This is a genomic window from Limnobacter sp. (assembly GCF_036405155.1).
Taxonomy (GTDB): domain Bacteria; phylum Pseudomonadota; class Gammaproteobacteria; order Burkholderiales; family Burkholderiaceae_B; genus Limnobacter.
On record NZ_DASWYD010000007.1, the window covers coordinates 111,867 to 167,505 of the forward strand.

Here is a 55,639-nt window from a genome sequence, read left to right on the forward strand (position 1 = left end):
AGAAGTGCTTCTCGAACACCCAGCGAAGGTAAAGCACCTGCACCTTCAGTTTCGTGACACTACGGTGAACCGGTGCATCATAGAAGGGCTAATCGAAGCGGTTCGCCAACTCAAGAAGCCCTGCATAGTGCGGCTTGTGACATCAACCAAGATTGGCGCTGAGAAGGCCAGGCGAGGCAAGGGTGTGAACGTTGATCTGGTTCGTAAGCTGGTCAATCTGCTGCGGGAAAAGCAGTGTGCCTTTGACTTCGACGTTTGGGAGGGGCGAGGGGGTGAACTACGAGCCAAAGTTGAGTCTGGCCGCAGTGGTGATTGCACCTAACACGTTACAAACGGACTGGCGGCTACGCTAATTGCCTCTCACGGGTCCTAACACTCAATTTTCGTCATCATTCATAACGTATTGCTACCGAGCACACGAAGACCAATTGAATCGGACCTGGCAGACTAGGGGCTTTTGACCTTCAGCCTCAACCGCTCTTCAGACGGTAGTGTCGACCAACATGAAGGAATTGCCGACGACGAAACAAACACCTTGCCGGTTTGACGGACGATTGTGGGGTGATGCCGTAAGCCTCCCCTGACAGCGAACAGTTGAAACTCTAGAGTTTCCTGCATAACGCAGGAGGGCGAATTTCACGCTCATCCGTATTTATCCATCTTTGAAATTTCTCCCCAATCGAACCAACCCCCGCCGTTGGTTACCAAGCCAATACTTGTCAGGCAGTCAATGCTGACCAACAATCGTTGTCGGGGACCATATGCAAGGCGCTTTAACGTTTGATGAAATTCAGAAGCTGGTTAAGGAAAACAACCGTTCCAAGGAATTTTCGGATGAGTTTGTGATTTGTCTGATCTGGAAAGAAACCAATTTCAACCCATCCCGTACCAACAGCCAAACCATCACAGGTTTGATGCAAATCAGTAAAGGTGCGGTGGACATGGTCAATAAACTGACACCCGCCGGCACGCACTTTGAGCATGCTGACATGCTCGACCCAGCGACCAACATTCAATGTGGCACCTTGTATCTCGACATCGCCAAAAATAAGCTGGGTGGCATTGATGCCAGTTTTGGTACCGGTAAGGGTTATTCGAAGTCGATTCACACCTGTGAGGCGTGCCTGAAAAGTGACACAGCCCACCCCATGGTGGCCCTCCACAAAATTCATCTGTGAGCCCGCAATGAAACCCTTGAAATGGCTGTTAATCTTGTTGTGTTTGTGGGCTGGTATTGCGGAAGCGGCAAGCCCCACTGCCGACTGGAATACATTCACCGCATGGTTGGGCAAGGCACCATCTACCCGGTTGGTGGGTCAGAAATCACTTCTGAGGCAGCCAGCAATTCAAGCTGCGCTGAAGCAGATCTTGCCAAAAGCAGAACAGGCTGCATTGGCCAGGTTCAAAGCCGAAGCACCGGTTGCTGAGGTGGAGGGCTTGCTGATTGTTGACCAATGCCTTCCGCACAATTGCCCGGCCGATATGGCCACCGTGGTGATTGACCCTGCCAACCAAACGGTTTGGGCAGGTTTTTTTACGCGGGAGGAAAATCGGGTCAGTACCCGTTGGTATGGCATGACGGATGATTATTCGGTGCTGCCTGAGGTTATTCGAAAGGGGTTTTTAGAACGGCATGGCGATTAGACGGACAATAATTGGACGTAATGAGGTGGCTATGTAAGAATCCTCCCGATCGTGAGGATTCCTTCCAATTCGTACTTTATTTCTTCACTTTCCGCCCAATCGTGAGGATTTTATGAAGGTCAAAATTGACCATCCCAGTGCTCTCGGTTCTATTACTAGGGCCTACCGAAATGCGCTACGTCCTTACCGACTCTGACATTGAATTCACCGCCATCCGTGCCCAAGGCCCCGGTGGCCAGCACGTCAACACGTCTGCAACAGCGATTCAGCTTCGCTTCAATGTTCATGCCTCTGGGTTGCCACTGACCGTGAAGGAAAGGCTGATCAACATCTCCGACAGTCGAATCACCAGTGAGGGTATGGTCGTCATCAAAGCGCAGGGCTCGCGCAGCCAAGAGGCCAATAAGCTTGAAGCTTTGGCAAGGCTTCGTGAGCTGATCGAGCAGGCCGAGCATGTGCCCCGCACCCGCCGCCCAACACGGCCAACCCTGGCTTCCAAGCGCCGCCGCTTGGAGGGCAAGTCCAAACGGGCCGAGGTGAAGTCGGGTCGGTCCAAGGTGGGGATTTAAGGTATTTGAATGAAGCAAATCATCATCACAACCCTGTTGTGTTCTGTCGGGCTATTGAACACACCCGCGCAGGCTTCTCCCAACTGTGTATTTGAAAGCAGTGGTATTTCAATCAGCACTGTTGCGCATTCCAGAAATGTCACACACTTCAAAACCATTCAGGCGCACAATCTGCACCTTGGTTTCTTGAAAGGCGTCGGTACCTTCCAGTTAAGTGAATACGCATGCAACCACCGTGGTGTGGAGCTGTTTGTTGTGGTGAATCCAAGCGCCTCAGGTCAGTCCGTGTCCAAGGTACTTAATAGCGTGTTGTCTATATTGCTCAAGCCAAGCGATCTTCACGTTGTTGAGCCCCAACTCAGCAGTTTGACCGAGCAGGACTTGGCTCAGCCCCGCAGTTTTCCCGGCATTGCTGAATTGCTGGGCTTTGATGAATTCAGTGTTCAGTGGGGTGAGGTCAATGGCGTGCCCCTATTGGTGCTGAAATCCTCGGCGAATTAATCTGTATCATGGAGCGATCAACATGCTCTGTACCCCGATGTGGAAACCAACATCTGAACAATCTGAAAAGCTCTTTGCCGAGCTGGGTCGTTGTGTATTCACCTACCAGGCGATTGAACTTCGTTTAAAGTTTTTATTGCCCCACATGATCATTCCTGGCACGGAGAATCACGCAAAGGGTGAGGGTATAGGCGATTGGCGTGTATACCTCGATTCCAAGGAAACCATGGGCATGCTGATGCAACGCCTGAAAGACCGCTCCGTTCTGCACGATGTACTCGCTCGGGATTGGACCCAATTGGTTGAGCAAAGAAACGAGGTCGTCCACCACTTCTTGGAACAACCCTTTGCAAAGCTGGAATCCGAGGCCGCCTTCAATGAGGCTATTCGGTTCCTTCAGGACCGACGAACTTTTGCTTCCACTTTGTTGAATACATTGCAGGCAATTTGTGTCGCATTTAGTTACTCATTGGAAATGACGAGTTTTCCGGATATGTTGTAAACAGCCATGTGTTCAAACGGGAAACGCCATGAAGACTTTCAGCACGACGCCCCACACCGACTACCAATTCAACACCCCCCAGCACAACCCGCTCAACCCAGCGGACATCGCCCGGGTGTTCGACTCATCGGGCATCAAGCGCCCCACCGACGACCTTCCCCGCATTGCCCGCATGTTTGCGGCACCTTGCCTGGTGGTGTCCGCCTGGCAAGCAGGGCAGTTGGTGGGTGTGGCCCGTGCGCTCACCGACCATGCCTATTGCTGTTACCTCTCCGACCTTGCCGTGTGCAAGCCGCAGCAAGGGCAGGGCATTGGCCGTGAGCTGATTCGCCAGGTGCAGGCCGCCATTGGCGACGAAGTCACACTGCTATTGCTGTCGGCGCCCGGTGCCATGTCGTATTACCCCACCGTGGGCTTTCAGCCTGCCCACAACGCCTTCATCATTCAACGCAAGCGCTAGTCCCGGTTTACATTCCCGGACACAATCCTCTCCGGCCACCCGTTTCGGCTTACACACAGCCGAACAAGCCCTCTTGAATGTGTAATATGTGGTGAATCCCCCAGTTCACGATTGCACATTTCAAGAAGAGCCTGCCATGGACATTCAAACCAGCATCGACAGCGGCCTGATGACCATCACCATCAACCGCCCCGAGCGCAAAAACTCCTTCACCAATGCCATGTACACCGCCATTGGCGACGCCTTTGCACAGGCCTCGCACAATGCAGCAGTGAAGGTGGTGTTGCTCAAAGGCCATGAGGACTGCTTTTCTGCCGGCAACGACCTCGGCGACTTCGTGAACAACCCGCCCAAAAATCTGGATGCGCCGGTGTTTCGCTTTTTGCGGTTAATTTCCGCCTTCCCCAAGCCCGTGGTGGCGCAGGTGCAGGGTGTGGCCGTGGGCATTGGCACCACCGTGCTGTTGCATTGCGACCTGGTGTACGCCGCCAGCAATGCCAAGTTTTCCATGCCGTTTACCAAGCTGGGCCTGTGCCCGGAAGCGTCCAGCAGCCTGTTGCTGCCGCAGTTGGCGGGCTACCAGAAAGCGGCTGAGCTGCTGTTGTTGGGCGACATGTTTACCGCGGCCAAAGCCTGCGAGTGCGGCATTGTGAGCTCAGTGCATGAGCCTGCCGACCTGGCTGCGCATGTACAGGGCCAAATCAAGAAACTGCTGGCCTTGCCCTTGAGCAGCCTGCTGACCAGCAAGCGCCTCATGAAGGGGGTCAACAAGGTGCCGGTGGCCGCCAAAATGGCCGAAGAAGGTGAGCTGTTCATCAACATGCTGAAGCAACCTGTGGCGCAAGAGGCCTTCAAGGCCTTTGCTGAAAAGCGCGCGCCCAACTTCGCGCAGTTTGAACAACATTCCAAATAAAAAACAACCCCAGGGCTTGCCATGACTGTTGCACTGTCTGAAATTCTTTCCGGCCGCCGTTTGGACGGCGACACGGTGACCTACACCGCCACCGACGATTGGGCCCAGGGCCGCACCATGTTCGGTGGCTTTTTGAGTGCACTGGCGGTGGTGGCCATGCGTGACACGCTGGGGCTGGACATGCCGCTGCGCGCACTGCAAACCAATTTTGTGGGCCCGGTGGCAGTGGGTGAGGTGCATTACAAAACCCGCCTGCTGCGCCAGGGCAAAAGCGTGAGCCAGGTGCATTGCGAAATTTACAGTGACGACACGCTGGCCGGCCTGGTGGTGGGTGTGTTTGGTGCTGCCCGAGAAACCCAGTTGCCCCTGCGCACGCCCACCCGCACGCCACTGCCCAAGGCGGTGGACGACATTCCTGCTTTGCCCTTCATTCCCAAAATCACGCCCAACTTTTTGCAGCATGTTGAAATGCGCTGGGCCGTGGGCAGCATTCCCTACATGGGCAACCCGTTCTGGGAAAGTGGCATCTACATCCGCGCCAAAGACGCGGGCATCAGCCCCGAGGTGTTAATTGTCATGTTGAGCGATGGCCCGCCCACGCCATGCCTGAGCCACTTCAAGGGCCCGGTCATGGCCAGCTCGGTATCATGGTCGCTGGAATTGCCGCCGTTGCCTGCAGGCAATCTGGAAGACGGTTGGTTTCAGATCGACATGGAAACCACCGCTGGCTCGGACGGCTATGTGAACCAAAGCGCCAAGCTGTGGACCCCGTCGGGCGAATTGGCCTCGCTGGGTTACCAGGTGGTGGCGGTTTACGGCTAAGTCTTCAAACGTTCCCTTATTGGGTTTCCATTTGCGCCAGGCTGGCCAGCAGGTCAGCAAAGCGCTCCCCCTGCACCAGCACATGGTTGCGCAACAGCGTGGCTGCCTTTTGTTCTTCATGGGCGGCCAGCGCATCCAGCACGCTTTGGTGCTCATCAAACGACTTTTGTAAACGGTTTTTAACCCGCAACTGCAGGCGCCGGTAGGGCCGCAGTTTGCGTTGCAGGGCAGCGGCTTCTTCGGTCAGGAAGGTGTTGCGGCTGCAGGTGTAAATCAGCCGGTGAAAATTCTCGTTGGCATAAAAGTAAGCATCGGTGTCGGTGCTGGCGGCCGCTTTGCGGCAGGCGTCGTGCGCTTCTTGCAGTTGGGCCAGCTCCTTGTCGTTGATGCGGCGCGCTGCCAGGCGGGCGCACATGGCTTCCAGCTCGGCCATCACTTCAAACATTTCAAAGAGGCGTTGGGGAGTAATTTGCACCACCACTGCGCCGCGCCGTGGGCGAATTTCCACCAAGCCTTCACCCGCCAGCATGGAAATGGCCTCGCGAATGGGTGTGCGGGACACCTCAAAACGCTCGGCCAGTTCGGCCTCATCCAGGTGGGTGCCGGGGCCCAACACACCCGTGGCGATGTCCTGTTCTATGCGCTCTCTCAACTCATCCGACAGCTTGCTCATGCTTCACCAAACCCAATGACCTGAATCGAGTCTACCCGAACTAGGGAAAACGAGGTGGTTTTTGTATACAAAAAGTGGTTCTAATTATACAAAACAACAAAAGCCTGAATAACAGGAATTTATTCAACCAAAAGAAATGAGGAGTGTGAGATGAGCATGGATCGTCGTGATTTCATGAAAATGGGCGCCGGCGCTGCATTGGGGGCTGCCATGGGTGGCTTGCCAACCTGGGCTTTGGCTCAGCAGGCTGGCCTGAAAATTTCCCACCAGTTCCCCGGTGGCACCCTGACCGACGGCGACTTCCGTGACCGCCTGTGCCGCCAGTTTGCCGCCGATGTCGAAAAGAAAACCGCCGGTGCGCTGAAGTGCGCCATCTACCCCGGTTCGTCGCTCATGAAAACCAACGCCCAGTTCTCAGCCCTGCGCAAGGGCGCGCTGGACATGTCGCTGGTGCCGCTCTCGTACGCAGGTGGTGAAGTGCCCGAGACCAACATCGGACTGATGCCTGCGCTGGTGCCCAGCTACGAAGTGGGCGCAGCGTGGAAAAATTCTGAAGCGGGCAAGCTGCTCACCAAAACCCTGGATGCCAAGGGCGTGATGATTGTGAGCTGGATTTGGCAAGCCGGTGGTGTGGCCAGCAAAAGCCGCGCGCTGGTGTCGCCCGAAGATTCCAAAGGCCTGAAGGTGCGCGGTGGCAGCCGCGAGATGGACATGGTGTTGAAGGCTGCGGGTGCGTCTGTCATTTCGCTGCCGTCCAATGAAATTTATGCCGCCATGCAAACCGGTGCCATGGATGCCGCCATGACTTCCTCCACCAGTTTCATGTCGTTCAAGCTGGAAGAAATCGCCAAGCACCTGACCTCGGGCCGCAACCGCACCTACTGGTTCATGCTGGAACCCTTGATGATTTCCAAAGAAGTGTTTGGCAAGCTGCCCAAAGCCCAGCAAGACGCCATCATGGAAGTGGGCGCTGCCATGGAAAAGTTTGGCATGGAGTCGGCCAAGGCCGATGACAAGGCTTGTGCGGATGTATACGCCAAGGCCGGTGCCAAGGTGTATGACATGGACGATGCCATCGTGAAAAAATGGCAGGCCATTGCACGCGACACCGCGTGGAAAGACTTCGCTGAGCGCAACGAGTCCTGCGAGGCGCTGATGAAAGCAGCGTTGAAGCTGATATGAGCCACGGGTTCGAGATGAAGCCGGCGCAAGTCGCCGAAATCGAACCCGGAATGCCCGCATTCCTCATGCCCTTGGCCCGCTTGATGTTGTGGGTCAACAAGGCCATGGTGATTGTGGGCATGCTCGGTTTGCTGGCTGCCTCCATCATTCTGACGTACAGCGTGGTGGGGCGTTTTCTGTTCAATTTGTCCACCGACTGGCAAGACGAAGCGGCGGTGTTTTGTCTGGTGGGTGCCACTTTCCTCACGGGCTCGTTTGTGCAGTCGCTGCGCGGCCACATTGGTATCGAGGCCGTTGCAGGCATATTGCCCAAGGGCGTGAACAAGTTCCGCTTCGCACTGATTGACCTGTTTTCGCTGGCGTTTTGTGCCTTCTTCACCTGGAAGTCATGGACCCTGTTCCATGAAGCCTGGGTGGACGGGCAGACCACATCGTCCACCTGGGCGCCGCCCCTGTGGATTCCTTACATTCTCATGTCACTGGGCATGACCCTCGTGAGTATCCAATTGGCACTTCAATCCGTTGCGCGCATTCGCGTGCTGTTCTTGGGGGCTGGCAAATGAGCATGGTCGCCCTTGGGCTGCTGTTCACAGCGGTCACCTTTTTCGTGATGTTCTCGGGCACGCCCATTTCGTTCGCGCTGGGCGGCGTGGCCATCATCTTCATGTACTTTTTCATGCCGGAAAGTTCGCTCGATACCGTGACGCAAAACGTGTATGAGGAAATGGCCAGCATCACATTGCTCTCCATCCCGTTGTTTATTTTGAAAGGCGCGGCGATTGGAAAAAGCAGGGCGGGGCAAGACTTGTACGCCGCCATGCATGTGTGGATGGCCAAAATTCCCGGCGGTTTGGGCATTGCCAACGTGTTTGCCTGTGCACTGTTTGCGGCCATGGCCGGTTCCAGCCCAGCCACTTGCTCGGCCATTGGCAGTGCCGGCATTCCCGAAATGCGCAAGCGGGGTTATTCGCCCGGTTTTGCAGCGGGCATTATTGCCGCGGGCGGCACCTTGGGCATTTTGTTGCCACCGTCCATCACCATGATTTTGTATGCGGTGGCCGCAGAACAATCACTGGGCCGCTTGTTCTTGGCGGGCATAGGCCCCGGCCTGTTGCTGGTGGGTTTGTTTGCCGCGTTTGCTGCATTTCAATACACCCGCGAGTACCGCAAGGCCAAGGCTGCATTCGAGGCCAACGGGCAAGAGTCGCCCCTGCTCCTGAAAGAGCAATTCACCCTGCGTGAAAAGTTCGAGATGATGCCGCGCGTGGGCCCCTTCGTGGTGCTGTTGATTGGTGTGATGATTGCCTTGTACGGCGGTTATGCCACGCCATCGGAGACGGCCGGTTTGGGCGCTTTGCTGGCCTTGGCGTTGATCGCCGTGGTGTATGGCGTGTGGCGCATCAAAGACGTCACCCCCATTTTGCAAAGCACCTTGAAAGAGTCGACCATGCTGATGTTCATCATCGGCATGTCGTTGCTGTTTTCGTATGTGATGAGCTACCTGCACATCAGCCAGTCGGCCGCGGAATGGATCGTCAGCCTGCATTTGTCCAAGTGGGTGTTGCTGGCCACCATTCTGTTCCTCGTGATTGTGCTGGGTTTTTTCCTGCCACCGGTCAGCATTATTTTGATGTTGTCGCCGATTGTGTTGCCACCTCTGAAGGCGGCGGGTTTCGACCTCATCTGGTTTGGCATTTTGATGACCATCGTGATGGAAACTGGCCTGATCCACCCACCAGTGGGCCTGAACATTTTTGTGATCAAAAACATCGCACCCGACATTCCATTGAAAGACATCATTTGGGGTGTGATGCCCTTTGTGGTGTTGATGTTGTTGGCGGTGCTGCTCATCTGCATGTTCCCTGGCATTGCCACCGCACTGCCCGATGCAGTCATGGGCCCTTTGGGTGGAGGCAACTGACATGGGCGGCCGCATGTGGAACACCCGTGAAACCCAGCGCCTGCAGCGCTTGAACAAAGCGGCACAGTTATTGGGCAGTGACCTGACCGGCAAGGTGCTGCCGCACCACCGCACAGTCGATTTGCTCAATGCCGTGTTGCAACCCTTCGATCGTGTTTGCCTGGAAGGCAACAACCAAAAGCAGGCCGACTTTTTGGCCAAAGCTTTGGTGCAAGTGGACCCGGCGCAGGTCAACAACCTGCACATGCTGCAATCGGTGTTGGCCTTGCCGCAGCACCTGGATGTGTTTGAACAAGGCATTGCCAAGCGTTTGGACTTTTCATTTTCCGGGCCACAAAGTGCGCGTTTGGCGAAGTTGGTGTCGTCGGGCCAACTGGAGGTGGGCGCCATCCACACCTACCTGGAGTTGTTTGGCCGTTACTTCATCGACCTCATTCCGAATGTGTCGCTGATTGCCGCGCACAGCGCCGATGCACAGGGCAACCTGTACACCGGCCCCAATACCGAAGACACGCCCGCCATTGTGGAGGCCACTGCCTTTTCGGGCGGTATTGTGATTGCCCAGGTGAATGAACTGGTGGACACCCTGCCGCGCATTGACGTGCCGGCCGACTGGGTGAGCTTTGTGGTGAAAGCACCCAAGCACCATTTCATCGAGCCACTGTTTACCCGCGACCCGGCACAAATTTCAGAAATACAGGTGCTGATGGCCATGATGGCCATCAAGGGCATTTATGCCCCGTACCAGGTGCAAAGCCTGAACCACGGCATTGGCTTTGACACCGCCGCCATTGAATTGCTCCTGCCCACGTATGGCGAGGAGCTGGGTTTGAAAGGCCAGATTTGCCAACACTGGGCCCTGAACCCACACCCGGCATTGATTCCCGCCATTGAAGCGGGCTGGGTGAAGTCTATCCACTCCTTTGGTTCTGAGCTGGGCATGGAAAATTACATCCGTGCCCGCTCAGACATTTTCTTCACAGGGCCGGACGGCAGCATGCGCAGCAATCGCGCATTCTGTCAGGCGGCAGGTCATTACGCCTGTGATCTTTTCATTGGTTCAACCCTGCAAATCGACCTGGATGGCAACAGCTCCACCGCCACACTGGGCCGAATTGCCGGGTTTGGTGGGGCACCCAACATGGGTTCAGACGCCCGCGGCCGTCGCCACTGCAGCCCTGCATGGCTGAAAGCTGGTGAACAAGCCCGCAACGGTTTGGGTGGTGCACGCGGTACACCGCGTGGGCAAAAGCTGGTGGTGCAAATGGTGGAAACATTCCGTGAGCACATGCAGCCCGCTTTCGTGGAAACGCTGGACGCCTGGCAACTGGCTGAGCAGGCCAAGATGGAACTGCCACCCATCATGATTTATGGCGAGGATGTGACCCACATTTTGACCGAAGAGGGCATTGCCAACCTGCTGTTGTGCCGCACAGATGAAGAGCGCGAGCAGGCCATTCGGGGTGTGGCGGGCTACACGCCGGTGGGCTTGGCGCGTGACCACCGCATGGTGGAAAACCTGCGGGACCGTGGTGTGATCCAGCGTCCGTCGGACCTGGGCATTGACCCTCGACAGGCCACACGCAATTTGTTGGCTGCACGCAGCATGCGGGATTTGGTGCGTGCATCGGATGGCTTGTACAGCCCGCCCCAACGTTTCAGAAATTGGTAAGGAGTGCGTGGCCATGGGACATGCAGTGGGTGTAGAACACCTGAATTTTTCGTTTGCAGGCACGCAGGCCTTTCAACCCAAACCCGACGCCCTGGTGGGTGTTGTGGGTTCGGGCAATCTGGAAGTGCTGGTGGAGCCCTGCGACAACACACATTGTGAATTCAACATTCACACCTCGGCACGGGGCTTTGCCCACATTTGGGAAGCCGTGTGTCGCGACTTTCACCGCAAGCACCCGTTGAAGGGCGTGCGCATCAGCATTCATGACATGGGTGCCACCCCGGCGGTGGTAAGCCTCCGACTGGAACAGGCCCTGGCGGAGGCTGGCGCATGAGCAACCTTCAGCAGTGGAGTTATGCCGAATGTTCGGCACGCGAGCGCCTGGCGGCCTTGGTGGATGCCGGCAGTTTTCGGGAATTTTTGCCGCCCAGTGCGCGGCAAACCAGTCCGCACCTGGAGCAGTTGGGTGTGCCGTGCTCGTTTGACGATGGCATCGCCGTGGGTGAAGCCACACTGGGCGGGCACCGCATTTTGGTGGCTGCGCAGGAAGGCGAATTCATGGGCGGTGGTGTGGGCGAAGTACACGGCGCCAAGCTCACCGGCCTGTTGCAACGTGCCTTGCGGGACAAACCCGCTGCGGTCGTGGTGCTGGCCGAGTCGGGTGGCGTGCGCCTGCACGAAGCCAATGCCGGGTTGATTGGTGTCTCGGAAGTGATGCGGGCGGTGCTCAACGTGCGGGCTGCAGGCATTCCGGTGATATTCGCCATTGGTGGTCGCAATGGCTGCTTCGGTGGCATGGGGATTGTGGCCCGTTGTGCGGACCACATCATCATGAGCGATGTCGGGCGCTTGGCCATGTCGGGCCCTGAGGTGATTGAGGCCTCGCATGGGGTGGAAGAATACGACGCGAAAGACAAGGCCTTGGTGTGGCGCAGCAGTGGTGGCAAGCACCGCTACCTGCTGGGCGATTGCGATGTGCTGGTGGACGATGAAGTTGCCGAGTTCAAGCAGGCTTTGCTGAACGCACTGCAAAACCAGGTGTCCAAGCCGCTCACATTGGAGGCCTTGGAACAGGAACATGCGCAGCTTCAGAACCGGGCTCATTTGGTGAGCCTGAAAATGGACCCTGTGGAGGTGTGGCGCTTGATGGGGTATGAAAACCCAGAGGGCATACCCGATGCGGAGGTGGCTGACGTGAGGGCTGCCGCAAACCACCAACGGAGGGCTTGAGGATGTTGTGGACCGATTTGACTCAAGCCCTGTTTGGCACGCAGCACAGCGTGACCCAGCAAGGCGATTTTTTGAGCGGGGAAGGCCAGTGCAATGGCCGTACCTGGACCGTGGTGGGCAGCACCAACCATGCCCCGATTGGTGTTGAACTGGCGCTGGCGCAGGCCCGCGTGGTGCTGGACACCATTCGACAAAAACCGGGACAACCCATTTTGCTGCTGATCGACACCCAAGGCCAGCAATTGCGCCACCGGGATGAGGTGTTGGGCATTAACCGCGCCATGGCGCACCTGGGTTGCTGCATCGACTTTGCGCGCCGCCAGGGCCATGTGGTGTTGGGTTTGGTTTATGACCAGGCGCTCTCCGGTGGTTTCATCACCTCCGGCCTCATAGCCGATGCCTGTCACGCATTGCCCGAAGCAGAAATCCGCGTCATGCGTATCCCTGCCATGTCGCGGGTCACCAAAATTTCGGAAGACCGTTTGGTGGAACTGTCCAAGGACAACCCAGTGTTTGCACCCGGTGTGAACAATTATGTGCGGATGGGTGGTGTTCAGTCACTGTGGACGGGTGACTTGAAAGCCTGCCTGGATGAAGCGTTTCAAGCCGCGGTAAACAGCAACCGCCAACAGGATTCCCGCCCATTGCTGGGCAAGGAGCGGGGTGGACGGACCAAAGCGCACGACATTGCCCATGCTGTGGCAGGGGCGTAACCGGCCAGCTTTTCAACGGACTGCAACCTCGGTTGCAGTGCCGTTTCACCGTCAGCAATTGGTTCGGGCTCATCCGGACCAATGGTTGGCCTGGGCTCGACAGGCTGCGCAGCCGGCACTGCGCAGTCTGCTCGATCACTGGGCAGAGAACAACTTTCCCCTGATCGTGGGGCGACAAACCAGTGAGGAACGGCCTCTTCAGGTGCTTCGTTTGGGGCTGCCGGCCCCAGCGCGTTTTCACCACCGCAAGGAAAGCCTGTACGCCCCAGCGGCGCAATTGACGATTGGCGATCCGCTGCCAGCGTTGGACACTCTGGCGGCCAGCTTGGCCGATGCACCTTTGTTGCGGCTATCCAAAGGGTTGCACCACCTGGACGCCCCTGCCCAGGTGTATGGCAGCTTGGCCTGGGAGTTGATCACGGGCGAGGCCTACCGCAAGCCCGATTCTGACCTGGATGTGTTGATCCAGGTGGAAGACATTGCGCATGCCGACCAGGTGGTTGACCTGCTGGAAGACGAGCAGAGTACCTTGCCGTACCGGCTGGATGGCGAGCTGGAGTTTCCCGGCCATTTGCAGATGGCCTGGCGTGAATGGAAGGCCCTGCGCGAGGGCCGCACCGAGCGTATTTTGGTGAAATCCCTCACGCGGTGCGAGCTGATGCCATTGGAGGAATTGATGTCATGGGCCTGAACAAACTGCCCAGTACCCAGGCCAAAGCGCAAAGCCCGGCAAAGCTGGCGGCCCGTGCATGTGTTGCCCTCTATCAGGAATTGGCCCTGTACCCCAAGCCCGGCTTGGTGTCATTCATTGACAATGGCAGCCACCGGGACATGACTGCACAAACCTTCCTGCGCAGCATTCATGCCTTGCGGCCATACTTTGCCGACATGGCCGAGTTGGGCTCACAACTCGCATCTTTCAGAAAACTGCAGGACAGGGGCATACAGGCTGAAGCCGACATGCTGAAAGCCACCGGGGGCATCAACACCCATCGGGGCGCAATTTTCATGTTGGGTTTGTTGTGCGCCAGTGCCGGCTTGCTTCAGGCTCGTGGCGTGAGCCTGAGTGCAAACAACCTTCGGGAGAGTCTGCAGATGGCCTGGGGCGACGACCTGTTGCAGAAATCCCGCCAGGTGCGCAACACCCGGGGCTGGTTGCTCAGCCGGCAACATGGCCTGCGCAGCGCTGCTGAAGAGGCGGCATTGGGCCTGCCCTGTGTGTTTGAGGTTGGGCTACCTGCCTTGCAGCAAGCTCGCCAGCTCCAGCCCTGTGCCCACGAACAGCAGCGCACGGTGTTTTTGACCTTGCTGGGGCATGTTGACGACACCAACCTGGTGAACCGGGGTGGCATGGCAGGCCTTCAATTTGCGCGGGAGTCGGCCCGAATGGCCTTGCTGGGCCTGCAGCCTGGCGCATCGGTTGAGCCTGTGTTGGCAGTGCTGCACACCGCTTTTGTACAGCGCAATTTGTCGCCGGGCGGATGTGCCGATGCCTTGGCTGCCACGTTGTGGGTGGATGCCGTCTGCGGAGGCCGGCCATGACACTGGCGGTGGTTTTTTCAGGGCAGGGCATGCAAAGTGCCAGCATGCTACGCTGGTTGCCCGACGACGTCTTGTCCAGCCAATGGCGAACCAACGATGCACAAAGCCCCACACTGTTCAGCAATGCCGTGGCTCAACCCCTGCTGGTGCGTGTGGGTTTGCAGGCCTGGAACCTGTTGAAACCGCATTGCCCACAGCCATTGGCTTACGCCGGTTACAGCGTGGGTGAGCTCAGTGCCTTTGCTGCTGCGGGCAGTTTGACCGAGGCCGATGCGTTGCGCTTGGCCCCCCAACGCGCTGCGCTGATGGATGCGGCTGGGCAAAAATACCCAGGGGGCTTGCTGGCCATCAGCCATTACAGCGCCACTTTGCTGGCGGACCTCCAAACCCGATATGCCGTGGAATTGTCCATTCGCACGGGTGTGGACACTGCCCTGCTGGGTGTGCCCCGTTCGCAATTGGCCAGTTTGGCTGCAGAGTTGCAAAGCCGGGGCATGACTGCACGGCCATTGGCGGTGTCGGTGGCCTCGCACACCACGATGATGGAGCCTGCCCGTGCGGCTTTCGAACAGGTGCTGACCACAGTTGACTTTCAAGCACCCCACACCGCACTGTTTTGCAATGCCGATGGCGCCACGGTGCGCACGCCCGAGCGCGCCCGCTGGGCTCTGGCGCACCAATTGAGCCACACGGTGCAGTGGCTGGACTGCATGCAGGGGCTGTACGAACGGGGCGTGCGCTGCTTGCTGGAGATTGGTCCCTGCAAGGGTTTGTCCACCATGTGGCAGCAAAACTTTGAGGGTGTTCATGCCCGCTCGGTGGACGAGTTCAGTCAGCAGTCCGCCATCATCGATTGGGTTCACCGACACGCGGAATAGCATTTGGTGCTAGCATGCATCAGCGCCTTCCTTCGCAGTCTGGAGATCCCCGCATGTTGTTCCGCTCAGCCGCAGTCTGTTCATTCCTCATCCCCCTGGCATTGTGGGCCGCAGCAGGCCCCTCGCAGGCACAGGTCAAGGCCCCGGCCAGCAACACATTGCCCACGTTCACCGCCTACACCGTGACCCCGGTGGCCGACAACCTCGAAAACCCATGGTCGCTGGCCTTTCTGCCCGATGGTCGGCAGCTGGTTACTGAACGATCAGGGCGCTTGCGCATCATCAATGCCCAAGGCCAGTTGCAAGCGTCACCGGTGGCGGGCTTGCCTGCTGTGTTGGTGGCCGGGCAAGGCGGCCTGTTCGATGTGGTGCCTGCACCTGATTTTTCCAAAACCCAGCAACTGTTGATCAGCTATGCCTGTGGCACTCGACAAGCCAACCACACCTGTCTGGCCAGCGCCCGTTTGCAAGGCAATGCATTGACCGATGTGAAAGAGATTTTTCGCAGCCAACCTGCCAAAGCAGGGGGTGCGCACTTTGGTGGGCGAGTGGCTTTTTTACCCGATGGCACGCTGGTGATGACCTTGGGTGACGGATACGATTACCGCGACAAAGCCCAAGACCTGTCCACCCATTTTGGCAAAACCGTGCGCCTGAACCGCGATGGTAGCGTGCCCGCTGACAATCCGTTTGCCAACAGAGCCGACGCCCGGCCCGAGATTTACACCTGGGGTCACCGCAATGTGCAGGGCCTGGTGTGGGATGGGGCCAGCAAACGCCTGTTGGCCCATGAACATGGCGCGCGCGGTGGCGACGAACTCAACCTGCTGAAGGCCGGGGCCAATTATGGCTGGCCACTGGCCACCTATGGCATCGACTACAGCGGAGCCATCATCAGCCCCAACACGGCCGTGGATGGCACCGAGCAACCCCAGTTGTATTGGAATCCATCCATCGCCCCTTCAGGCATGGCGGTGTACAACGGTGGTCTTTTTCCCGCCTGGCAAGGCAGTGTGCTGGTGGGTGCATTGTCGCATCGCATGGTGCAGCGCATTCAATGGCGCAACGGCCAACCCGTGGTTGTGGAGGGCTTGTTTCGTGAACTCAATGAACGCATTCGCGATGTAAAAACCGGGCCCGATGGCGCGGTGTATTTGCTGACAGACCAACCGCAGGGGCGCGTGCTGAAGGTGACGCCTTCATTCTCCAAAACCATGTTGCCCAAGGACCACCCACTGGTTGGGGCCTGGCGCATTGATGTACCGGGCACCAGCTGTTACGAGATTTACGACATGCGGGCTGACGGCACCCTGCGTGTGGTCAGTGGCGCCCAACAGGCCGATGCAGAATTTTCATTGGCAAAAAAGCCGGAAGGTGAGGGCTTTTACAAATGGACCAACAAAATCACGAACCACAACCAACAGCCCGACTGCATGGGCACGGTGATGCAAACCGGGCATGAGGCCACGTTTTACATCACCTTCCACAGCACAGGTGACCAGTTCCTGCTGTGTGAACAGGCCAATTTGTCGGCATGTTTTGGTCCGTTTGTGCGCCAGCCTTCCATTTAAGCGCTGGGCTAGCGCGGTTTGGCCTTTAATGCACCCGCACTGGCCGTTTTGGCATGTCCCAGCAAAAAGCTGTAGCTGCTGCCAAAAGCACCGCCCCCTGCTGCACTGGCATTGGTGTGGCAACCCAGGCAACTCATGTTGGGCACCTGCAAATAGGTTTCCAGCACCGGGTTCATCAAGGTGTTGGTGTTGGGGCTGCCGTTGGGCAGCGGCACCGTCATGCCCGCCTTGTTGATGGGCTGCCCAGAGGTGGGCCACTGCACATTGATGAGTTGGTAAAACTGCCAGGGTGACTGCGGATTTTGACTGACGATGGCCTGCTGCATGGCCTGGTTGACGGCTTGCGCAGCTGATGTGGTGCCAAACACCTGCACCACTTGCGTGGGTGTGTTGCCCTGGCCTTGCGTGTTGACCGGGCACTGCGGGCAATTCACGTTGTAAAAGCTGTAAGTACCGGTGGGCGTGCTGCCTTGCAAGGGGGCATTGTCCACCTGCTGGAAGGTGGCCCAAAAGCCTTGCTCAAACGTGCTGTTGTCGGGCATCACCAAGACATGCAAGCCCACCAGCCCCACGGTCACCGGGGTGCTTTGCCCAGGCAGCAACGCCTGGGCCGTGTGGAATCGCACCGGTTTGGCCGCCAATTCTGCGGCGCTCAACACCTTCCAGGCTGGTTTCACTTCCACCGCGTTGGTGGGCAATTCAATGCCTGTTGATTTGGCAAAGGCGTTTTGGGCGTTGGCCTCATACAGTGTGTTGTTTACGATGTAGTTGAACTCGGTCTGGTTCATCAACATTTCGTAGTACACGGTTTGCCCATTCTGATCCACCAGCACGCCGCCACCAGCTTGCTGCGTTTCAGTCAGGTTGGCCGCTTCCCCACTGTTGAAAGCCCTGAACTTTTTGCTGGTGCTGTTCAGTACCCGCACATTGGGCAAGGGCTTCTTCAGGCCTCGGGCTGAAAACAAGGCCAGTTGTGCCTTTGCATTGCCCCACGGGGCTGGTTTTGCGCCATGGGGTAGAAACACCGTGTTGTGTGGGCGGAAGGTTTCCCACACGGTGGGGTTGTTGCTCCCGTAGCTGGCATTCGGGTCGGGTTGCCCTGCTTGGCCAGCCAGCGCTGGCCAGGTGAGGTAGACAAAGGTCTGCCACATAAAGCAGTTCACCGCACCGTCACTTTGTGGAAAGTTCGGGCTGGGCAGTATGGGATGCAGCACCGGTGTTGGTACAAACGGGCTGCCACACACATTGCCACCGGCATGGGCGGCGCCTGCGCCTGTCAGTCCCAGCAACAGCACGGCAGTGGAAGACAGGCTCACGGCATGAGCCTGAATGTTTTTCACGGTCAGTCGACGAATCGGCATGTGCTGTCTCCTCAGGCTCGGCCTTTCAGCACGCTGGGTTTCAGGCGTTGCTGATTGTTCAAACCGCTGCCCAGGCTGCTGACCACGGTGAGCAAGCCGATGGCGGCCTGCTGCGTGCTGGCCATGCCAGGCACCTGTGCCAAGATGGTGCGGTCACCCAGCACCGCATTGGGCGCGGTGGTGATGCTGACCAGGTACACCGTCATGCCGGCCACATCTTGCGTGCCGGTGATGGCAATTTTCACGTCGCCTTCGGGCACCGTGAACACGGCACCGTCGGGCGCGTCACCCGTGTTCAGCAATAGGGCCACATTGTTGCGGGTGCTGCCCGGTGTCACCGGAAAAGCCAGAATGGGCACCGACAGGGGAAGCTCATTCATGTTCTGTTCCAGCGCGCGGTAGGCCGCGAAGGTGGGCGCATCTTGCAGGGCAGACACGCTGGGGCTGGGGTTGGTGCTGGCCACGGTGCAACTCACCGGGGTTTGGCTCACCCCGCTGTTGCCAAACACGGTGGCCATCAGGGCCATGTCAAAGGTGTTGGCAATTTGTGAGGCCCATAGAATCGGCTTGCCGTTGATGGTGATGTCGCTCACGGTGTAGCCCAATTCACTGGGCACACTGAAGGTGGCGTGCAGAATGCGGTCAATGTCGCCGCTAACAGTGGGGTTGGCCAGTCGGCCACGCACCACTGTCCAGAACTTGGAGGCTGGTGTGCCATCGGGCGTTTTGTAGGCGCTGAAATCCGGGCTCTGCATGTACAGGCCGGGCGGGTTGGTCAGTGTGGCGCGCACCTCGGTCAACTTGGGGTTGTAGTTCACATACTGGTTCACGGACTGACCAATCGTGGGGTCGCTGTGGCGGCCAATTTTGCCGTAGCGCGCACAGCACACCAGTTGTGCAGCCGATTTGACCGGTTCGCCATTCACGCTGCGGGGCATGGTGGCAGCGGCTGCCAGGTCATATTCAGCGCCCAGGGTGTTGGGCGAGCTGGTCAGGTGTACAGCCCCACCGGCAGTGTCGGTGCTCACCGTGCCGGCATTCCATTTGTTCAAGGGGTTGTAGGCAGGTTGCCCGGTCACCGGGTCAGTAACCCCGGGCAGGCAGAGGTCTTGCAGTTGCACATTCGGGCTCACCAGTTGCTGGTACAGGCTCAGCACTTGAGCCGGGCTCACCTGCCACAGGGTGAACCAGTATTCGGGGTTTTCGCAGGTGAACATCACCTGGGTGATTTTGCCCAGCTCATTTCGGCGCACGCTCCATTCACAGTATTCGTCTTGCCAGCCCCGTGGTCCAGTGGGTGGGTAGGGAATGGGTGCGATGGTGTTGCCCGAGCACAGGTCGGTGGTCACCGGTTTTGGCACGCCTTGGTCGGCCCATTGAAACCAGCTGCCCGAATCGTTGGGGAACAGCGCAGAAATACGCCCGGGAAATGCGCTCCAGGGTATGCCGACACTCACCGCAGAGGTGGGTGTGTCAAGGGTCAGCGGATTGTAGAAGGCTGGACGCGGTCCGTAATTCACCAGGTCCCAAACATCACCCAACAGCGCCGCATTCACCCAGCGGTTCACATTCCCGTTCCAGGCGGCATTCATGGCCTGTTGCAGGGTGGGGTTGTCTGGAAAATCTTGAACATTGGCAGGGGTGGAAAACTGTTCCAGCAAGGGCATGGTGGCCTCCTCAGACGGTCTTGGGTGATGATGGCCAGCGGGTGATGCCTGGCTCAACCATTCGAGCACGCAAGCGGTGTGGCCCATGTGACAGGCCCACAATGTTTCGAAGTGTTACTTCGGTCTGTTTTGGCTTGTAATGCGGGTTTACAGCGTGTTTTACTTTATGGAAAACGAGCATTGTGAAGGCTCGTGTGTCTGAAGATACTAAGGCACCGGTGAGCAGTTGGCCCACGGGCCATTTGCGTCACCACACAACAAAAAAACACATTCAAAGCAGTACCAAAGGAGGCTTACCGTGAAAACTTCGTTCAAGGCCCTGGTTGCGGCCGCAACCATTGGCGTCTTCAGCATGGGCGCATTCAGCACCGCCCACGCCAACGACCCGTACCCCAGTAAACCCATCACCATGCTGGTGCCCTTTGCAGCCGGTGGACCCACTGACACCGTGGCGCGTTTGTTGGGCCAGTCCATGTCCAAAGACTTGGGCCAGCAGGTGATTGTTGAAAACGTGGGTGGTGCCGGTGGCACCCTGGGGGCAGGCCGTGCGGCCAAATCGCCCAACGATGGCTACACCATATTCCTGCACCACATTGGCCACTCCACTGCACCGTCGTTGTACCGCAAGCTGAGCTACAAGCCGGTGGACGATTTTGAGTTCATTGGTTTGGTGACCGATGTGCCCATGACCATCGTTGCACGCGGCGACTTCCCGGCAAAAAACATGCAGGAATTTTTGGCCTACGTCAAAGCCAACAAAGACAAGGTGACCTATGCCAATGCGGGCATTGGTTCGGCCTCGCACCTGTGTGGCATGCTGTTCATGACCGCCATCCAGACGGACCTCACCACCGTGCCCTACAAAGGCACAGGCCCCGCCATGAACGACCTTCTCGGTGGTCAGGTGGACTTTATGTGCGACCAGACCACCAACACCACCAGCCAGATCAAGGGCGGAAAAATCAAGGCCTTTGCCGTGACCACCAAAACCAAGGTGCCATCACTGCCTGACCTGCCCACGCTAGACAAGTCTGGACTGCCCGGTTTTGAAGTGGCGGTGTGGCATGGTTTGTACGCACCCAAAGGCACGCCCAAACCCGTGATTGATCGCTTGGTGAAGTCATTGCAACTGGCGTTGAAAGACCCCACCGTGATCGCCCGCATGGCCGACTTGGGCACCGAGCCGGTGGATGCCAAGCGCGCCACACCCGAGGCCCTGAAAAAGCACCTCGAGTCTGAAATTGCCCGCTGGTCGCCCATCATTGCCAAAGCCGGCCAGTACGCCGACTAAACCTCCACAGCCCTTACCGGAATACACACATGCCCAAAAATCTTCGGGATTTCTGGTCGGGGCTGCTGTACCTGCTGGTGGGTGCAGCAGCCGTTTGGCTGGGTGACGATTACCCCATGGGCACAGCCGTGCGCATGGGCCCAGGCTATTTCCCCATTGTGCTGGGTTACCTGTTGGCGGGCATTGGTCTGCTGTGCGTGCTGCGCGCGTTCGTGCAGGCAGGCGACCCGCTGGAAGGCTTTGCATGGACCAAGGTGGCCTGGGTCACGGTGGCCGTGACCGCGTTTGGATTGATTGTTCAAGGCGCAGGCCTGGCCGCAGCGGTGGCTGCGGTGGTGGTGCTGTCTGCTTTGGCCAGTCGGCACTTCAGCTGGAAGTGGAGTGTGGGCATTGCGGTGGGCTCCGCCGTGTTCTGTGCACTGGTGTTTGTGAAAGGCTTGGGCATTCCCATGCCCGTGATTGGACCGTGGTTGGGGGGCGCGTAAATGGAATTGCTCAACAACCTCAGCATTGGTCTGGAAGCGGCATTCACGCTCTCCAACCTGGCCTATTGTTTGGCGGGTGTTTTTTTGGGCACGCTGATCGGTGTGTTGCCGGGCTTGGGGCCAGTGGCCACCATCGCCATGCTGCTGCCCATGACATTCACGCTGCCGCCGGTGTCGGCCCTCATCATGCTGGCGGGCATTTATTACGGCGCGCAGTATGGCGGGTCCACCACGGCCATTCTGGTCAATTTGCCGGGGGAGTCCTCGTCGGTGGTGACGGCACTGGACGGCTACCAAATGGCCCGGCAAGGCAAGGCGGGCAAGGCACTGGCCACAGCAGCCATCGGCTCGTTTGTGGCGGGCACGTTTGCCACGCTGCTGCTGGCACTGTTTGCGCCGCCGTTGGCAGACCTTGCATTGAAGTTTGGCCCGGCCGAGTACTTTTCCCTCATGGTGATGGGTTTGGTGGCCTCGGTGGTGCTGGCCCACGGCTCCTTGCTGCAAGCCTTCGGCATGATTGTGCTGGGCCTGTTGCTGGGCATGGTGGGCACGGATGTGAACTCCGGCATGGAACGCTACACCTTCGATTCGCCCTACATGGCCGAAGGCATTGGTTTTGTGGTGCTGGCCATGGGCATGTTTGGCCTGGGCGAAATCATCAAGAACCTTGAAGAGGAACATTTGCGCAGTTCTTCGATCACCAAGGTCAGTGGGCTGATGCCAACCCGGGAAGACTTGAAGCGCATTTTCTGGCCGATTGTGCGGGGCACCGGCCTGGGTTCGGTGTTGGGCATTTTGCCCGGCGGCGGTGCCATGCTGGCTTCGTTTGCGGCTTACTCCATCGAGAAGAAGGTGAGCCCCAACGCGCACGAGTTTGGCAAAGGCGCCATTGAAGGCGTGGCCGCGCCCGAGTCTGCCAACAATGCGGGTGCGCAAACCTCGTTTATTCCCTTGCTCACGCTGGGCATTCCATCCAACCCGGTGATGGCCCTCATGGTCGGTGCCATGATCATTCAGGGCATCACGCCCGGGCCCTCGGTGATGATGGAGCAACCCCAATTGTTTTGGGGCATCATCGTCTCGATGTGGATCGGCAACCTGTTCCTGATTGTGCTCAACCTGCCGCTCATCGGCATGTGGGTGAAAATGATCACGGTGCCGTATCACCACCTGTTCCCGGTTATTTTGGTGTTTTGCTGCATTGGGGTGTTCAGTCTCAACAACCGGGTGTTTGACGTGTACCTCATGGCCGGTTTCGGTGTGCTGGGGTATGTGTTCACCAAACTACGCTGCGAGCCAGCACCCATGCTGTTGGGTTTCATTCTTGGCCCCATGATGGAAGAGTACCTGCGCCGGGCGCTGTTGTTGTCGCGCGGTGATTTCACTGTGTTGGTGACCCGGCCCATCAGCGCCACCATGCTGGCCATTGCGGTGGTGGCCTTGGTGGTGGTGTTGGCGCCCTCGGTGCGTGCCAAACGGGAAGAGGCGTTTCAGGAGGATTGAGGTAGGGGGCGGCGAGTGTCGTGTATTGTTTTGAAATGTGTTGTATTATCTGCCCAGTAGTTCTAGCAGCACATGGATGCATTCATGGATTTTGCCCCCGCCCTTGATCCGGCTCAGGCCGGTGATTCCAAGCTCGACCCCAACCAGGTCGTACCGCTTTACCATCAGATTTATCTCATCCTGCGCGAGCAGATCATTGAAGGTCACTACGACACCAAACCCCTGCCGGGCGAGTTGGTGCTGGCCGAGCAATTCAATGTGTCGCGCGTGACCATGCGCCGCGCCCTGCAGGATTTGGTCAAGGAAGGGCTGGTGGCCCGTGGTCGCGGCAAAGGCACCTTCGTGAAACCCCGTTCCGAGGCCCGCAGCCATTCATTGGGCCAAAGCCAGTTGCTCAGCGCCTCGGCCATGCGCCTGCAGGCCAGTGGCGACTCTTCCGACCTGCAACTCATCACCTCCAAACGCATCATCCCGCCGCCCGACATTGCCACACTGTTGCACTTGCCCAGCGACGCGATTGTTGAAAAGTTGATCCGCATTCGTGAGCTGAACGGCCAACCCGTGGCTCACCTCACGAGCTTCATTCCGCAGGACTTGTCGGGCCGCCTGTGCCGCCGCCGTTTGCGGGAATTCCCAATTTTGGTGTTGCTGGAAGAGGCTGGCGTGAAAGTGGCCAAGGCCCGTCAAACCATTTCAGCCCGACTGGCCGATGCCTCGGTGGCCTACGCGCTGGGTGTGCCGGTGGGCGCGCCCTTGCTGGCCATTTCCCGTGTGGCCTACGACGAAACCGGCCGCCCAGTGCAGGTGTTGAAAGGCCTGTACCGCCCCGACCGCTACGACTACCGCATTGAGCTGTCGCGCAAGCAGGTGAAGGGGCAAAGCTCGTGGCAACACGTGAACGAGGTGGAGTTTGCGTTTGAAATGCACCAGCAGGACATGACGCATTTCTGAGCATTTTTACTTCAAAGGCTCGACCGGGCGCGGGTTGCGGTGTTCATCCACCGCCACATAGGTGATGTAAGCCTCGGTCACTTTGGCCACATTGTCGGGTTGCAGGCGGCGCTGCGCATACACCTCCACCCGCACCCGCATCGATGTTCGCCCCACCTTGTCCACATCGGCGTAAAAGCTGCACAGGTCGCCCACAAACACGGGTTCCTTGAAGATGAACTCGTTCACCGCCACCGTGACCACCCGCCCCTTGGCATGGGCGACTGCCGGTACTGAACCGGCCAGGTCAACCTGCGACATGATCCAGCCGCCAAACACATCGCCGGCAGCGTTGGAGTCTTTGGGCATGGGAATCACGCGGATCGTGGGTTCCCGGTCAACGGGCAGCATTGGGGTGGTTGGGTTCATGGTCGTGTCCTTCAGGATTTTGGCCCGCCGTGGTTTTCATCCAGGGCGTTTTTGGCCATCTGGTCAATCATCTGTGGAAAGAATGGCTTTAGCCTCAAGCCCAAACGGGCCTTGCTGGTCATCACCCATTCCCGCTTGCGGTCTTCCATGGCTTGCACCATTTCATCCACGCATTCATCCACGGTCATGGCACCGGTCTCTGTCAGGCCTGAAATGCCCGCCCGCTGCCCTTCGGCATTCAGTCCATTGCGGCGAATCTCCGTGTCCACCACGCCGGGGAAAATACCACACACGTCCACCCCGGTGTCCATCAACTCAATGCGCAGGGCTTCCATGAAGCCACTCATGGCAAATTTGCTGGTGCAATAGGTGGTGCGCGCAGGCACGCCTGTTTTGCCGGCCAAGCTGGAAACGCCCACAATCAAACCATCCCGCACTTTCAAGTGGGGCAGGGCTTTGTGGGTAATCCAGATCATGCTCATCACATTGGTGCGGAACAGTTTTTCGTAGGTGCTGAGGTCGGTGATGTCCTCAAACCAGGCGTGCATGGAAATGCCGGCATTGTTCACCACAATGTCGATGACACCAAACATCTTGATGGTTTCCTCCACCAGTGCTTCGCATTGGGCCTGGTCGCTCACGTCGCAGGCCACCGCGTGGGCGCGGCCACCGTTGGCATTGATGTGTGCTGCCACTTCTTTCAATTTCTCGATTCGACGGGCTGCAATCACCACGGTGTTGCCCGGCCCCAGCCGCTTGGCCAATGCCTCGCCAATGCCTTCCGATGCCCCGGTGATGATGATGACCTTGTCGTTGATCCAGCTCATGTGCGTTGTCCCCTGTGGTGTTTCACCCCGAGCACTGCCAGACCGTGGCCGGTGGTAGCATGGGGTGATGTTTTTTTCTTGCTGAAGAAGTATCGCATGCGCCGACACGCCGCGGGTGACCCCGCCCCCACAGCCCGCCCCCGCAAACGCACCGACTGGGGCACCGTGCAACAACTGTGGCCTTACATGTGGGCCTACAAATGGCGGGTGGTGTTGGCCATTGCCTGCCTGGTGGGGGCCAAGGTGGCCAACGTGGGTGTGCCCCTGGTGCTGAAAAAGCTGATTGATGGTTTAACACCGTTGTTGAACAGTCAGGCCGCTTTGGCCGCCGCCGCCATGCCACTGGCGCTGCTGTTGGCCTATGGTGCCTTGCGCCTGTCCACCACCGTGTTCACCGAGTTGCGTGAATTGCTGTTTGCCCGCGTGACACAAAATGCGGTGCGGGCCATCGCCATTCAGGTGTTCGACTACCTGCATGCGCTCAGCCTGCGCTTCCATTTGAACCGGCAAACCGGTGGGGTAACTCGGGACATTGAACGTGGCTCACGCGCCATTTCCAGCCTGGTGAGCTACACGCTCTACAGCATTTTGCCCACGCTGATTGAAATCGTGTTGGTGGTGGGTTATCTGTTCCTGAATTACGAGATCTGGTTCTCGGTCATCACGGCCACAGCGCTGGTGTTCTACATCGTCTTCACCGTCAAAATCACCGAGTGGCGTTTGCAGTTTCGCCGCAACATGAACGAGCTGGATTCCAAGGCCAATGTGCGCGCAGTCGACTCGCTCATCAATTACGAAACCGTGAAGTACTTCGGCAACGAGCGTTTTGAAAGCGACCGCTACAACAAGTCCATGACCGCTTGGCAGGAGGCGGCGATTGCCTCGCAGAAGTCCCTCTCGTTGCTGAACACTGGGCAAAGCGCCATCATCGCGCTGGCGGTCACCGCCGTGCTGTGGCGCGCAACTTTGGGTGTGCTCAATGGCAGCATGACCCTGGGCGACCTGGTGCTGGTCAATGCCTTCATGATTCAGCTCTACATTCCACTGAATTTTCTCGGCGTCATATACCGGGAAATCAAACAGTCGCTGGCCGACATTGAACGCATGTTTGGCCTGCTGGATGAGCATCAGGAAGTACAGGACAAACCTGGTGCACCCGAATTGAAAGTGCAGGGTGGAGCGATTGAGTTTCGCAACGTGAGCTTTGCCTACGATGAGCGGCGGACCGTTATCAAGGGATTGAGTTTTACTGTACCCGCCGGGCAAACTGTGGCGGTGGTGGGCCACAGTGGTGCGGGCAAATCCACACTGTCCCGCTTGCTGTACCGCTTCTATGAGGTCAGTGAGGGCGATATCCGCATTGACGGGCAGGACATTCGTGAGGTTCAGCAAGTGAGCCTGCGAAAAAGCATCGGCATTGTGCCGCAGGACACGGTGCTCTTCAACGACACCATTGCCTACAACATTGCCTACGGGCGCCCGGGCGCCACGCAAGCCGATGTGGAGCGCGCCGCCAAAGCCGCGCACATTCACCACTTCATTGAAACGCTGCCCGATGGCTACCAAACCCCGGTGGGCGAGCGGGGCCTGAAGCTTTCGGGCGGCGAAAAACAGCGGGTGGCCATTGCCCGTACCATTTTGAAAAATCCGGCCATCCTGATTTTTGACGAGGCCACTTCGGCGCTGGACTCTCACTCCGAGCAGGCCATTCAGCAGGAACTGCGGGAACTCTCTCGCAACCGGACCACACTGATCATCGCGCACCGTTTGTCGACCATTGTGCATGCTGATCAAATTCTGGTGATGAACCAGGGTGAGTTGATTGAGCGTGGCAGCCACCAAGAACTGCTTGACAAAGGGGGCGTGTACGCCCGAATGTGGGCAACTCAACAGCACCAGCAGCTGGAATTGTCCGACGATGGAAACCAAATGGCTTGAAGACTTTATCACCCTGGCGCAGACCAAGAATTTTTCCAAGGCGGCCAACCTGCGGTGTGTGACGCAACCTGCTTTTTCAAGGCGTATTCAGGCCCTGGAAGGCTGGCTGGGTTGTGAGTTGATTGACCGGGGCGCCTACCCCACACGGCTGAGCGCCCAAGGCGAAGTGTTTTATGAACAGGCCTTGGTGATGCTGGAGCAGATTCGGCAAGCCCGCACGGTGGTGCGGGGTGGCGCTGCTCAAAACCGCAAGCAAGTGCGCCTGGTGGTGCCCCACACCTTGGCCTGCAGCAAGGTGCCGCATTGGGTGCAAACCCTGCAGCAGCGGCTGGCCGACCAAGTACGCGACTTAAGTTTCCAATTGACGGCCAGCAATGTGCACGATGCCGTGCTGCACTTCACCGATGGCGCTTGCGACTTTCTGGCCTGTTACCATCACAGCCGGGAGCCCATTGAACTGGACCCCACCCGCTACGAGTACAAGGTGTTGGGCACCGAGCCCTTCATGCCTTTTTCAAAAGTGGGCTCATCCGGTGAGCCTGTGTTTACGCTCAACCATTTGGCCCCGCTCCCCGTGCCTGTACTCAGTTATTCACGCCATGCGTATTTGTCCCGCATGGTGGACATTGCGCTGGCAGCCGGGCCTGTGTTTTTGCAGCAATCGGTGTTTGAAACCGACATGTCCGAAAGCCTGAAAGCCATGTGCGAGGAGGGGGTGGGTGTGGCCTGGTTGCCCGGCAGTGTGGTGGGGCAAAGCACCTGCCTGGCACCCATCGACGGCCCTTACCGCACCGAGATGGAAATCCGCCTGTACCGCCGCAACCCAAAAAACCGTGATGCGGGCGTGGCGCAAGACCACCTGGATTTGGTGTGGCACCTGTGGCCGGATGCGCATTCGGGTTAACCCGGATATGGTCATTCTTATGCAAAAAGTGCATGATCTAATACGCAATATGAATTGGTCACTTCCGTTCTGCGCGTTTAGCATGGCCCGAATTTCAATTCAGGTGAGGTTGACGTGGCGAAAGCAGGTTCTGACGTACGCATCGAAAAAGACCTTCTGGGCGAGAAGAAAATTCCCGCCGATGCCTATTGGGGTGTCCACACCAGCCGCGCGCTCGACAACTATCAAATCACTGGTTTTGCCCTCAGCAACGCGCCAGAGCTGGTGAATGCGCTGGCAGCCGTCAAATGGGCTTGCGCCCGGGCCAATGCCGATCTGGATGTGTTACCCGCCCACCTCGCCGACGCCATCGTCAAAGCCTGCAAGGAAATCCGCCAAGGCAAGCTGCACGACCAGTTCGTGGTCGATGTCATCCAAGGCGGTGCTGGCACCTCCACCAACATGAATGCCAACGAGGTGATTGCCAACCGGGCCATTGAAATTCTTGGGGGGCAAAAAGGCGACTACAAACTGCTGCACCCCATTGAGCATGTGAATGCCTCCCAAAGCACCAACGATGTGTACCCCACTGCGGTCAAGTTGGGCCTGATTACGGCCTTGGCCAGCCTGCTGGATGCCATGGAAGAATTGCGGGATGCTTTTGGCGAAAAGGCCTTTGAGTTCCGGAAAATCCTGAAGATTGGCCGCACCCAACTGCAAGATGCGGTGCCCATGACCCTGGGGCAAGAGTTCTCCACCTTTTCAACCATGCTGACCGAGGACATGGCGCGGGTGAAGGAAGCGACCAGCCTGATCCAGGAAATCAACCTGGGAGCAACCGCCATTGGCACGGGCATCAACACCGACCCCGAATACGCAGCGCGCGCCCGCCACTATCTTGAGGAAATTACCCAGCTGGGTTTGATCACCGCTGAAAACCTGGTGGAAGCAACGCAAGACACGGGCGCTTTTGTGCAGCTGTCCGGTGTGCTGAAACGCGTGGCTGTGAAGTTGTCCAAAACCTGCAACGATTTGCGTTTGCTGTCTTCCGGGCCTCAAGCGGGTTTGAATGAAATCAACCTGCCGCCCCGTGCTGCAGGTTCTTCCATCATGCCGGGCAAGGTCAACCCCGTGATTCCCGAAGTGGTGAACCAGGTGGCTTTCGAGGTGATTGGCAACGACATCACGGTGACCATGGCTTCTGAAGCAGGGCAACTCCAGTTGAACGCCTTTGAGCCCATCATTGCCTGGAGCCTGTTCAAGAGCATTCACCACCTGACCGCTGCTTGCCGTACCCTCACCAAGAATTGCGTATTAGGGATTTCCGCAAATGAGTCGCTTTTGCGGTCTCGGGTGGAAGAATCGGCCAGCCTGGCAACATCCCTAAACCCTTACATCGGCTATGATCAAGCTTCTGAGATTGCAAAAACTGCTTTGAAAACAGGCCGAAAAGTGGCCGATCTGGTGCTTGAAAAGGGTTTGCTGTCCGAGCAGCAGTTAACAGAAATACTCAGGCCCGAGGTGCTCACGCAGCCCCGGAGAATAAAACTGTAGTCCATCCCGTGGGGTGCTTGCGCCCTGTGTGTTATTTCAATCTAGGAGCAAAAATGAAGAGGAATATTCTTGCAGCCGCGCTGGCCCTGGCCTGCGCAACCGCTATTCAGCCTGCAGTGGCCCAAGACACGGGTACCCTGAAAAAAATCGCAGAAACCAAAACATTGACCATTGGTTACCGCGAATCCTCCGTGCCCTTTTCCTACCTGGACAACAACCAGAAGCCCATCGGTTATTCCATGGACCTGTGCTGGAAAGTGGTCGACGCAGTGAAAGCCAAGATGAAAATGCCCGACCTGAAGGTCGAACTGCAACCCGTGACATCGGCCAACCGCATTCCCCTGCTGCAAAACGGCACCATCGACATGGAATGCGGCTCCACCACCAACTCGGTGAAGCGCCAGGAACAAGTGGCCTTTGGCAACACCACCTTTGTGACCAACGTGAAAGTGGTGGTCAAGAAGAGCAGTGGCATCAAGTCGCTGGCAGACCTGGATGGCCAGCCCATTGCAACCACCTCCGGTACCACCTCTGTGCAGTTGATCAAGCAGCACGAGAAAGGCGCCAACATCAACTTCAAGGAAATCTACGGCAAAGACCATGCTGAAAGCTTCCTGCTGGTGGCCAACGACCGCGCCAAAGCCTTCGTGATGGACGACATTCTGATTGCCGGTTTGGTGGCCAACAGCCCCAACCCCGGTGAATTCATGTTCCTGCCGGAAGTGCTGCGCACGGAGCCTTACGGCATCATGCTGCGCAAGGACGATGCCCCCTTCAAGGCCGTGGTGGACACAACCCTCAACGGCTTGATGAAGTCTGGTGAAGTAAACAAGCTCTATACCAAGTGGTTCCAGTCCAACATTCCACCCAAAAACGTCAACTTGAACTTCCCGATGTCGCCTGAACTGAAAGCGGCCATCGCGAACCCCAACGACAAGGGCGTGGAATAAGCGTTCGGCAAGTAACAAGGCCGGCTGCGTTTCGGTGAAGCGCGGGCCGGCCTTTTTGATATCGACTGACCGGGTTGCATGCTCGGGAGAGACAAATCATGACAAACCATCTGAATTGGCTGCTGTTTTTCCAGCCGATTGTTGACGGCGAAGACACGGTCTGGTGGGAGATGCTGTTCTCCGGCCTGCTGTGGACTTTGGCCACCTCGGCCGTGGCGGCCGTGATTGCATTCACGGTGGGCTCGCTCATGGGCGTGTTACGGACCACCTCGCACAAAGGCTTGTCCTTCATCGGCAATGCCTATGTGGAAATTTTCCGGAACGTGCCGCTTATTGTGCAGTTCTTCATCTGGTATTTCGTCATTCCAGAATTCATTCCCCCGCTCAAACAATGGTCCATCAATCAGGACCCGACCGAGGTGCAGTTCATCACCTCCGTGGTGTGCCTGGGTTTGTTCACCGCGTCGCGCGTGGCCGAGCAGGTGAAGTCCGGTATTTTGTCGCTGTCGCGCGGGCAGCGGGCGGCGGGCTATGCCTTGGGTTTTACCGAAGCACAAACCTACCGCTACGTGCTGCTGCCCATGGCGTATCGCATCATCGTGCCACCCATGACCTCTGAGGCGATGAACCTCATCAAGAACTCGTCGGTGGCCCTCACCATTGGTTTGACCGAGCTCACTTTCCGCACCAAGGAAATGGGCGAAAACACCTTCGCGTTTTTTGAGGCCTACATTGCGGCCACAGTGCTGTACGTGATTGTGGCGATGTCGGTGAACCGCATCATGGCGCTGGTTGAACGGCGCACGGCAGTGCCGGGTTACATCGCAGGGGGCAAATAATGAACAGTCTCGACTTCAGCGCGATCAGCACCTCGCTGCCCTACCTCATGGGCGGCCTGGGCTACACCGTTCAGCTCACCGTGATTGCTTGCCTGGGTGGTATTTTCTTTGGCACCTTGCTGGCTTTGGCCCGCTTGTCCAGCATCAAGTTGCTGAGCAATGTGGCTGCTGGATACGTCAACCTGATGCGCTCCATTCCGCTGATTCTGGTGATCTTCTGGTTTTATTTCCTGGTGCCTCTGGTGTTGCAGGCCATCACCGGGGCCGAGCGTCCACCACAAATTGGTGCAGACCGCTCGGCCTACATCACCTTCATCATGTTTGAAGCCGCATTTTTCTGTGAAATCATGCGGGCGGGTATTCAGAGCATTCCAAAGGGCCAGATTGGTGCCTCTTACGCGTTGGGTTTGACCTACGGCCAGACCATGCGCTTGGTGGTGCTGCCGCAGGCTTTCCGAAACATGCTGCCGGTGCTGCTGACCCAAACCATTATTTTGTTCCAGGACACCTCGCTGGTGTATGTGTTGTCGGTGACCGATTTCCTCGGTGCCGCTTCCAAAATTGCCCAGCGCGACAGTCGCCTCGTGGAAATGTATTCCTTCGTGGCGGTGGTGTACCTGGTGATTTGCTTCACGCTCTCGATGACCGTGAAAGCTCTCCAAAAGAAAACCCAAATTATCCGATAGCAGGAGCGCGCTGTGATTGATATTTCCAACGTCAACAAGTGGTACGGCAATTTTCAGGTGCTCACCGATTGCACAACCTCGGTCAAAAAAGGTGAAGTGGTCGTGGTGTGTGGCCCGTCTGGTTCAGGCAAGTCCACGCTGATCAAATGCGTGAACATGCTGGAGCCCTTCCAGAAAGGCACCATCACCGTGGATGGTATTTCCGTAGGTGACAAAGGCACCGACCTGCCGAAACTGCGGTCCCGCGTGGGCATGGTGTTTCAGCACTTTGAGCTGTTTCCCCACCTCACCATCACCGACAACCTCACCCTGGCCCAAATCAAGGTGCTGGGCCGTTCAAAAGACGAAGCCATGGCCAAGGGCCTGGGCTTGCTGGACCGTGTGGGTTTGAAAGCCCACGCCCACAAGTTTCCCGGGCAATTGTCCGGCGGTCAGCAGCAGCGCGTGGCCATCGCCCGCGCGCTGTCGATGGACCCCATCTGCATGCTGTTCGACGAGCCCACCTCTGCACTGGATCCCGAAATGATCAATGAAGTGCTGGACGTGATGGTTGAGCTGGCCCAGGAAGGCATGACCATGATGTGTGTGACCCACGAAATGGGCTTTGCCCGCAAAGTGGCTGATCGTGTGATTTTCATGGACAAGGGCAATATTGTGGAAGATTGCACCAAGGATGACTTCTTTGGTACGCCCCGTTCAGAGCGGGCGCAGCAATTCCTGTCCAAAATTCTCAATCACTGATTGCGGGTTTTGGTGCGTGATGGAACGCCTCGGTTCGCCGGGGCGTTTTTGTTTTGTTGGGTTCAATTCAGACTCTTAACATTGAATGCGCCCTGGCACTGCGCGCTCCCCCCTTGGCGACGGTCCATTGGTGTTTCCCTCGCTGAGCCTCACGATCGCTGAGGTCGACCCTCCAAAAAACACGGTCGGGAATCGACCTCTGAACTGACTGTTGGTCAGTTCACCGCGCCTGTTTGGCACGCTCGGGCCAATGGCCCTGACTGTCGCTGCAAGGGAGGTGAACCGCGCAGGCCGCTGAGCCGACTCCACCCACATGCTCGGTGCTATGCCCTCAGCAATACCGGTATGCCCGGCGCCGAACAGTCAGCCCCCCGATCGGTTTGACCCGCAAAGCATTCGAACACACGGACCGAGATGTTTGAGCGCCATCGGCGCGAGTTATCGGGACGGTTCGAAGGCGCGGGGCAACCTTTACATTCGGGGGGCGTTCGGACCGGGCTGCCGGTGTTGCTGGGGGCTGAAAAAGGCACGGGCGACCGGTGTTGCGAAGGGGCAATAAACAAGCACGTGCTACGGGTGTTGCTGTAGGCTGAAAAAGGCACGTGCTACCGCTGCCGATCCATCAATTCCCGCGCCTTGGCATATTTCACAAAGCTGTTGAAACACCCAATCACGATGTGCACAAACCCGGGCCATCCGTCCAGAAACCCGCGCCGCACAACATAAAACTTGATGAACCGCACCACCGGTGACAGCACCAGCTTCGCAAACCCCGGCCGTTTACCGCGGGCTGCCAACTGTTCAGCCTGAATGGTGGTGTAGCGGTTTTGCTTGGCCAGGTAGCTTTGCAGTGTTTCTGCCGACTCATGGAGCAAGTCGCCCTGCAGTCGTTTAACGGCCAAACCGCCCTGTACTTCTACTTTTTCATGCACGGCATCGTTGCTCCAGCCAGCCCGCGCACGGTGAAACAGTCGCCGGGACAAATCGGGATAGCCTTCCCCGTGGCGCAGGTAACGGCCCATGAAAAAATTGCAGCGCGGCATATCAAAAGCAGCCACATTCCGCAAATCAGGCTCAGGTGTTGAGCCCGAAAAAAGACGTTGAATGCTGACCATCAATTCGGGGCTGACCCGTTCATCCGCATCCAGACACAGAACCCAGTCAAACTGCGCTTGCGCCACTGCAAATTGCTTTTGTGGGCCAAAGCCCAGCCATTCCTTGAACACCACGCGTGCGCCGTATTGCTGCGCCAATGCAACGGTATTGTCAGTGCTGCCCGAATCCACCACCACAATGTCCTGACAAAAAGCCACGCTGCGCAACGCGGCTTCCAGTTGGGAGGCTGCATTCAAGGTAATAAACACGGCCGACAGGGGCAGCGTTGGGGTGGCAGGTGGATTGGACATCAAATTTTCGATCCTTGTGATCTGGTGCGCGACGTACAGGAAAGGTTCTGCTTACAATGGTGCATTCCAATCCCACGCCCTGCGCTAGATGAAGCGTATCTTAATTGTTAAAACCACGTCCATGGGCGATGTCATTCACGCCCTGCCGGTTTTGCATGACCTCAAACACCACAACCCCGGGCTTGCCATCGACTGGATGGTGGAAGCGCCTTTTGCCGACTTGGTGAAAGCCAACTCACTGGTGCACCGCGTGGTGCCTGTGCAGTTGCGGGTGTGGCGCAAGCAGGGGTTGAAGCACTTGTGGATGCAGTGGAAGGCCTTGCGCAGCAGTTTGGCCGACACCGATTACGATGCTGTGATTGATTTGCAAGGCTTGTTCAAAAGCGCGCTGCTGGCCTGTGCGGCCAAAGGGCCGCGCATGGGGCCCGGTTTTGGGTATGCCAAGGAAGGGCTGGCCGCGTTGTTTTATTCCCGCCGTGCGGGATGGGACCCGCAAGCGCATGCAGTGGAACGTCTGCGTGAGCTGGCCGCCGGTTTGCTGGGCTACCGCTTGCAAGGTCCGCCGGTTTTCTATTCCAGCCGCCCGGGCAAGCAAGTGCCTACCATTCCAAAGGGCGGTGAAATCTGGTTTTTGCATGCCACGGCGCGCGATGAAAAAAAGTGGCCACTGGTGCAGTGGCGTGAGCTGGCCCATCGGTTTTCCGACTTGGGGTATCGAATTTGTTTGCCTTGGGGCTCCGACGCTGAGCAGCAGCAGGCCCAGGCCATTGCTGACCGAATCGACCATGTGGAGGTATTGCCCCGTATGAACCTGGCGCAACTGAGTGAGCGCATGCAGCAGGCCCACCTGGTGATTGGGGTGGACACGGGGCTGACCCATTTGGCGGCCGCGCATTACTTGCCCCTGGTGGCCTTGTTTTTTGCGACACCCGCATGGCGATTTGCGCCGCGCTTTAATCCCCATGCCATCAGTTTGGGCGATGTGGGCCGCGTGCCTGCGGTGGGCGAGGTGTTCGAGGCGGCCAGTCGACTCATTCGGGGCAACAAGCTGTGATCGCGTCCAACGCCGTGCGTGGCTTTTATACCCTCCTGCTGGCCTTGGCGCAGCCGCTGCTGGCTGTGTATTTGTTGAAACGTGCAGCCCGGCAGCCGGAGTATCGCGCTGCATGGGCTCAGCGTTTTCTGGCTGCAGTGCCAGTGTGTGCTGCCGTGTCCAAGGGGCAGCGGCGCCAGTGGGTGCATGCCGTGTCGGTGGGTGAAGCCCATGCCATTTCCCCATTGGTGAAGCATTGGGCCAAGGTGTACCCGGATGATGTCTGGGTGATTTCATGCACAACCCCCACTGGGCTGGCCACCTGCAAAGCCTTGTATGCGGACTTGAAGGGTGTGGTGTTTTGCTACCTGCCCTATGATTTGCCCTGGCTAATGTCCCGTTGCATGGCGCGCCTGAATGCCACTGCGCTGTGGCTGGTGGAAACCGAATTGTGGCCGAACCTGTTGGCGGTTGCCCGCCGGCGCGGTTTGCCGGTGGCTTTGTTGAATGCGCGCATTTCGCCCACCACCGGCAAACGCCTGAAGCAGTTGTCGCTGTTGAGCAAACCCGCCATTCAGGGTTTGCACACGGTGGTGTGCCAAACCGCTGCCGATGCGGCGGTATTTGAGTCGCTGGGCCGTCCGGTGGATGCCATTTGCGGCAATTTGAAATTCGATGTGGGCCTACGGCCCGAGTTGGCGGCTGTGGGGCGGCAGTGGCGGCAGGTGGCGCAGGGCAGCCCTGTGCTGTTGTTTGCCAGCAGTCGAGAGGGTGAAGAGCCTTTGTTGCTGGATGCCCTGTTGCGAACCCAGTTTTTCAAGCGCATGCCGCAGGCGGCAGTCTGGATTGTGCCGCGTCACCCTCAACGCACAGACGAGGTGTTCGAGCTGATGGTGCAGGCGGCCACGCGTCTGGGCGTGGCCAGGCCTGTGCGCCGCAGCCAGTGGGGCACACAGGCCGACGTTGCCTTGTCCCCCAAGGGCACCGAGGGGCGTGGGCAAATTCGACTGGTGCTGGGCGACAGCATGGGCGAAATGCCGGCTTACTATTCTTTGGCGGACATGGCTTTGCTGGGGGGCTCATGGCTTGAGCTTGGCGGGCAAAACCTCATCGAGGCCTGTGCCTATGGTTGCCCGGTGTGGATGGGACCACACACCTTTAACTTCAAGAAGGCTGCCGAGGATGCATTGGCCGCTGGCGCAGCACGGCGTTTTGAGTCGCTTCAGGCTGCTTGCGAGGCATTCATGGACAAACAGTTTGACCTGGACGCCATGAAGAAGTCTGCTTTTTCATATGCCCGCAGCCATCGGGGTGCAACACTGACCACGTTCAATGTCTTGAACGCCCGGCTGGGTTAAAGGCCATTGTTGACCAGCAAGGCATTGATTCGATCAACACTCTGCACATTGAGCGCGCCCACGGCGGCCTGCAATTCCAGCATGCTCACCAGTGCGTTGTAGCGCGCCTTGGCCAGGTCCCGCTGGGTGGCATTGAGCTGCTGTTGGGCGTTCAGCACATCGATGTTGATGCGCACACCCACTTCATAGCCGGTTTTGTTGGCTTTCAAGGCCAGCTCACTGGACTTGACCGCAGTTTCCAATGCAGCGACTTGCGCCAAGCCCGTGTTCACTGCCAGGAATGCCGCCTTGGCGCCCTGAGTGGCACCCCGGTTGGCTTGTTCAACCTGGTTCAGTGACTTGTCCAGCAGCGATGCCTGTTGCCGAACCTTGCTCTGGGTGGCGCCACCACTGAAGATGGGAACGGTCACGGCCAAGGTGAGTGTTTTGTTGTCCACATCGATGCTGAACGGGCGACCGCTTGCTGCATCGAAAATCTGTTGGCTGGTGTTGACCACTTGGGCATTCAAGTCCACGGTGGGCAGATGGCCGTCGCGTGCCTTTTTCACTTCGCGCTTGGCGATGATTTGTGCCAGCCGCGCTTGCTGAACATCCAGGTTGCTGGCTTGAGCCCGGTCGGCCCAAATGTCCGCATTCATCGGCTCTACACCTTGCAAGGTCACATCGGGCGACAAGCGGGCCAGCAACTGCACCGGTTCGCCCACAATGTTTTCCAGCGCCAGGGTGCGCACATCCAGCTGATTGCGCGCGGCAAGCTCTTGCGCCACGATGAGATCGTACCGGGCTTGTGCTTCTTGTTGATCGGTGATGGTGGCGGTGCCTACCTCGAAATTGCGTTTGGCGAAGGCCAGTTGCTCGGTGGTGGCCGCTTTTTGCGCTTGAAGGTTATTCAGGTCGTCTTGCGCCGCCAGCACATCGAAATAGGCTTTGGAAACACGCAGGATGAGGTCTTGTTCAGCCTTGTTCAGGGCCAGTTTGGCGATTTCACCACTCAGCTGGCTTTGTTTGTAGCTTTCCCAGGCTTGCGGTCGAAACAAGGCCTGGCTCAGGTTCAGGGCGTAGGTTTTGGGATTGTCCGAGCTGGACACCGAGAAGCCGCGCAGGCTGCTGGTGGTGTCCACTTTTTGCAATTGGGCGCTGGCATTCAGGTTGGGCAGCAAGGCGCCCCTGGCCTGGTTTTCCAGCTCCAGGTCGGCCTGGGTTTGGGCTTGTGCGGCCAGGTAAACCGGGTCGCGCAGTTTGGCCAGCCGCACCAGCGAGGCCAGGTCACGCACCTGGGCCAATGCCGGGCTGGCGCAGGCCATGCACGCGGCTGCAACAAAAGCCAGGCCGAAGCGCCGGGCCGCCAGGTTCAAACCACAATCCAGCAGGCGGCGCATGGGCTTTAAAACGTGAATGAAACAGCCTTCGGTGCGTTTTGCAGCACCTCAGCCTGGGTTTCGAAGAGGGGCTTTTGGCTGATTTGCCCTTGGGCATTTTTTTCGGCCAGAACGACCTGCATGACCGGAGCCTCGCCGATGATGCCGATGAAGCGGCCGCCGGGTTTGAGGGCATCCAGCAGCACGGTGGGCAGCACAGGGCTGGCACCGGACATCACGATGGCGTCGAATTGACCCAGCGCTTTGGCTTGTTCAAAGCCGCAACCGTCGACCACTTTCACGCGGGTGATGCCATTGGTTTTGAGGTTTTGGCGGGCCAGTTCGGCCACTGTCGGATTGGCTTCAACCGTGGTGACATGGGCACATTGTTGGGCCAGCAGGGCCGCCATATAGCCAGTGCCAGTGCCAATTTCCAGCACTTTGGCTTGCGGGTCCAGTTCGAGCTCCTGCAGCAGGCGGGCTTCCATTTTCGGGCTCAGCATGTGCACGCCGGTGTCTTTGCCCTGCACGCGGATGGGCAGGTCGCAGTCGGTGAAGGCCAGTTTCTGCAGCGATGGGCAGACAAAGTGCTCACGCTTGATCACGCCCAGAAGGTCCAGCACGCGCTGGTTCAGCACGTTCCAGGGGCGGATCTGCTGTTCAATCATGTTGAAGCGGGCCAATTCGAAATCCATGGTCAAGTCTCGACTTTTCAAGAAAAATTAATCAGTTAACCCGTTATTTTATCAAACCCGGCTTTCCCTGAGGCGTTTCTTTTGCAAACGCCGGGCTTTGGCGTTTTCCAGCAACCAGATCAGCACGGGCACCACCAGCAGGGTGAGCAGGGTCGAGGTAATGACACCGCCAATCACCGCATGGGCCATGGGCGAACGTTGCTCGCTGCCTTCTCCTTGGGCCAGGGCCAGGGGCAGCATGCCAAACACCATGGCCAGTGTGGTCATGAGGATGGGTCGAAGCCGCGTTTCGGCCGCCTGAATGAGGGCGTCCCGCAGGGCGGTGCCTTTGCGCAAGGCTTGGTTGACAAAGTCCACCAGCAAAATGGCGTTCTTGGTAACCAGGCCCATCAGCATCACAAACCCGATGATGGAAAAAATGTTGAGCGTGCTGCCAAACACCAGCAAGGCCAAAATCACGCCGATGAGCGACAGGGGCAGCGACATCATGATGACCAGCGGCTGCACAAAGGATGCAAACTGCGAGGCCAGAATGAGGTAAATGAACACAATCGCCAGAATGAGGGCCTGTAGGGCGAAACCGAGGGTGTCCTTGATGTCTTTGGTAGAGCCCCCATAGCTGATGCGGTAGCCGGGTGGCAGTGTCAGTTCGGCGATTTTGGCTTGCAAGGCCTGCGACACGGTGCCTGCTGCCGCGCCTTGCACATTGGCGGTGAGCAGCACTTCGCGGGTGAGGTACTTCCGGTTGATTTGCGCGGCAGCAAAACCGGGCTCCAGCCGCGCAATGTCGCCCAGCCGGATGGTTTGGCTGGTGGCATTGCCCCGCAGCGGCAACCTGGCCAATTGCTCGATACTTTGGCGCCCGGTCTCGGGCAGTTGCACCACCACATCGTAGTTTTCTTCGTTGGGCGCCCGCCAGGTGCTCACAGTCTTGCCGCTCATCAGCGGTTCAATGGTGGCGTTGATGCTGCTCACATCAATGCCGAAATCGGCTGCCCGTGCGCGGTCCACGATCACGCGAACCGTTGGTTTGGTGGGCTTGAGTGAGCTTTCCAGGTCCACCAGCCGTGGGTCACGTTCCATCAGGGTTTGAATCTGGTCGGAGAGTTTCTCCAATACAGACAACTCTGGCCCCAAGACACTGACTTGCACGGGCTTGCCCGAGCTGACGTTGACCTGTTGGCCCACCTGCGTGACCGCCACACCCGCAATCGACTTCAACTCGGTGCGCAGGGTGGCAGACAGTTGGGCCACGGTGATTTTTCGTTGATTGCGTGGCACCAACTTCACAAACACGGTGGCGTAGTTTTTGCCCGCAGCAAAGCCGGTGTTGATGGTGGTGTAGACAGTGGTCACTTCCGGATGCTGCCGAACCATGGCTTCCACCTGTAAGGCCTTGCGCTGGGTGAGCTCAAGCGGTGAGCCTTCGGGGGTGTGGAATGACACACTGAGTTCACTGTTGTCGGGTTGGGGGGTGAATTCCACCCCCACGAACTTCAGCAAACCAAACGATGCGAAAAAACTGGCCAATGCAATGGCAATCACGGTTTTGGGCCAGCGCAAGCCCCACTTCAGCAGGCGGACATAGCCTTGCTCAAGCCGCAACATCAGGTTTTGAAAACTGGTCAGCAAGCGACCCAGCCAACCGGTGTAGCCCTTGCCGTGGGCTTGCGGGTCGTACCACACCGAGCTCAACATGGGGTCGAGGGTGAAGCTGACAAACATGGAGAGCAACACCGCACAAGCCACCGTGATGCCAAACTGGTGGAAGAACTGGCCGATGATGCCGCCCATGAAACCCACCGGCAAAAACACCGCCACAATCGAGAAGGTGGTGGCCAGCACGGCCAGGCCTATTTCCCGGGTGCCTTCCAGTGCGGCCACTTGGTGGTCCTTGCCCATTTGCAGGTGGCGCACAATGTTTTCCCGCACCACAATGGCATCGTCAATCAGCAAGCCCACGCAAATGGACATGGCCAGCAAGGTGAGCAGGTTGATGGTAAAACCCATGGCGTACAACACACTGAAAGTGCCAATGAGCGAGATTGGCAACGTCAGCCCGGTGATGACCGTGCTGCGCCACGAGCCCAAAAACAGGAACACGATGACCACGGTGAGCAGCGCGCCTTCAATCAGGGTGTTGCGCACATCCAGCAGCGAGTTGCGGATCGGTTTGGACTGGTCGCGGGTCAGGCTGAGCTTCACCTCGCCATGCAATTCTTTTTCGATGTCGGTCAGGGCTTCTTTCAGGTCATCCACCACGTCCACCGAGTTGGCATCCTGGGCTTTCAGAACGTCCACCGACACCACGGGTTTGCCATTGACCAAGGCCAGCGATTCAATGGTCTTTTCACCGTCCCGAATTCGCCCCAATTCGCCCAGGCGAACCTGGCGTCCATTTCGGGTCGCCACCACCAGGTTGTTGAAGTCACTGGCAGAGTCCAGGCGGGCATTCAGTTCAACCACCGCTTCGGTGGTGGTGGTTTTCAGGCGGCCCAGCGGCAATGTCTGGTTGTCCCGGCTCAGCACCTGCATCACCTCTTGCGGCGTGATGGACAGGCGGTCCAGCGCCACTGGGTCGAGTTCAACCAGCAGTTGCCGGGTGGCTCCGCCCACGAGGTTGGCAGCACCCACACCGCGCACGTTTTCAATCCGTTTTTTGATGACCTGGTCGGCCAGCAAGGTGGTTTCCCGCAGGGTGGTGTTGGGCTTGACCGGTTCAATCAGTACCGAGGCAATCGGGAAGTCGTCCGGATTGAAGCGGGTAATGACTGGCTCGGAAATTTCATCCCGAAGGGCTGGGCGCACCAGCGCGACCTTTTCCCGAACGTCTTGCGCAGCGGTTGCGGAGTTGGTCAGCAGGTCGAATTCGGCAATGATGACCGAGGTGCCTTCATAGGAGCGAGAGCTGAGCGTTTTCAGGCCCGACAGGGTGTTGATGGCGGTTTCAAGCGGGCGGGTCAGTTCGGCTTCAACGATTTCCGGTGAGGCCCCCGGGTATTTGGCGGTGACCACCACCACGGGAAAATTCAGGTCCGGGTATTGGTCAATCGGCAAGCGGTAGTAGGCAAACAGGCCCACCACCAGCAGGGCGGCCATCGCCATGGTGGCCATCACCGGGTTGTGGATGGAAATGCGGGTGAACCACATGGCCGCTGCTCACTGTGCCGTTGGTTGGATGGACACGGTGGCCCCTTCGGGCAAGGGGCCCAGGTTGACACCCACAATGCGGTCGCCCGCGTTGAGACCCTCGCGAACCTCAATCAGGCTGTTGCCTTGGCTGGACACTTGCTCAAGCCCGGTGGACACCGGCACCGTTTGCAGGGTGTTTTGCGCGGTGATTCGATACACCACCGGTTTGCCCTGTACTTCCCGCAAGGCAGTTTTGGGCACTTGCAAGCCTTGGCGCGTGCTGCCCAGGGCCAGGCGGGCGGTGGAAAATTGGCCCGAGCGCAACTGCTGCTGGGGGTTGTCCACCTTGAAATACACGGCCACGGTTCGGTTGCCCTGCACGCTGCCCGGGCTGATCCGCGTCAGCGTGGCTTCGAAGCTGGGCAGGTCTGGGCCTGCATTCAGGCTGGCTTTTTGGCCGGGTTTCAGCCGCACCAGGTCGTCCGGGTTCACATCGGCTTTCAATTCCATGGTCCGCAAGTTGAGCAGCTCCAGCAGGGTGGTGTCTGGCGATACCTTGCTGCCCACCTGAACAGGCACCGGCCCCAGCACGCCAGAGAAGGGCGCTTTCACCTGTGTGTCGGCCAGTTGTTGCCGCGCTTGTGCCAGTTGGGCCCTGGCCACAGCCACCTGGGCCTGGGCTGCATCAAACGCCGACTTGGCATTCAACAGGGCTGTTTCAGACACAAAGCCCTCTTTGACCAGGCGTTGATTGTTGTCGTACTGGGTTTTGGCTTGTTGGGCTTGGGCTTCCTGGGCCAGCACAAAGGCCTCCCGTTCCTGAACGCGCAACTGGGGGTCGGTGGGGTCGATGCGCACCAGCAGGTCGCCTTGACGCACGCTTTGCCCTTCCAATGCGTGAATGGCCAGAATGTTGCCGCTCACCTTGGATCGGATCACGGTTTTTTGCTCTGCCTGCAGTGTCCCGGTGACGTAAAGCGAGTCTTCGATGGGGGCTGTTTGCACAGTCACCACGTCGGCCTGGGCCAGCATCAGCGGTGCCGGCTGGGCCGGGGTTTCAGCTTTTTGGGTGTTTGCGGAGGGCGAGCACGCTTGCAGACTCGCCAGAAGCACCCAGCTCATCAGACGCAAGGGAAGCGCCTTGAGCTGGGTTCTGCTGCTTTTGCTTCGGGCAGGTGAGACCATTTAAAACCATCTGTAAGTGCGCTTCAATGTAGCGCATCGGGTTGGTGTCCATGTTGCAGCAGGTGTCCAGAGTGCGTTTCCACAAACCCAGGGTCACCAGCGGCGCACACAGCACTTTAGCAGCGTATTCCACATCAATGTCAGCGAATTCACCACGTTGTATACCTCTTTGCAACAGACTCTCGAGGTAGGCCCACCAAGGGGCAATCACGGTTTCGTGGAAGAACCGACCCAGCTCGGGAAATGCGTTGGCCTCGGACATCACGATTTTGGTCAGTGAACTCAGTTCCGTGGATCCATAGCGTTTCCACCACAGGTGCAGTGCTTCGCGAATGAGGGTGGACGAGGACTTGTCGTCGTCTTGCTGGTGTCGGGCCTCGTCCACGATGGGCGACACATGCTCAATGACCACGGCTTTGAGCAGCTCTTCCTTGTTGGGGTAATACAGGTAGACCGTGCCTTTGCTGACCCCAGCGTTTTTGGCCACATCTTCCAGGCGGGCGCCCGAATAGCCTTTTTCGCTGAATACGCAGAGGGCAGAAGTTAACAGTTCTTGCGGCCGGGCGTCTTTGCGCCTGGTCCAGCGGGGGGGGGCGTTGGCCACACAATGCTTCATGGGTAATGCGTCTGTTGGTTCTGGTTTCTTTTCACTATAGTGTTTCATTCTTCACCGAGTCAACGCTTCTGGCTTCATTGGGCGGTGAAGGGGTTGTAGAATAAGGGGTTTAGACGATCCTGCATATTCGGAGAATTCAGCATGTCAATGGCCGACCGCGATGGCTTCATTTGGTTTGACGGCAAACTTGTGCCGTGGCGTGAAGCGCAAATCCATGTGCTGACGCACAGCCTGCACTACGGTCTGTCGGTGTTTGAGGGCGAGCGCGCCTACAAAACCGACAAAGGTCCGGCCATTTTCCGCCTGAAAGAGCACACCGATCGCCTTTTTAACTCGGCCCACATTTACCGCATGGCCATGCCCTACAGCCGTGAGCAAATCATGGACGCCTGTTGCGAGGTGGTGCGCGCCAACAAACTGGATTCCTGCTACATCCGCCCCATTGCCTTTTACGGCTCAGAAAAAATGGGCGTGTCGCCCAAGGGTGCAGCCACCCACGTGGCCATCGCAGCATGGCCCTGGGGTGCTTACCTCGGTGAAGATGGCCTGCAAAAAGGCATTCGCGTGAAAACATCGTCGTATGCCCGTCACCACGTGAATGTGACCATGGCCCGTGCCAAGTTTGCCGCCACCTACGCCAACTCCATTCTGGCCAACATGGAAGCCACGCAAGACGGCTACGACGAGGCCCTGCTGTTGGACGTGGACGGTTTTGTGGCTGAAGGCGCCGGTGAGAACCTGTTCATCGTGAAGGATGGCGCCATTTACGAACCGGAAATTGCGTCTGCGCTGGTGGGCATTACCCGCGCGACCATCATTTCACTGGCCCGCGACATGGGCTTGGAAGTGAAGTCCAAGCGCCTGACCCGCGATGACATCTACATCGCCGATGAAGCCTTCTTCACCGGCACTGCTGCTGAAGTGACCCCCGTGCGTGAACTCGACAACCGCACCATTGGTGCAGGCACCCGTGGACCCATCACTGAAGAGCTGCAGAAGCGGTACTTTGATGTGGTGTATGGCCGCAACGAAAAATACGAACACTGGTTGACCCGCGTGTGATCATGATTACAGACAAAAAAGCCACCGTTGAAACCGTTGAGCTGGATGGCGAGCATTTGCCCGCCTTCTGTCCCAATCCAAAAATGCCCGTGTGGAACCACCACCCCAAGGTGTTTCTGGATGTCACCAAAACTGGCAAGGCGGCCTGCCCTTATTGCGGGACGGTCTACAGCCTGAAGCCGGGCGCCAAGGTGCACGCACACTGAAGCCACAATCCGTCTTGATGGTTCGGGTCATGCAGGGGGTGCCATGCGTGTATTGATTGTTGCGCCCAACTGGATTGGCGATGCCGTCATGAGCCTGTCGCTGTTGCAGGCTTTGCATGCAGACGAGGCGCTGCGCTTTGCCGATGGGCGACCTTGTGAAATTCATGTGCTGGCGCCGTCGGTGACTGCGCCGGTTTACCAGTTCAGCCCGGTGGTTCACACCGTGCAAGCTGAGCCCTTTGCCCATGGCGAGCTGCAATGGGGTTTGCGCAAGCAGGTGGGGCGTGCGCTGCAGGCCAAGGGTTACGGCTTGGCCATCACGCTACCCAATTCCCTGAAGTCAGCCCTGGTGCCCTGGTTTGCCAAGGTCCCCCAACGTGTGGGCTACGACGGTGAGCTTCGCAGCCTGGTCTTGAGCCGCGCGCTGCCCAAACCCAACAAAAACAACAAGCCCCCGATGATCGAGTGGTACGGCCGGTTGGGTGGTTATGACGTGGGCGCCCTGGCCAACCCGCTGATGCAGGTGGCCACGTCAACCACTGACCGTGTGTGTGTGGACTTCCAGTTGCAGCGGGGTTTTTTGGCCTTGGCGCCTGGTGCTGAGTATGGCCCTGCCAAGCGTTGGCCAGCAGCCCACTTTGCAGCCGTGGCGCAAGCGTTTCTCGAACACAACCCGCATCAGCATGCCGTGCTGCTGGGTGGCCCAAAGGATGTTGAGTTTTCCGAATCCATTCGTGGCCTGGTGCCTGAACAACTGCGCGGCCGCTTGCAGGTGTTGGCCGGTAAAACAAGCTTGCCGCAGGCCATCGCACTGATGGCTGGTGCTTCGCAGTTGGTCACCAACGACTCGGGCCTCATGCATGTGGCGGCTGCACTCGATGTGCAGGTGCATGCCGTGTTTGGCTCCAGCAGCCCCAGCCACACCCCGCCATTGAACCCCAGTGCCAAGGTGTACTACCTGGCCTTGCCCTGCAGCCCCTGCTATCAGCGTGAATGCCCATTGGGCCACCTGGATTGCCTGAACAAACTGCAGCCTGAAATGGTGTCCACACAATTGAAGCCGGTGCCGGGCGGGGGGTGATCCCCGGAGTATGATCTCAGCAGATAGACACAACACAGGTGCGGGCCACACGGGCCCTACAGCATTCGAGCCGGACCATGCGCGATTACATTTTGACCATTTCCTGCCCCGACACGACGGGCATTGTCTACAACGTCAGCAAGTTCCTGTTTGACCAGCAGTGCAACATTCTGGACTCAGCACAATTCGGTGATGAATCCACGAACCTGTTTTTTCTGCGGGTGCATTTCGCCTTGCCCGATGGGGCCACTTTGACCCAGGCAGCGCTGGGCGAGCAGTTTGAGCCGGTGGCCCGGCAGTTCAGCATGACGTACCAGTTCAATGATGCTCGCGTGAAACCCCGGGTGTTGCTGATGGTGTCGAAGTTTGGGCATTGCCTGAACGACCTGCTGTTCCGCTGGAAAAGCGGCAATCTGCCTTGCGACATTCCGGCCATTGTGTCCAACCACCAGGACTTTGCCTTGCTCGCCGCCTCGTATGGCGTGCCGTTTTACCACCTGCCGGTGAATCAGCAAAACAAGGGTCTTCAGGAAACCCAAATTCGCCAGATCATGGAGCGTGAGCGCATCGACCTCATGGTGCTGGCCCGTTACATGCAAATCCTGTCGCCGGAGTTTTGTGCGGAGCTGCCCGGTCGCATCATCAACATTCACCACAGCTTTTTGCCCAGCTTCAAAGGTGCCAAGCCCTATCAGCAGGCTTTTGACCGGGGCGTCAAGCTGATCGGCGCCACCGCGCATTACGTCACGTCCGACCTGGATGAAGGGCCCATCATCGAACAGGATGTGGCGCGTGTGGACCATTCATTAACACCCGAAGAACTCACCTCCCGCGGGCGCGACACCGAGTGCATGGTGCTGGCGCGGGCTGTTAAGTGGCACTGCGAGCACCGGGTGGTGCTCAATGGCCACAAAACCGTGGTGTTTCAGTAAACGGAGGCTTGTCACATGTCCAGACCCAAAGTGATTCACTCCTCGCCGCAAGACATTGAGCAGGCGTTTTATGAAGCCCTGGAGGCGGCCGACCTGGATGCCCTCATGGACCTGTGGGCCGACGATGAGCACATTGTCTGCATTCACCCGGGCGGACCGCGGGTGGAGGGTTATCACGATGTGCGCGACTCCTGGAAAGAAATCCTGTCAGCCGGGGCCTTGCAAATTCGCGTGGTGCCAGTGCACCGCGTGGAGGGCGTGATGGTGGCCGTACACAACATTGTGGAGCAGGTCATGATGAACAGCACACGGGGCGAGCCCCATGTTGTGCAGGTTAACGCCACCAATGTGTTTCACAAGGGCCCTGGCGGCTGGAAGATGGTGATGCACCATGCCAGCCCTGCCATGGATGTGGAAGAAATGGCGGAAGACGACCTGTCGGATTTTGAGCCGCAACCCACCTTGCACTGAAGCACCAGCCCATGGACGATCTGGTTGAAAAGGCCCTGGCCCGTTGGCCCAATGTGCCGGCCATTGCAGGTTGGTTAAAGTTGGGCACTTTGGGGCAATGGATGCTCACCGGGCCGGTGCCTGAAGGCTTGAGCATCACCAACCAGCGCATTCTCAATTTCATTGCGCGCAATTATGGCTGTGAAGCCGATGGACGTTATTTCTTCCAGAACGGGCCTCAAAAAGCCTATGTCACGTTGGAGTACACCCCCTGGATTTGGCGCATCTACCCACTGGACGGTGGTGCCCTGATGCTCGCCTCGCACACAGGTTTGGTGTTGTGGCCCAAGGCCTTGTTGGCCGACGAGTCAGGCCGTTTGCTGATTGAAACCGGTTTGGGCATCGGCCTGGTTCACACCGCCGATACGCCTCGGTTGGCTGAGGGGCTGCAGGAGGGCCAGGGCGAGCCTGGCGCTGGCTTGGCCCACACAGCCCGCTGGATGGTGCCCGAGGGCGACCCCGATGCGGTTTTGTCCACCCACATTCGCCTTCGCGCATTGAAAGGTGAGGCCTCCGGGGAACGGCAACTCTGTTTGCCGGTCCAAAACTGCTTGTCAGGCCAACTGGCCCAACAATTTCACTTTGAACCCAACCCCTCGGTGTGAGTGGATCATGATTCAACATCCAATTCAATCTCGCTTGTGTCCATCGGCTTTGCGCCGCCAGCAACAAGGTGCTTCAGCCATGGGTTTTGTGGCGCTTATCCTTGGTGTGGTGCTGCTGTACTGGCTCTACAACCACGGCAGTTTCCCAAGCTTTGTGGGCTCAAGTGTTGAGCCTGTGAAGCCCCGTGTGGTCGAAGCCCGGGGCGAGTTGTCTCCCGCCGAAAAAAGCACCATTGAACTGTTTGACAGTGCCAAAGGCTCGGTCGCGTATATTTTCACCGAGAGTGTCCAAGGCCAACTCTTTTTCAGACGGGTGGCCGAGGGCGCAGGCTCGGGCTTTGTGTGGGACGACGAAGGCCATGTGGTGACCAATGCGCACGTGGTTCAAGGGGCCAATAAAATCCGGGTGCAACTCGACGATTCCGAGCCCATTCCGGCCAAGCTGGTGGGCATTGCTCCGGCCTATGACCTTGCGGTGGTCAAGCTGTTGGACAAGCCCAAAAAGGAGCCGTTGCGGCCAATTCCCTTGGGGACGTCCAATGACTTGAGGGTGGGCCAGTCGGTGTTTGCCATCGGCAACCCGTTCGGACTGTCCAAAACCCTCACCTCGGGCATTGTGAGTGCTTTGGGTCGCACCTTGCCGGTTGAAAACGGCCGTGAAATTCCCGATGTCATCCAGACCGATGCCGCCATCAACCCCGGCAATTCGGGTGGACCATTGCTGGACTCTGCAGGGCGTTTGATTGGGGTCAACACAGCCATTTTGTCTCAAAGCGGCTCCTCGGCAGGTGTGGGTTTTGCCATTCCTGTGGACTTGGTCAACCAGGTGGTGCCCCGCTTGATTGAGAAAGGCGCGCTGCCCCGTCCGGGCATTGGCATTGCCGTGGCCGACGAGTCGCTGGCCCGCCGCTTGGGCATTCGGGGTGTGGCGGTGCTGGGTGTTGAGCAAGGCTCACCGGCAGACCAAGCTGGCTTGCAGTCTTTTGACCTGCAAAACGGGGTGGTTGGCGACATCATCATTGCTGTTAATCGCAAACCGGTGGCCAACATCGCCCAGTTGTCCAAGGCCTTGGAGGCCGTGGGCGTGGGCAACAAAGCCCAGTTGCTGGTCATGCGTGGTGACGATACCCGCGAGGTGGATGTGCAGGTGATTGACCTGGAAGCGCGACGTTGAACAACGTGGACAACGATCGCCGATTTGGCGGTTTAAGCCGCCTGTATGGCGATGGCTTCCACAACGCTTTACAAACACAGGCCCATGCCATGGTGGTGGGGGTGGGCGGTGTGGGCTCGTGGGCGGTGGAAGCCTTGGCCCGCAGCGGTGTTGGGCACCTCACACTGGTCGACATGGACCATGTGGCCGAAAGCAACATCAACCGCCAAATTCAGGCCACCGACACCACGCTGGGTCAGGAAAAAATTCGTGCCCTGGCTGATCGAATTGCCACGTACGCACCGCATTGCCAGTTGACCCTGGTGGATGATTTTTTGACGCCAGACAACGCTGCCGTGCTGTTGGGGCAATTTTATGCGGGCTTGCCAGAAGGTGACCATGGGGTGGTGTTGGACTGTTGTGACCAGGCCCGCGCCAAACTGGCCATGGCGCTGTGGATGCGCCAGAACGCCAAAACCCTGTTCATGGCGGGCAGTGCAGGGGGCAAAACGCAGCCCTGGTTGTTGCAACCGGTGGACCTGCGCGACACGGTGAACGACCCGCTGTTGTCCAAGGTGCGTTACCAATTGCGCCGCAGTGGTGTATTTTCCCGAGACGCCAAACTCAAGATGAAGTTGCAGGTGGTGTACTCACCACAGCCGGTGAAGCAGGGGGATGCCTGCGACACACAAGCCGGTTTGAACTGTGCTGGCTATGGGTCGGCCGTGACGGTAACGGCCACCATGGGTATGCAACTGGCGGGCCTTTGCATTAACCACTGGGCCAGCTTGCTGAATCGCCCAATAAGCAGCCCGATAAATAGCTCGACTCCTAACGTTTGAACCAGTCCGAAAACAAGTCCTCGGCTTTCTCCAGTTTGGGTGCAACCACATAGGCACAGTAAGGCTGCATGGGGTTGTTCTCAAAGTACTGCTGGTGGTAGCGTTCGGCCGGGAAGTAGTTTTCCAGCGGCTTGACTTCGGTCACCACGGGGTTGCGGTACACCTGCTTTTTTTCAAGCTCGGCAATGAAGGCCCGTGCAACAGCATCTTGTTCTTGCGAGTGGGTGTAAATCACCGAACGGTACTGTGTGCCAATGTCGTTGCCCTGCCGGTTGAGCGTGGTGGGGTCGTGAATGGCGAAAAATACAGCCAGTATTTTCCTGAAATTGATGATTTCAGGGTCAAAGTGCAGTCGAACCACCTCCGCATGGCCGGTTTTGCCACTGCACACGCTGTCATAAGTCGGCGCCGGGTCTGCGCCCCCGCTGTAGCCCGATTCGCACAGTTCAATGCCCTTCAATTGGTTGTACACCGCTTCAAGGCACCAAAAACAGCCACCACCCAATGTGGCTTGCTCAATTTGTTTGCTCATTGTTTTGTGAATCTTTGTTTCCCCACCAGCCTCACAGTGAAACGGGAAGTGGAACCCAAGTCAAGCCTTGCGGTCTATTTGGGGGAGCAGCCGTTGTATACTCGGCGCCAACCTTTCTATTTTTCAAGGAGTTGATTGTGATTTCTTCTGCGTTTGCGCAGTCTGCTGCGGCAGCTGGACCTGAAAGCAGCCTGCTGAGCTTTCTCCCCCTCATCCTGATGTTTGGTGTGTTGTACTTCCTCGCCATTCGTCCCCAGATGAAACGCCAGAAGGAGCACAAAACCATGGTTGAGTCGCTGCAGAAAGGCGACGAAGTGGTGGCTGCCGGTGGTTTGGCCGGTCGCATTGCCAAAATCAACGACGCTTACATCACCCTCGAAATCGCCGAGATGGGCGATAAAACCGTGGACGTGGTCGTTCAACGTGCTGCCGTGCAAACCGTGTTGCCCAAGGGCAGCCTGAAAGACATCCGCTAATTTCTCTTTGTTGTCATGAACCGATACCCCCTCTGGAAGTACGTCCTGATTTTGCTGGCCCTGGTGTTGGGTGTGTTGTACACGCTGCCCAACTTCTTCGGCGAAGCCCCTGCTGTGCAGGTCTCCAGCGGCAAGTCCACACTCAAGTTGGACCCCGCGCTGGTGGACCGCTTGACCGAGCAGCTCAAGGCCCAGGGCCTGCAGCCAGACGGTGCGTTTTTTGAGCAGACCTTGGGTGGGGGTACGGTCAAACTGCGCTTTAAAACCACGGATGATCAGTTGAAGGCCCGTGATGTGATTCAGCAGGCCTTGAACCCCAGGGCCGATGCACCGGAATACATCGTTGCCTTGAACCTTCTGTCCCGCTCGCCACACTGGTTGACCTCACTGCATGCCTTGCCGATGTATTTGGGCTTGGACTTGCGGGGTGGTGTTCACTTCCTGTTGCAAGTGGACATGGACAAAGCACTGGACAAGCGCAAAGACTCGCTGCTGGCGAGCGCCAAGCAGGCTTTGCGTGAGGGCGACTTGCGCTACGCCAGTGCAGCCCGTACGCCGGCCGGTTTTGTGATGACCTTTCGCGATGCCGACACCCAGGCCAAAGCGCGCGACCTGCTGACCAAAAACCTGCCCGACCTCACGCTGACTGTGCCGGAGAACGACACAGCCTTCACGCTGCAAGCCAGCATGCAGCCGGCCATTGAGCAGCAGGCCCGTGAATATGCCCTGAAGCAGAACATCACCACCTTGCACAACCGGATCAATGAACTGGGTGTGGCCGAACCAGTGATTCAGCGCCAGGGTGCAGACCGAATTGTGGTGCAGTTGCCCGGCGTGCAGGACACCGCCAAGGCCAAAGACATTTTGGGCCGCACCGCGACCTTGGAAGTGCGTTTGGTGGACGACAGCCCCGAGGCCGTCTCTGCGCTCAATTCCGGCATCGTGCCGTTTGGTTTGCAGAAGTTCACCGAGCGTGGCGGGCGTTCGCTCTTGCTCAAGCAAGAAGTGATTTTGACCGGCGACAACTTGACCGATGCACAAGCCGGCTTTGACCAGCAGACGAAAGAGCCTGCCGTTCACCTCACCCTGGATTCACAGGGCGCTCGCATTTTCCGCAACGTCACCCGCGAAAACATCGGCAAACGCATGGCCATCCTCCTGATTGAGAAGGGGCAAGGCGAGGTGATCACCGCGCCGGTGATTCGCGATGAAATTGGCGGTGGACGTGTGCAGATTTCTGGCCAGATGAGCACGGTGGAAGCCGCTGACACAGCCTTGCTGTTGCGGGCAGGCTCACTGGCTGCGCCCATGGATATCATTGAAGAACGCACCATCGGCCCCAGCCTGGGTGCCGACAACATCGACAAAGGCATCCACTCCACGGTGTATGGTTTTGCTGTGCTGTCGCTGTTCATGGTGGTCTACTACCTGTTGTTTGGTGTGTTCTCGGTGTTTGCGCTGGCGGTGAACGTGCTGTTGCTGTTCGCGTTGCTGTCGGTGTTGCAGGCCACCTTGACCTTGCCCGGCTTGGCTGCGGTGGCGCTCACCTTGGGTATGGCGATTGACGCCAACGTGCTCATCAACGAGCGCATTCGTGAAGAACTGCGAGAAGGCGCCACGCCCCAGCAGGCCATTTTCGCAGGGTATGAACGGGCTTGGGCCACCATTCTGGATTCCAACATCACCACCCTGATCGCTGGCTTGGCCCTGCTGATTTTTGGCTCTGGCCCGGTTCGCGGTTTTGCTGTGGTGCACTGTCTTGGCATTGTGACCTCCATTTTCAGTTCAGTGGTGGTGTCCCGTGGTGTGGTCAACCTGTGGTACGGCAACCGCAAGAAGCTGGACAAAGTGAGCATCGGACAAATCTGGAAGGGTGAATACAATCCCGCTTCCGCCAAGAACGCCTGAGAAGAAGAGCACCATGGAATTATTCAGAATCAAACATGACATTCCCTTCATGCGCCATGCGAAGGTGTTCAATGTCATCTCGTTCATCACCTTTGCAGCAGCGGTGTTTTTTCTGCTGCACCGTGGCCTGAATTTGAGCGTGGAGTTCACCGGCGGTGTGCTGGTGGAAGCCCGCTATTCGCAGGCCGCCGACCTCGAGAAAATCCGCAACAGCCTGGTGAACATTGGCATTGCAGAGCCCCAGGTTCAAAACTTTGGTACTTCTCGCGATGTGCTGATTCGCCTTGCCGTGAAAGACCTCCAAAATGGCGAAATTGGCAGCAATGGCAAGCTGAACAACGATGCCGTGACCAGCAAAGTGCTGGTCAATGGTGGGCCGGATGTGAAGCTGATGCGTGTGGAGTTTGTGGGTCCGCAGGTGGGCCGCGAACTGGCCGAAAACGGCGTGATTGCCCTGATGATCGTGATCATCGGCATCATGATTTATCTGGCTTTGCGCTTCGAATGGAAGTTCGCGGTGTCGGCCATTATTGCCAACCTGCACGACGTGGTGATTATTCTGGGCTTTTTTGCCCTGTTTCAATGGGAATTCTCACTCTCGGTGTTGGCGGCTGTGCTGGCCGTGTTGGGTTACTCGGTGAACGAGTCGGTGGTGGTGTTTGACCGGATTCGTGAAACCTTCAAAAAATCCCGCCGCATGAGTGTGCCCGAGACCATCGACAATGCGATCACCCGAACCATCTCAAGGACCATCATTACGCACGGTTCGACCCAGATCATGGTGTGCTCCATGCTGTTTTTCGGGGGACCCACCCTTCATTACTTCGCGGTGGCATTGACGATTGGCATTTGCTTCGGTATCTATTCATCTGTATTGGTCGCCAGTCCCTTGGTGATGTGGTTGGGCCTGAGTCGAGAAGACTTGGTCAAGCCTGTCAAAAAGGACAAGGAATTCGAAACCCCTTAACACCCCGGCAGGGCATTTTTGGACAATCCCAAAGACCTCTCGCCCTTGGCCAAAGGCGAGATAGAACTTGGCAAGCCGCTCCCCTTCGCGATTTATGATCGCCAAGGGGTTTTGCTTTTGGCAGCTGGTCAGGCCCTGACCACTGAAAAGCAACTGGAGGAATTGGCGGCCAAGGGCCTGTACCACAACCCCCGTTGGGCACAGCAAGGGTTTGCCGTGCAGAACAAGTCCACCATGGGCACCGTTGCACCCAGTGGTCCACAACCTGTTCGAACGGCCAGTGTAAAAGCACCACCCGATGATCCGACGGAAACAGGCAATCTCCTCAAGATGAATTTGCCGGGGCAAGCAGACACATTCACTGTTCGACTGGTTGGTGCCTTGGGCAAAGAGGCATTTGTGACCAGCCACCCCGTGAAAGACAGCCAGTTTGTGTTTATCAAGGAAGGTCAGGTCTGGGAGTTCAAGTCGTTTTATGGCTTGTCGGTGTATCGATTCAAGGCGCAAGTTGAAAAAATTCTGTTGTCGCCGCACCCACTGTTGGTGATGTCTTGGCCTCAGGATGGGCACCTGGAACACAAGGCGATCCGGACCACCCGCCGCGTGAGTTGCGAAGTGCCAGCCACAGGCCGTCTATTGGCGGATGCTGCCGATGTGCCACCCGTGAAAGGAGTTATCCGAAATTTGTCCACTGGTGGCGTGGAGTTTGAGGCATTTGCGTCCACGAACTGGCTGGACAATGCCCAGGTCATGTTGGCGTTTCAACTGTTGTTGACTGGACGAAAGTACCTGTTGGAGTTGCCTGCGCGGGTTGTTACGGTGAACAAAACCGACACCCAGAAGATGCCTCGATTTGGCATGGCCTTTGAGCAAATGGATGATGCAGACTTTGCAGCCATCCATGCCTATGTCTTCGAACATTTGGCTCAAAAACTGGAATCACCGCTGTATTCGCCGCGTTAAGCCCTTTTTTTGGGGAGGGCGTTAATTGGGTGCAATGAGGCTGGGTATCCGGATGGTGTCTACGCCGCCACGCGAATTGCGAACAGCCAACCAACTGATTTGAGTTTGCATCCAAACGCCGTTAAAGCCGGTCGGTACGCTCGTGATGACGGTGAATTGCGCACAAACCGGTGGTCCCTGCATCCATGATTTGAATACAGTGGAGTTAATCGATTGATTGGGATTGGCGGAGGCGTTCATGACAGGCTGCCCATTGTTGCAAGTGTAACCGCGCGATTGTGCAACTGTCTGTAGTTCTCGGCTCAATTGCCCGGCCAGGGTTTGTACAGCGCTGATGACCTGTTGCTGGCTTGCGCCACTGCCCAACGTATTCACGTGCGCGGCAAAGACATTGTTCATGTCCGTTGCCAACAGTGCAACGCGTTGTCGCTCGGCGTTGTCAATGCTGCCAATGAGGGTGGCAGAGGTGGATTTTGCATACGCCATGACGCCCAGGCCCAACACGAGCATGGCGATCATGACCTCCAGCAGGGTAAAACCCCGAGTTCGAGTTTGATTAGCTGCCGACATTGTGTTTTTTCTGACTGTTGCCGTGGTTGACCGTCGTACCCGGATCAGTGACGGTGGTTGTGGTGGTCGGTGTTTGGAAACCGCCGGGAGGCGGAGGACCATCGTAAGACGTCAATGTGACGCCGATGGCCGCGCAGGCGGCTTCAATTTGGGCCATGATGTCCGGAGCAGG

At 57.9% G+C, this 55,639-nt stretch carries 58 protein-coding genes (1 of these 58 running past the window's edge); 44 read left to right on the forward strand and 14 right to left on the reverse strand.

The window, feature by feature from the left end; all coding sequences use genetic code 11:
- The first annotated feature begins 761 nt into the window (after positions 1–761).
- From VGE55_RS11135 to VGE55_RS11170, 8 genes are all read left to right on the forward strand, one after another.
- A complete protein-coding gene (locus tag VGE55_RS11135; protein ID WP_331131758.1) occupies positions 762–1,178 on the forward strand; it encodes a transglycosylase SLT domain-containing protein in 417 nt (138 codons plus the stop codon).
- Between the two features lie 7 nt (positions 1,179–1,185).
- Positions 1,186–1,644: a hypothetical protein gene (locus VGE55_RS11140; RefSeq protein ID WP_331131759.1), complete on the forward strand. Its 459-nt coding sequence runs from the start codon at positions 1,186–1,188 to the stop codon at positions 1,642–1,644.
- Between the two features lie 170 nt (positions 1,645–1,814).
- Positions 1,815–2,213 (forward strand): alternative ribosome rescue aminoacyl-tRNA hydrolase ArfB, encoded by a 399-nt coding sequence (gene arfB, locus VGE55_RS11145; RefSeq protein WP_331131760.1) that lies wholly within the window; start codon positions 1,815–1,817, stop codon positions 2,211–2,213.
- Between the two features lie 9 nt (positions 2,214–2,222).
- Positions 2,223–2,714 (forward strand): hypothetical protein, encoded by a 492-nt coding sequence (locus VGE55_RS11150; protein ID WP_331131761.1) that lies wholly within the window; start codon positions 2,223–2,225, stop codon positions 2,712–2,714.
- 22 nt (positions 2,715–2,736) lie between these two features.
- The gene (locus tag VGE55_RS11155) at positions 2,737–3,216 is read left to right on the forward strand and encodes a hypothetical protein (RefSeq protein WP_331131762.1); all 480 of its coding nucleotides are present in this window, start codon (positions 2,737–2,739) and stop codon (positions 3,214–3,216) included.
- Positions 3,217–3,244: 28 nt separating this feature from the next.
- Entirely contained in the window at positions 3,245–3,676 is a 432-nt protein-coding gene (locus tag VGE55_RS11160; protein WP_331131763.1) for a GNAT family N-acetyltransferase, read from the forward strand.
- Between the two features lie 136 nt (positions 3,677–3,812).
- A complete protein-coding gene (locus VGE55_RS11165) occupies positions 3,813–4,589 on the forward strand; it encodes an enoyl-CoA hydratase (RefSeq protein WP_331131764.1) in 777 nt (258 codons plus the stop codon).
- A 21-nt stretch (positions 4,590–4,610) separates the two neighbouring features.
- On the forward strand, positions 4,611–5,411 hold the full coding sequence (locus VGE55_RS11170) for a thioesterase family protein (RefSeq protein ID WP_331131765.1): 801 nt from the start codon (positions 4,611–4,613) through the stop codon (positions 5,409–5,411).
- 16 nt (positions 5,412–5,427) lie between these two features.
- Here VGE55_RS11170 and VGE55_RS11175 read toward each other — a convergent pair whose 3' ends face one another.
- Positions 5,428–6,084, reverse strand: coding sequence for a GntR family transcriptional regulator (locus tag VGE55_RS11175; protein ID WP_331131766.1), 657 nt, complete (start codon positions 6,082–6,084; stop codon positions 5,428–5,430).
- A 150-nt stretch (positions 6,085–6,234) separates the two neighbouring features.
- Between VGE55_RS11175 and dctP the strand changes: the two genes are divergently transcribed.
- The 11 genes from dctP to VGE55_RS11230 are packed head-to-tail and all read left to right on the forward strand — an operon-like array spanning position 6,235 to position 16,793.
- Complete coding sequence (dctP, locus tag VGE55_RS11180; RefSeq protein WP_331131767.1) at positions 6,235–7,266, forward strand: TRAP transporter substrate-binding protein DctP; 1,032 nt, start codon at positions 6,235–6,237, stop codon at positions 7,264–7,266.
- Positions 7,263–7,829 carry a TRAP transporter small permease gene (locus VGE55_RS11185; RefSeq protein WP_331131768.1) on the forward strand — a complete coding sequence of 189 codons (567 nt, stop codon included), beginning with the start codon at positions 7,263–7,265 and terminating at the stop codon, positions 7,827–7,829. The genes dctP and VGE55_RS11185 overlap by 4 nt, the downstream gene beginning before the upstream one ends.
- Entirely contained in the window at positions 7,826–9,187 is a 1,362-nt protein-coding gene (locus VGE55_RS11190; RefSeq protein ID WP_331131769.1) for a TRAP transporter large permease, read from the forward strand. The genes VGE55_RS11185 and VGE55_RS11190 overlap by 4 nt, the downstream gene beginning before the upstream one ends.
- Position 9,188: 1 nt before the next feature.
- Positions 9,189–10,859: a malonate decarboxylase subunit alpha gene (mdcA, locus tag VGE55_RS11195; protein WP_331131770.1), complete on the forward strand. Its 1,671-nt coding sequence runs from the start codon at positions 9,189–9,191 to the stop codon at positions 10,857–10,859.
- A gap of 13 nt (positions 10,860–10,872) precedes the next feature.
- Positions 10,873–11,193: a malonate decarboxylase acyl carrier protein gene (gene mdcC / locus VGE55_RS11200; RefSeq protein ID WP_331131771.1), complete on the forward strand. Its 321-nt coding sequence runs from the start codon at positions 10,873–10,875 to the stop codon at positions 11,191–11,193.
- Positions 11,190–12,089 (forward strand): biotin-independent malonate decarboxylase subunit beta, encoded by a 900-nt coding sequence (locus VGE55_RS11205; RefSeq protein ID WP_331131772.1) that lies wholly within the window; start codon positions 11,190–11,192, stop codon positions 12,087–12,089. Before mdcC ends, VGE55_RS11205 begins: the two co-directional genes overlap by 4 nt.
- Before the next feature lie 2 nt (positions 12,090–12,091).
- On the forward strand, positions 12,092–12,802 hold the full coding sequence (gene mdcE / locus VGE55_RS11210; RefSeq protein ID WP_331131773.1) for a biotin-independent malonate decarboxylase subunit gamma: 711 nt from the start codon (positions 12,092–12,094) through the stop codon (positions 12,800–12,802).
- On the forward strand, positions 12,753–13,493 hold the full coding sequence (gene mdcG, locus VGE55_RS11215) for a malonate decarboxylase holo-[acyl-carrier-protein] synthase (protein WP_331131774.1): 741 nt from the start codon (positions 12,753–12,755) through the stop codon (positions 13,491–13,493). The genes mdcE and mdcG overlap by 50 nt, the downstream gene beginning before the upstream one ends.
- Positions 13,484–14,344 carry a triphosphoribosyl-dephospho-CoA synthase gene (locus VGE55_RS11220; protein WP_331131775.1) on the forward strand — a complete coding sequence of 287 codons (861 nt, stop codon included), beginning with the start codon at positions 13,484–13,486 and terminating at the stop codon, positions 14,342–14,344. The genes mdcG and VGE55_RS11220 overlap by 10 nt, the downstream gene beginning before the upstream one ends.
- Positions 14,341–15,222 (forward strand): ACP S-malonyltransferase, encoded by an 882-nt coding sequence (locus tag VGE55_RS11225; protein WP_331131776.1) that lies wholly within the window; start codon positions 14,341–14,343, stop codon positions 15,220–15,222. The genes VGE55_RS11220 and VGE55_RS11225 overlap by 4 nt, the downstream gene beginning before the upstream one ends.
- 53 nt (positions 15,223–15,275) lie before the next feature.
- Positions 15,276–16,793: a PQQ-dependent sugar dehydrogenase gene (locus VGE55_RS11230; protein ID WP_331131777.1), complete on the forward strand. Its 1,518-nt coding sequence runs from the start codon at positions 15,276–15,278 to the stop codon at positions 16,791–16,793.
- 8 nt (positions 16,794–16,801) lie between these two features.
- Here the strand turns inward: VGE55_RS11230 and VGE55_RS11235 are convergent, their stop codons facing one another.
- Together VGE55_RS11235 and VGE55_RS11240 are read right to left on the reverse strand one after the other, a co-directional pair.
- Positions 16,802–18,154: a hypothetical protein gene (locus VGE55_RS11235; protein ID WP_331131778.1), complete on the reverse strand. Its 1,353-nt coding sequence runs from the start codon at positions 18,152–18,154 to the stop codon at positions 16,802–16,804.
- A gap of 11 nt (positions 18,155–18,165) precedes the next feature.
- A complete protein-coding gene (locus VGE55_RS11240; RefSeq protein WP_331131779.1) occupies positions 18,166–19,821 on the reverse strand; it encodes a hypothetical protein in 1,656 nt (551 codons plus the stop codon).
- Between the two features lie 352 nt (positions 19,822–20,173).
- On the opposite strand from VGE55_RS11240, the gene VGE55_RS11245 reads away from it, so the two are divergent.
- From VGE55_RS11245 to VGE55_RS11260, 4 genes are all read left to right on the forward strand, one after another.
- Complete coding sequence (locus tag VGE55_RS11245) at positions 20,174–21,112, forward strand: tripartite tricarboxylate transporter substrate binding protein BugD (RefSeq protein ID WP_331132291.1); 939 nt, start codon at positions 20,174–20,176, stop codon at positions 21,110–21,112.
- A gap of 29 nt (positions 21,113–21,141) precedes the next feature.
- On the forward strand, positions 21,142–21,597 hold the full coding sequence (locus VGE55_RS11250) for a tripartite tricarboxylate transporter TctB family protein (RefSeq protein WP_331131780.1): 456 nt from the start codon (positions 21,142–21,144) through the stop codon (positions 21,595–21,597).
- Positions 21,598–23,100, forward strand: coding sequence for a tripartite tricarboxylate transporter permease (locus VGE55_RS11255; RefSeq protein WP_331131781.1), 1,503 nt, complete (start codon positions 21,598–21,600; stop codon positions 23,098–23,100).
- A gap of 84 nt (positions 23,101–23,184) precedes the next feature.
- Entirely contained in the window at positions 23,185–24,051 is an 867-nt protein-coding gene (locus tag VGE55_RS11260; protein ID WP_331131782.1) for a GntR family transcriptional regulator, read from the forward strand.
- A gap of 6 nt (positions 24,052–24,057) precedes the next feature.
- Here VGE55_RS11260 and VGE55_RS11265 read toward each other — a convergent pair whose 3' ends face one another.
- Both VGE55_RS11265 and VGE55_RS11270 read right to left on the reverse strand, forming a co-directional pair.
- On the reverse strand, positions 24,058–24,459 hold the full coding sequence (locus VGE55_RS11265; RefSeq protein WP_331131783.1) for an acyl-CoA thioesterase: 402 nt from the start codon (positions 24,457–24,459) through the stop codon (positions 24,058–24,060).
- Positions 24,460–24,470: 11 nt separating this feature from the next.
- On the reverse strand, positions 24,471–25,286 hold the full coding sequence (locus VGE55_RS11270) for an SDR family oxidoreductase (RefSeq protein ID WP_331131784.1): 816 nt from the start codon (positions 25,284–25,286) through the stop codon (positions 24,471–24,473).
- Positions 25,287–25,382: 96 nt separating this feature from the next.
- Between VGE55_RS11270 and VGE55_RS11275 the strand changes: the two genes are divergently transcribed.
- The 7 genes from VGE55_RS11275 (at position 25,383) to VGE55_RS11305 (ending at position 32,877) form a co-directional block, all read left to right on the forward strand.
- Positions 25,383–27,224, forward strand: coding sequence for an ABC transporter ATP-binding protein/permease (locus tag VGE55_RS11275; RefSeq protein WP_331131785.1), 1,842 nt, complete (start codon positions 25,383–25,385; stop codon positions 27,222–27,224).
- Complete coding sequence (locus VGE55_RS11280; protein WP_331131786.1) at positions 27,205–28,128, forward strand: LysR substrate-binding domain-containing protein; 924 nt, start codon at positions 27,205–27,207, stop codon at positions 28,126–28,128. The genes VGE55_RS11275 and VGE55_RS11280 overlap by 20 nt, the downstream gene beginning before the upstream one ends.
- Before the next feature lie 114 nt (positions 28,129–28,242).
- On the forward strand, positions 28,243–29,661 hold the full coding sequence (gene aspA / locus VGE55_RS11285; RefSeq protein WP_331131787.1) for an aspartate ammonia-lyase: 1,419 nt from the start codon (positions 28,243–28,245) through the stop codon (positions 29,659–29,661).
- 53 nt (positions 29,662–29,714) lie between these two features.
- Entirely contained in the window at positions 29,715–30,611 is an 897-nt protein-coding gene (locus VGE55_RS11290) for an amino acid ABC transporter substrate-binding protein (RefSeq protein WP_331131788.1), read from the forward strand.
- Positions 30,612–30,709: 98 nt separating this feature from the next.
- A complete protein-coding gene (locus VGE55_RS11295; protein ID WP_256762866.1) occupies positions 30,710–31,450 on the forward strand; it encodes an amino acid ABC transporter permease in 741 nt (246 codons plus the stop codon).
- Positions 31,450–32,136 carry an ABC transporter permease subunit gene (locus VGE55_RS11300; protein ID WP_331131789.1) on the forward strand — a complete coding sequence of 229 codons (687 nt, stop codon included), beginning with the start codon at positions 31,450–31,452 and terminating at the stop codon, positions 32,134–32,136. Before VGE55_RS11295 ends, VGE55_RS11300 begins: the two co-directional genes overlap by 1 nt.
- 12 nt (positions 32,137–32,148) lie before the next feature.
- Positions 32,149–32,877 (forward strand): amino acid ABC transporter ATP-binding protein, encoded by a 729-nt coding sequence (locus VGE55_RS11305; RefSeq protein ID WP_331131790.1) that lies wholly within the window; start codon positions 32,149–32,151, stop codon positions 32,875–32,877.
- Between the two features lie 605 nt (positions 32,878–33,482).
- On the opposite strand, the gene VGE55_RS11310 is transcribed toward VGE55_RS11305, so the two are convergent.
- Positions 33,483–34,283, reverse strand: a complete 801-nt coding sequence (locus tag VGE55_RS11310) for a glycosyltransferase family 2 protein (RefSeq protein WP_331131791.1) — start codon at positions 34,281–34,283, stop codon at positions 33,483–33,485.
- Positions 34,284–34,371: 88 nt separating this feature from the next.
- Here VGE55_RS11310 and waaC point away from each other — a divergent pair, with 88 nt between their 5' ends.
- Positions 34,372–35,337 carry a lipopolysaccharide heptosyltransferase I gene (gene waaC / locus VGE55_RS11315; protein ID WP_331131792.1) on the forward strand — a complete coding sequence of 322 codons (966 nt, stop codon included), beginning with the start codon at positions 34,372–34,374 and terminating at the stop codon, positions 35,335–35,337.
- The gene (locus tag VGE55_RS11320) at positions 35,334–36,674 is read left to right on the forward strand and encodes a 3-deoxy-D-manno-octulosonic acid transferase (protein WP_331131793.1); all 1,341 of its coding nucleotides are present in this window, start codon (positions 35,334–35,336) and stop codon (positions 36,672–36,674) included. Before waaC ends, VGE55_RS11320 begins: the two co-directional genes overlap by 4 nt.
- Here VGE55_RS11320 and VGE55_RS11325 read toward each other — a convergent pair.
- Genes VGE55_RS11325 through VGE55_RS11345 form a run of 5 tightly spaced genes read right to left on the reverse strand, consistent with a single transcriptional unit; the run spans position 36,671 to position 43,648 of the window.
- A complete protein-coding gene (locus tag VGE55_RS11325) occupies positions 36,671–38,053 on the reverse strand; it encodes a TolC family outer membrane protein (RefSeq protein ID WP_331131794.1) in 1,383 nt (460 codons plus the stop codon). The genes VGE55_RS11320 and VGE55_RS11325 overlap by 4 nt on opposite strands.
- A gap of 5 nt (positions 38,054–38,058) precedes the next feature.
- Positions 38,059–38,727 (reverse strand): protein-L-isoaspartate O-methyltransferase, encoded by a 669-nt coding sequence (locus VGE55_RS11330; protein WP_331131795.1) that lies wholly within the window; start codon positions 38,725–38,727, stop codon positions 38,059–38,061.
- A 51-nt stretch (positions 38,728–38,778) separates the two neighbouring features.
- A complete protein-coding gene (locus tag VGE55_RS11335; RefSeq protein WP_331131796.1) occupies positions 38,779–41,877 on the reverse strand; it encodes an efflux RND transporter permease subunit in 3,099 nt (1,032 codons plus the stop codon).
- Positions 41,878–41,886: 9 nt separating this feature from the next.
- Entirely contained in the window at positions 41,887–42,981 is a 1,095-nt protein-coding gene (locus VGE55_RS11340) for an efflux RND transporter periplasmic adaptor subunit (RefSeq protein WP_331131797.1), read from the reverse strand.
- Positions 42,917–43,648: a TetR/AcrR family transcriptional regulator gene (locus VGE55_RS11345; protein ID WP_331131798.1), complete on the reverse strand. Its 732-nt coding sequence runs from the start codon at positions 43,646–43,648 to the stop codon at positions 42,917–42,919. The genes VGE55_RS11340 and VGE55_RS11345 overlap by 65 nt, the downstream gene beginning before the upstream one ends.
- A 153-nt stretch (positions 43,649–43,801) precedes the next feature.
- On the opposite strand from VGE55_RS11345, the gene VGE55_RS11350 reads away from it, so the two are divergent.
- From VGE55_RS11350 to VGE55_RS11385, 8 genes are all read left to right on the forward strand, one after another.
- Entirely contained in the window at positions 43,802–44,722 is a 921-nt protein-coding gene (locus VGE55_RS11350) for a branched-chain amino acid transaminase (protein ID WP_331131799.1), read from the forward strand.
- 2 nt (positions 44,723–44,724) lie between these two features.
- On the forward strand, positions 44,725–44,928 hold the full coding sequence (locus VGE55_RS11355; RefSeq protein ID WP_256762853.1) for a zinc-finger domain-containing protein: 204 nt from the start codon (positions 44,725–44,727) through the stop codon (positions 44,926–44,928).
- A gap of 43 nt (positions 44,929–44,971) precedes the next feature.
- Positions 44,972–46,009: a lipopolysaccharide heptosyltransferase II gene (gene waaF / locus VGE55_RS11360; RefSeq protein ID WP_331131800.1), complete on the forward strand. Its 1,038-nt coding sequence runs from the start codon at positions 44,972–44,974 to the stop codon at positions 46,007–46,009.
- Between the two features lie 77 nt (positions 46,010–46,086).
- Positions 46,087–46,941, forward strand: a complete 855-nt coding sequence (purU, locus tag VGE55_RS11365) for a formyltetrahydrofolate deformylase (RefSeq protein ID WP_331131801.1) — start codon at positions 46,087–46,089, stop codon at positions 46,939–46,941.
- A 15-nt stretch (positions 46,942–46,956) separates the two neighbouring features.
- Positions 46,957–47,412 carry a nuclear transport factor 2 family protein gene (locus VGE55_RS11370; protein WP_331131802.1) on the forward strand — a complete coding sequence of 152 codons (456 nt, stop codon included), beginning with the start codon at positions 46,957–46,959 and terminating at the stop codon, positions 47,410–47,412.
- Between the two features lie 11 nt (positions 47,413–47,423).
- On the forward strand, positions 47,424–48,056 hold the full coding sequence (locus tag VGE55_RS11375) for a DUF2946 family protein (protein WP_331131803.1): 633 nt from the start codon (positions 47,424–47,426) through the stop codon (positions 48,054–48,056).
- A gap of 79 nt (positions 48,057–48,135) precedes the next feature.
- The gene (locus VGE55_RS11380; protein ID WP_414675036.1) at positions 48,136–49,230 is read left to right on the forward strand and encodes a S1C family serine protease; all 1,095 of its coding nucleotides are present in this window, start codon (positions 48,136–48,138) and stop codon (positions 49,228–49,230) included.
- A 5-nt stretch (positions 49,231–49,235) separates the two neighbouring features.
- Entirely contained in the window at positions 49,236–50,051 is an 816-nt protein-coding gene (locus tag VGE55_RS11385) for a tRNA threonylcarbamoyladenosine dehydratase (protein ID WP_331132292.1), read from the forward strand.
- Here VGE55_RS11385 and msrA read toward each other — a convergent pair.
- The gene (gene msrA / locus VGE55_RS11390; protein ID WP_331131805.1) at positions 50,041–50,583 is read right to left on the reverse strand and encodes a peptide-methionine (S)-S-oxide reductase MsrA; all 543 of its coding nucleotides are present in this window, start codon (positions 50,581–50,583) and stop codon (positions 50,041–50,043) included. The two genes, VGE55_RS11385 and msrA, sit on opposite strands and share 11 nt — an antisense overlap.
- Before the next feature lie 131 nt (positions 50,584–50,714).
- Here msrA and yajC point away from each other — a divergent pair, with 131 nt between their 5' ends.
- The 4 genes from yajC to VGE55_RS11410 are packed head-to-tail and all read left to right on the forward strand — an operon-like array spanning position 50,715 to position 54,897.
- Positions 50,715–51,059, forward strand: coding sequence for a preprotein translocase subunit YajC (yajC, locus tag VGE55_RS11395; RefSeq protein ID WP_414675016.1), 345 nt, complete (start codon positions 50,715–50,717; stop codon positions 51,057–51,059).
- A 15-nt stretch (positions 51,060–51,074) separates the two neighbouring features.
- Complete coding sequence (gene secD, locus VGE55_RS11400; protein WP_331131806.1) at positions 51,075–52,967, forward strand: protein translocase subunit SecD; 1,893 nt, start codon at positions 51,075–51,077, stop codon at positions 52,965–52,967.
- A gap of 49 nt (positions 52,968–53,016) precedes the next feature.
- Positions 53,017–53,934 carry a protein translocase subunit SecF gene (gene secF / locus VGE55_RS11405; RefSeq protein WP_414675038.1) on the forward strand — a complete coding sequence of 306 codons (918 nt, stop codon included), beginning with the start codon at positions 53,017–53,019 and terminating at the stop codon, positions 53,932–53,934.
- Positions 53,935–53,952: 18 nt separating this feature from the next.
- On the forward strand, positions 53,953–54,897 hold the full coding sequence (locus VGE55_RS11410; RefSeq protein WP_331131808.1) for a flagellar brake protein: 945 nt from the start codon (positions 53,953–53,955) through the stop codon (positions 54,895–54,897).
- Positions 54,898–54,918: 21 nt separating this feature from the next.
- Here the strand turns inward: VGE55_RS11410 and VGE55_RS11415 are convergent, their stop codons facing one another.
- Both VGE55_RS11415 and VGE55_RS11420 read right to left on the reverse strand, forming a co-directional pair.
- Positions 54,919–55,569, reverse strand: a complete 651-nt coding sequence (locus tag VGE55_RS11415) for a type IV pilus modification PilV family protein (RefSeq protein ID WP_349256617.1) — start codon at positions 55,567–55,569, stop codon at positions 54,919–54,921.
- Positions 55,454–55,639, reverse strand: partial view of a hypothetical protein gene (locus VGE55_RS11420; RefSeq protein WP_331131810.1) — the 3' end only. Its footprint extends 561 nt past the window's final position; 186 of the gene's 747 nt are visible here — the last part of the coding sequence; the start codon falls outside the window, past its right edge; the stop codon is at positions 55,454–55,456. The genes VGE55_RS11415 and VGE55_RS11420 overlap by 116 nt, the downstream gene beginning before the upstream one ends.

Bases quoted from the DNA above. Each gene is read 5' to 3' on its own strand.
- VGE55_RS11290 (WP_331131788.1), top strand. From the start codon at position 29,715: ATGAAGAGGAATATTCTTGCAGCCGCGCTGGCCCTGGCCTGCGCAACC.
- VGE55_RS11310 (WP_331131791.1), bottom strand. From the start codon at position 34,283: ATGTCCAATCCACCTGCCACCCCAACGCTGCCCCTGTCGGCCGTGTTT.
- VGE55_RS11150 (WP_331131761.1), top strand. From the start codon at position 2,223: ATGAAGCAAATCATCATCACAACCCTGTTGTGTTCTGTCGGGCTATTG.
- VGE55_RS11350 (WP_331131799.1), top strand. From the start codon at position 43,802: ATGTCAATGGCCGACCGCGATGGCTTCATTTGGTTTGACGGCAAACTT.
- VGE55_RS11295 (WP_256762866.1), top strand. From the start codon at position 30,710: ATGACAAACCATCTGAATTGGCTGCTGTTTTTCCAGCCGATTGTTGAC.
- VGE55_RS11175 (WP_331131766.1), bottom strand. From the start codon at position 6,084: ATGAGCAAGCTGTCGGATGAGTTGAGAGAGCGCATAGAACAGGACATC.
- arfB (WP_331131760.1), top strand. From the start codon at position 1,815: ATGCGCTACGTCCTTACCGACTCTGACATTGAATTCACCGCCATCCGT.
- VGE55_RS11330 (WP_331131795.1), bottom strand. From the start codon at position 38,727: ATGGATTTCGAATTGGCCCGCTTCAACATGATTGAACAGCAGATCCGC.
- VGE55_RS11190 (WP_331131769.1), top strand. From the start codon at position 7,826: ATGAGCATGGTCGCCCTTGGGCTGCTGTTCACAGCGGTCACCTTTTTC.
- VGE55_RS11325 (WP_331131794.1), bottom strand. From the start codon at position 38,053: ATGCGCCGCCTGCTGGATTGTGGTTTGAACCTGGCGGCCCGGCGCTTC.
- VGE55_RS11225 (WP_331131776.1), top strand. From the start codon at position 14,341: ATGACACTGGCGGTGGTTTTTTCAGGGCAGGGCATGCAAAGTGCCAGC.
- VGE55_RS11135 (WP_331131758.1), top strand. From the start codon at position 762: ATGCAAGGCGCTTTAACGTTTGATGAAATTCAGAAGCTGGTTAAGGAA.
- VGE55_RS11205 (WP_331131772.1), top strand. From the start codon at position 11,190: ATGAGCAACCTTCAGCAGTGGAGTTATGCCGAATGTTCGGCACGCGAG.
- VGE55_RS11250 (WP_331131780.1), top strand. From the start codon at position 21,142: ATGCCCAAAAATCTTCGGGATTTCTGGTCGGGGCTGCTGTACCTGCTG.
- mdcA (WP_331131770.1), top strand. From the start codon at position 9,189: ATGGGCGGCCGCATGTGGAACACCCGTGAAACCCAGCGCCTGCAGCGC.
- VGE55_RS11275 (WP_331131785.1), top strand. From the start codon at position 25,383: ATGCGCCGACACGCCGCGGGTGACCCCGCCCCCACAGCCCGCCCCCGC.
- VGE55_RS11265 (WP_331131783.1), bottom strand. From the start codon at position 24,459: ATGAACCCAACCACCCCAATGCTGCCCGTTGACCGGGAACCCACGATC.
- VGE55_RS11280 (WP_331131786.1), top strand. From the start codon at position 27,205: ATGGAAACCAAATGGCTTGAAGACTTTATCACCCTGGCGCAGACCAAG.
- secD (WP_331131806.1), top strand. From the start codon at position 51,075: ATGAACCGATACCCCCTCTGGAAGTACGTCCTGATTTTGCTGGCCCTG.
- VGE55_RS11165 (WP_331131764.1), top strand. From the start codon at position 3,813: ATGGACATTCAAACCAGCATCGACAGCGGCCTGATGACCATCACCATC.
- VGE55_RS11370 (WP_331131802.1), top strand. From the start codon at position 46,957: ATGTCCAGACCCAAAGTGATTCACTCCTCGCCGCAAGACATTGAGCAG.
- VGE55_RS11300 (WP_331131789.1), top strand. From the start codon at position 31,450: ATGAACAGTCTCGACTTCAGCGCGATCAGCACCTCGCTGCCCTACCTC.
- VGE55_RS11170 (WP_331131765.1), top strand. From the start codon at position 4,611: ATGACTGTTGCACTGTCTGAAATTCTTTCCGGCCGCCGTTTGGACGGC.
- VGE55_RS11270 (WP_331131784.1), bottom strand. From the start codon at position 25,286: ATGAGCTGGATCAACGACAAGGTCATCATCATCACCGGGGCATCGGAA.
- waaF (WP_331131800.1), top strand. From the start codon at position 44,972: ATGCGTGTATTGATTGTTGCGCCCAACTGGATTGGCGATGCCGTCATG.
- VGE55_RS11380 (WP_414675036.1), top strand. From the start codon at position 48,136: ATGGGTTTTGTGGCGCTTATCCTTGGTGTGGTGCTGCTGTACTGGCTC.
- VGE55_RS11235 (WP_331131778.1), bottom strand. From the start codon at position 18,154: ATGCCGATTCGTCGACTGACCGTGAAAAACATTCAGGCTCATGCCGTG.
- secF (WP_414675038.1), top strand. From the start codon at position 53,017: ATGCGCCATGCGAAGGTGTTCAATGTCATCTCGTTCATCACCTTTGCA.
- VGE55_RS11140 (WP_331131759.1), top strand. From the start codon at position 1,186: ATGAAACCCTTGAAATGGCTGTTAATCTTGTTGTGTTTGTGGGCTGGT.
- VGE55_RS11230 (WP_331131777.1), top strand. From the start codon at position 15,276: ATGTTGTTCCGCTCAGCCGCAGTCTGTTCATTCCTCATCCCCCTGGCA.
- VGE55_RS11355 (WP_256762853.1), top strand. From the start codon at position 44,725: ATGATTACAGACAAAAAAGCCACCGTTGAAACCGTTGAGCTGGATGGC.
- VGE55_RS11340 (WP_331131797.1), bottom strand. From the start codon at position 42,981: ATGAGCTGGGTGCTTCTGGCGAGTCTGCAAGCGTGCTCGCCCTCCGCA.
- VGE55_RS11185 (WP_331131768.1), top strand. From the start codon at position 7,263: ATGAGCCACGGGTTCGAGATGAAGCCGGCGCAAGTCGCCGAAATCGAA.
- VGE55_RS11255 (WP_331131781.1), top strand. From the start codon at position 21,598: ATGGAATTGCTCAACAACCTCAGCATTGGTCTGGAAGCGGCATTCACG.
- VGE55_RS11220 (WP_331131775.1), top strand. From the start codon at position 13,484: ATGGGCCTGAACAAACTGCCCAGTACCCAGGCCAAAGCGCAAAGCCCG.
- mdcC (WP_331131771.1), top strand. From the start codon at position 10,873: ATGGGACATGCAGTGGGTGTAGAACACCTGAATTTTTCGTTTGCAGGC.
- VGE55_RS11160 (WP_331131763.1), top strand. From the start codon at position 3,245: ATGAAGACTTTCAGCACGACGCCCCACACCGACTACCAATTCAACACC.
- VGE55_RS11155 (WP_331131762.1), top strand. From the start codon at position 2,737: ATGCTCTGTACCCCGATGTGGAAACCAACATCTGAACAATCTGAAAAG.
- VGE55_RS11260 (WP_331131782.1), top strand. From the start codon at position 23,185: ATGGATTTTGCCCCCGCCCTTGATCCGGCTCAGGCCGGTGATTCCAAG.
- VGE55_RS11375 (WP_331131803.1), top strand. From the start codon at position 47,424: ATGGACGATCTGGTTGAAAAGGCCCTGGCCCGTTGGCCCAATGTGCCG.
- VGE55_RS11240 (WP_331131779.1), bottom strand. From the start codon at position 19,821: ATGCCCTTGCTGGAACAGTTTTCCACCCCTGCCAATGTTCAAGATTTT.
- dctP (WP_331131767.1), top strand. From the start codon at position 6,235: ATGAGCATGGATCGTCGTGATTTCATGAAAATGGGCGCCGGCGCTGCA.
- VGE55_RS11335 (WP_331131796.1), bottom strand. From the start codon at position 41,877: ATGTGGTTCACCCGCATTTCCATCCACAACCCGGTGATGGCCACCATG.
- VGE55_RS11415 (WP_349256617.1), bottom strand. From the start codon at position 55,569: ATGGTCCTCCGCCTCCCGGCGGTTTCCAAACACCGACCACCACAACCA.
- purU (WP_331131801.1), top strand. From the start codon at position 46,087: ATGCGCGATTACATTTTGACCATTTCCTGCCCCGACACGACGGGCATT.
- VGE55_RS11245 (WP_331132291.1), top strand. From the start codon at position 20,174: ATGGGCGCATTCAGCACCGCCCACGCCAACGACCCGTACCCCAGTAAA.
- msrA (WP_331131805.1), bottom strand. From the start codon at position 50,583: ATGAGCAAACAAATTGAGCAAGCCACATTGGGTGGTGGCTGTTTTTGG.
- waaC (WP_331131792.1), top strand. From the start codon at position 34,372: ATGAAGCGTATCTTAATTGTTAAAACCACGTCCATGGGCGATGTCATT.
- mdcE (WP_331131773.1), top strand. From the start codon at position 12,092: ATGTTGTGGACCGATTTGACTCAAGCCCTGTTTGGCACGCAGCACAGC.